This window comes from Fibrobacter sp. UWP2 (genome assembly GCF_900141705.1).
Classification (GTDB): Bacteria; Fibrobacterota; Fibrobacteria; order Fibrobacterales; family Fibrobacteraceae; genus Fibrobacter.
This window is the reverse complement of record NZ_FQYM01000003.1, coordinates 57,672-115,342: the sequence shown is the minus strand read 5'-3', so window position 1 is coordinate 115,342 and position 57,671 is coordinate 57,672. Positions and strand designations below refer to the sequence as shown.

43 protein-coding genes (2 of these 43 cut by a window edge) are annotated in these 57,671 nt (G+C 53.1%); 6 read left to right on the top strand and 37 right to left on the bottom strand.

All coding sequences use genetic code 11. The features are described 5' to 3' along the window. The 3 genes in view from BUB55_RS03110 to BUB55_RS03100 are tightly spaced (at most 1 nt apart) and all read right to left on the bottom strand, a layout consistent with a single transcriptional unit that may run on beyond the window. Window positions 1-1,110 carry the 5' portion of a glycosyltransferase family 39 protein gene (locus tag BUB55_RS03110; RefSeq protein ID WP_073188127.1) on the bottom strand. The gene continues 636 nt to the left of window position 1, outside the view, so 1,110 of the gene's 1,746 nt are visible here — the first part of the coding sequence; it begins with the start codon at window positions 1,108-1,110; the stop codon falls past the left edge of the window. Further along, window positions 1,107-2,747: an NAD(P)/FAD-dependent oxidoreductase gene (locus tag BUB55_RS03105; protein WP_073188126.1), complete on the bottom strand. Its 1,641-nt coding sequence runs from the start codon at window positions 2,745-2,747 to the stop codon at window positions 1,107-1,109. The genes BUB55_RS03110 and BUB55_RS03105 overlap by 4 nt, the downstream gene beginning before the upstream one ends. 1 nt (window position 2,748) lies before the next feature. Next, on the bottom strand, window positions 2,749-3,216 hold the full coding sequence (locus tag BUB55_RS03100) for a GtrA family protein (RefSeq protein ID WP_234971778.1): 468 nt from the start codon (window positions 3,214-3,216) through the stop codon (window positions 2,749-2,751). 47 nt (window positions 3,217-3,263) lie between these two features. Between BUB55_RS03100 and BUB55_RS03095 the strand changes: the two genes are divergently transcribed. After that, window positions 3,264-4,199 carry an acyltransferase family protein gene (locus BUB55_RS03095; RefSeq protein ID WP_073188124.1) on the top strand — a complete coding sequence of 312 codons (936 nt, stop codon included), beginning with the start codon at window positions 3,264-3,266 and terminating at the stop codon, window positions 4,197-4,199. Here the strand turns inward: BUB55_RS03095 and BUB55_RS03090 are convergent. Further along, complete coding sequence (locus tag BUB55_RS03090; protein ID WP_073188241.1) at window positions 4,164-5,441, bottom strand: M18 family aminopeptidase; 1,278 nt, start codon at window positions 5,439-5,441, stop codon at window positions 4,164-4,166. The two genes, BUB55_RS03095 and BUB55_RS03090, sit on opposite strands and share 36 nt — an antisense overlap. A 99-nt stretch (window positions 5,442-5,540) precedes the next feature. Between BUB55_RS03090 and BUB55_RS03085 the strand changes: the two genes are divergently transcribed. Continuing rightward, the gene (locus tag BUB55_RS03085; RefSeq protein WP_073188122.1) at window positions 5,541-6,548 is read left to right on the top strand and encodes an MlaD family protein; all 1,008 of its coding nucleotides are present in this window, start codon (window positions 5,541-5,543) and stop codon (window positions 6,546-6,548) included. Beyond that, window positions 6,542-7,312: a hypothetical protein gene (locus tag BUB55_RS03080; protein ID WP_073188121.1), complete on the top strand. Its 771-nt coding sequence runs from the start codon at window positions 6,542-6,544 to the stop codon at window positions 7,310-7,312. Before BUB55_RS03085 ends, BUB55_RS03080 begins: the two co-directional genes overlap by 7 nt. 10 nt (window positions 7,313-7,322) lie before the next feature. Here the strand turns inward: BUB55_RS03080 and BUB55_RS03075 are convergent, their stop codons facing one another. The 10 genes from BUB55_RS03075 to BUB55_RS03030 all read right to left on the bottom strand — a co-directional run bounded on the left by BUB55_RS03075 (window position 7,323) and on the right by BUB55_RS03030 (window position 18,626). Then, window positions 7,323-8,192 (bottom strand): hypothetical protein, encoded by an 870-nt coding sequence (locus BUB55_RS03075; protein WP_073188119.1) that lies wholly within the window; start codon window positions 8,190-8,192, stop codon window positions 7,323-7,325. Window positions 8,193-8,207: 15 nt separating this feature from the next. After that, window positions 8,208-9,092, bottom strand: a complete 885-nt coding sequence (pyrF, locus tag BUB55_RS03070) for an orotidine-5'-phosphate decarboxylase (RefSeq protein WP_073188117.1) — start codon at window positions 9,090-9,092, stop codon at window positions 8,208-8,210. Then, window positions 9,092-10,345 (bottom strand): TrmH family RNA methyltransferase, encoded by a 1,254-nt coding sequence (locus BUB55_RS03065; RefSeq protein ID WP_073188116.1) that lies wholly within the window; start codon window positions 10,343-10,345, stop codon window positions 9,092-9,094. Before BUB55_RS03065 ends, pyrF begins: the two co-directional genes overlap by 1 nt. Further along, on the bottom strand, window positions 10,342-12,210 hold the full coding sequence (dxs, locus tag BUB55_RS03060) for a 1-deoxy-D-xylulose-5-phosphate synthase (protein WP_073188114.1): 1,869 nt from the start codon (window positions 12,208-12,210) through the stop codon (window positions 10,342-10,344). The genes BUB55_RS03065 and dxs overlap by 4 nt, the downstream gene beginning before the upstream one ends. Further along, window positions 12,210-13,097 carry a polyprenyl synthetase family protein gene (locus BUB55_RS03055; RefSeq protein WP_073188112.1) on the bottom strand — a complete coding sequence of 296 codons (888 nt, stop codon included), beginning with the start codon at window positions 13,095-13,097 and terminating at the stop codon, window positions 12,210-12,212. The genes dxs and BUB55_RS03055 overlap by 1 nt, the downstream gene beginning before the upstream one ends. 106 nt (window positions 13,098-13,203) lie before the next feature. Beyond that, window positions 13,204-14,853 carry a hypothetical protein gene (locus tag BUB55_RS03050; protein ID WP_073188110.1) on the bottom strand — a complete coding sequence of 550 codons (1,650 nt, stop codon included), beginning with the start codon at window positions 14,851-14,853 and terminating at the stop codon, window positions 13,204-13,206. Continuing rightward, window positions 14,850-15,686 (bottom strand): TIGR02147 family protein, encoded by an 837-nt coding sequence (locus BUB55_RS03045; protein WP_073188108.1) that lies wholly within the window; start codon window positions 15,684-15,686, stop codon window positions 14,850-14,852. Before BUB55_RS03045 ends, BUB55_RS03050 begins: the two co-directional genes overlap by 4 nt. A gap of 95 nt (window positions 15,687-15,781) precedes the next feature. Further along, window positions 15,782-16,168 (bottom strand): hypothetical protein, encoded by a 387-nt coding sequence (locus BUB55_RS03040; protein ID WP_073188106.1) that lies wholly within the window; start codon window positions 16,166-16,168, stop codon window positions 15,782-15,784. A 9-nt stretch (window positions 16,169-16,177) separates the two neighbouring features. Continuing rightward, on the bottom strand, window positions 16,178-17,491 hold the full coding sequence (locus tag BUB55_RS03035) for a GGDEF domain-containing protein (protein ID WP_234971777.1): 1,314 nt from the start codon (window positions 17,489-17,491) through the stop codon (window positions 16,178-16,180). A 61-nt stretch (window positions 17,492-17,552) separates the two neighbouring features. Further along, window positions 17,553-18,626 carry an SGNH/GDSL hydrolase family protein gene (locus BUB55_RS03030; protein ID WP_159431924.1) on the bottom strand — a complete coding sequence of 358 codons (1,074 nt, stop codon included), beginning with the start codon at window positions 18,624-18,626 and terminating at the stop codon, window positions 17,553-17,555. Between the two features lie 26 nt (window positions 18,627-18,652). On the opposite strand from BUB55_RS03030, the gene BUB55_RS03025 reads away from it, so the two are divergent. Then, window positions 18,653-19,096: a c-type cytochrome gene (locus BUB55_RS03025; RefSeq protein WP_073188101.1), complete on the top strand. Its 444-nt coding sequence runs from the start codon at window positions 18,653-18,655 to the stop codon at window positions 19,094-19,096. On the opposite strand, the gene BUB55_RS03020 is transcribed toward BUB55_RS03025, so the two are convergent. From BUB55_RS03020 to BUB55_RS02960, 13 genes are read right to left on the bottom strand one after another with little or no spacing between them, the layout of a single operon-like run. Continuing rightward, window positions 19,093-20,988 (bottom strand): hypothetical protein, encoded by a 1,896-nt coding sequence (locus BUB55_RS03020; RefSeq protein WP_073188099.1) that lies wholly within the window; start codon window positions 20,986-20,988, stop codon window positions 19,093-19,095. The two genes, BUB55_RS03025 and BUB55_RS03020, sit on opposite strands and share 4 nt — an antisense overlap. A gap of 58 nt (window positions 20,989-21,046) precedes the next feature. Continuing rightward, window positions 21,047-23,770: a helicase C-terminal domain-containing protein gene (locus tag BUB55_RS03015; RefSeq protein ID WP_073188097.1), complete on the bottom strand. Its 2,724-nt coding sequence runs from the start codon at window positions 23,768-23,770 to the stop codon at window positions 21,047-21,049. Window positions 23,771-23,785: 15 nt separating this feature from the next. Then, the gene (locus BUB55_RS03010) at window positions 23,786-25,573 is read right to left on the bottom strand and encodes an Ig-like domain-containing domain (protein ID WP_073188240.1); all 1,788 of its coding nucleotides are present in this window, start codon (window positions 25,571-25,573) and stop codon (window positions 23,786-23,788) included. Between the two features lie 11 nt (window positions 25,574-25,584). Continuing rightward, window positions 25,585-26,934: a signal peptidase I gene (gene lepB, locus BUB55_RS03005; protein ID WP_073188095.1), complete on the bottom strand. Its 1,350-nt coding sequence runs from the start codon at window positions 26,932-26,934 to the stop codon at window positions 25,585-25,587. Next, entirely contained in the window at window positions 26,931-27,701 is a 771-nt protein-coding gene (locus BUB55_RS03000; protein WP_073188093.1) for a LytR/AlgR family response regulator transcription factor, read from the bottom strand. Before BUB55_RS03000 ends, lepB begins: the two co-directional genes overlap by 4 nt. Continuing rightward, the gene (locus BUB55_RS02995) at window positions 27,701-28,186 is read right to left on the bottom strand and encodes a copper resistance protein NlpE N-terminal domain-containing protein (protein WP_073188091.1); all 486 of its coding nucleotides are present in this window, start codon (window positions 28,184-28,186) and stop codon (window positions 27,701-27,703) included. The genes BUB55_RS03000 and BUB55_RS02995 overlap by 1 nt, the downstream gene beginning before the upstream one ends. A gap of 47 nt (window positions 28,187-28,233) precedes the next feature. Next, window positions 28,234-29,133, bottom strand: a complete 900-nt coding sequence (locus tag BUB55_RS02990) for a formylglycine-generating enzyme family protein (protein WP_073188089.1) — start codon at window positions 29,131-29,133, stop codon at window positions 28,234-28,236. A gap of 19 nt (window positions 29,134-29,152) precedes the next feature. Next, complete coding sequence (locus tag BUB55_RS02985) at window positions 29,153-32,614, bottom strand: FG-GAP-like repeat-containing protein (protein ID WP_073188238.1); 3,462 nt, start codon at window positions 32,612-32,614, stop codon at window positions 29,153-29,155. Window positions 32,615-32,654: 40 nt separating this feature from the next. Beyond that, on the bottom strand, window positions 32,655-33,368 hold the full coding sequence (locus BUB55_RS02980) for a hypothetical protein (protein WP_143152875.1): 714 nt from the start codon (window positions 33,366-33,368) through the stop codon (window positions 32,655-32,657). Between the two features lie 39 nt (window positions 33,369-33,407). Continuing rightward, on the bottom strand, window positions 33,408-35,318 hold the full coding sequence (locus BUB55_RS02975) for a tetratricopeptide repeat protein (RefSeq protein WP_073188086.1): 1,911 nt from the start codon (window positions 35,316-35,318) through the stop codon (window positions 33,408-33,410). Window positions 35,319-35,325: 7 nt separating this feature from the next. Then, entirely contained in the window at window positions 35,326-36,087 is a 762-nt protein-coding gene (locus BUB55_RS02970) for a PASTA domain-containing protein (protein WP_073188084.1), read from the bottom strand. Window positions 36,088-36,109: 22 nt separating this feature from the next. Further along, window positions 36,110-36,820 (bottom strand): Crp/Fnr family transcriptional regulator, encoded by a 711-nt coding sequence (locus tag BUB55_RS02965; protein ID WP_073188082.1) that lies wholly within the window; start codon window positions 36,818-36,820, stop codon window positions 36,110-36,112. Window positions 36,821-36,847: 27 nt separating this feature from the next. After that, window positions 36,848-38,152, bottom strand: coding sequence for an adenylosuccinate synthase (locus BUB55_RS02960; RefSeq protein ID WP_073188081.1), 1,305 nt, complete (start codon window positions 38,150-38,152; stop codon window positions 36,848-36,850). Window positions 38,153-38,390: 238 nt separating this feature from the next. On the opposite strand from BUB55_RS02960, the gene BUB55_RS02955 reads away from it, so the two are divergent. After that, window positions 38,391-39,449 (top strand): hypothetical protein, encoded by a 1,059-nt coding sequence (locus BUB55_RS02955; protein WP_073188079.1) that lies wholly within the window; start codon window positions 38,391-38,393, stop codon window positions 39,447-39,449. A 33-nt stretch (window positions 39,450-39,482) separates the two neighbouring features. Here the strand turns inward: BUB55_RS02955 and BUB55_RS02950 are convergent, their stop codons facing one another. From BUB55_RS02950 to BUB55_RS02935, 4 genes are all read right to left on the bottom strand, one after another. Further along, window positions 39,483-42,674, bottom strand: a complete 3,192-nt coding sequence (locus BUB55_RS02950; protein ID WP_073188236.1) for a type ISP restriction/modification enzyme — start codon at window positions 42,672-42,674, stop codon at window positions 39,483-39,485. 300 nt (window positions 42,675-42,974) lie between these two features. Further along, window positions 42,975-43,331 (bottom strand): hypothetical protein, encoded by a 357-nt coding sequence (locus tag BUB55_RS02945; RefSeq protein WP_073188077.1) that lies wholly within the window; start codon window positions 43,329-43,331, stop codon window positions 42,975-42,977. After that, window positions 43,331-43,750, bottom strand: a complete 420-nt coding sequence (locus BUB55_RS02940; RefSeq protein WP_073188076.1) for a hypothetical protein — start codon at window positions 43,748-43,750, stop codon at window positions 43,331-43,333. The genes BUB55_RS02945 and BUB55_RS02940 overlap by 1 nt, the downstream gene beginning before the upstream one ends. Then, window positions 43,750-44,313 (bottom strand): hypothetical protein, encoded by a 564-nt coding sequence (locus tag BUB55_RS02935; RefSeq protein ID WP_143152874.1) that lies wholly within the window; start codon window positions 44,311-44,313, stop codon window positions 43,750-43,752. Before BUB55_RS02935 ends, BUB55_RS02940 begins: the two co-directional genes overlap by 1 nt. Before the next feature lie 608 nt (window positions 44,314-44,921). On the opposite strand from BUB55_RS02935, the gene BUB55_RS02930 reads away from it, so the two are divergent. Then, window positions 44,922-46,079: a PDDEXK nuclease domain-containing protein gene (locus BUB55_RS02930; RefSeq protein WP_073188073.1), complete on the top strand. Its 1,158-nt coding sequence runs from the start codon at window positions 44,922-44,924 to the stop codon at window positions 46,077-46,079. Between the two features lie 72 nt (window positions 46,080-46,151). Here BUB55_RS02930 and BUB55_RS02925 read toward each other — a convergent pair whose 3' ends face one another. The 6 genes from BUB55_RS02925 to dinD all read right to left on the bottom strand — a co-directional run. Next, the gene (locus BUB55_RS02925) at window positions 46,152-48,974 is read right to left on the bottom strand and encodes a hypothetical protein (RefSeq protein ID WP_234971776.1); all 2,823 of its coding nucleotides are present in this window, start codon (window positions 48,972-48,974) and stop codon (window positions 46,152-46,154) included. A 152-nt stretch (window positions 48,975-49,126) separates the two neighbouring features. After that, window positions 49,127-52,036 carry a rhamnogalacturonan lyase family protein gene (locus BUB55_RS02915; RefSeq protein ID WP_083596844.1) on the bottom strand — a complete coding sequence of 970 codons (2,910 nt, stop codon included), beginning with the start codon at window positions 52,034-52,036 and terminating at the stop codon, window positions 49,127-49,129. Window positions 52,037-52,255: 219 nt separating this feature from the next. After that, window positions 52,256-55,165 carry a glycoside hydrolase family 43 protein gene (locus BUB55_RS02910; RefSeq protein WP_073188071.1) on the bottom strand — a complete coding sequence of 970 codons (2,910 nt, stop codon included), beginning with the start codon at window positions 55,163-55,165 and terminating at the stop codon, window positions 52,256-52,258. Window positions 55,166-55,403: 238 nt separating this feature from the next. After that, window positions 55,404-56,387 (bottom strand): AAA family ATPase, encoded by a 984-nt coding sequence (locus BUB55_RS02905; RefSeq protein WP_072807678.1) that lies wholly within the window; start codon window positions 56,385-56,387, stop codon window positions 55,404-55,406. A 196-nt stretch (window positions 56,388-56,583) separates the two neighbouring features. Continuing rightward, the gene (locus tag BUB55_RS13915; protein ID WP_143152873.1) at window positions 56,584-57,465 is read right to left on the bottom strand and encodes a hypothetical protein; all 882 of its coding nucleotides are present in this window, start codon (window positions 57,463-57,465) and stop codon (window positions 56,584-56,586) included. A gap of 142 nt (window positions 57,466-57,607) precedes the next feature. Continuing rightward, window positions 57,608-57,671, bottom strand: partial view of a DNA damage-inducible protein D gene (gene dinD, locus BUB55_RS02895; protein WP_073188067.1) — the 3' portion only. It continues 773 nt past the right edge of the window; only the last 64 of its 837 coding nucleotides appear in the window; its start codon lies beyond the right edge, outside the window; the stop codon is at window positions 57,608-57,610.

Below are 57,671 nucleotides of genomic sequence, written 5' to 3'. Positions count from 1 at the left end.
CACAAAATGCACCAGGACGGCGACCCCGATTGCCGCAAAGGCGATGGCGCCCGAGGTTTTGGTCCAGTAGGCGAGCGTCGCCGCGACCACAGCCGTGATGAGGAACTGCCCCTTGCTCGTCTTTAGGTAGTTCAAAACGCCCCAGAGACTTACCGCATAGAAGGCGTAGAGCAGGATATCGTTACCCACCCGTGGCGACGCCAACAAGAACGAGGGCCACACGCTCCACAAGAGCCCGGCGATAAGTCGCGAGTTCCCGTAGAGGAGCGCCTTGATGCACGCAAGGCCAAAACCGAGCGCCACCAGCGAGAATATAAAGTCGAGCCACTGCACAAACGAGAAGGGCGATGCGTTCAGGAACTTGGCCAGGCTCCATGAGCCCGCCGAGAGCACGTAATAAACCGGCGGGTGGTAGCAGCTCCAACATTCCTTGTCGCCGGGGATGTGGTGCTTTTCGGCAATGGTCTGGATGTAGGCGATATGGCCGCCCACGTCGTGACCGCGCTCGTCGTAAAAAGTGTTCTGTGTATACCCGACTCGCAAAAGGAGGCCCAAGAAGAAACAGAACAACAGGCGCTTGTCAATGCGAAGGCGCGCCCCCACCATAAACACCAACAAACCAAGCAGCGCATAGAACGCCACCGAGAGAATCGCCGGAAGGACCCCGTGGGTGCTGAGCGCGGCGGTGATGCCGCCCAGACCCGAGTTGTTGTGCATCTCGAAAACCACATGGTACTTGCCCGAGCTCTTGGGGCCCAAAACGCGTTTAAACTCGTCACTCCCCACTGTAAAGCCCTGGTTCCAGCTGCAGTAGCCGGGATAGTTCGTGTGCGGGAATACGACGCCGTTCACCGTCATGCCCGTGACGCAGTCGTCGGGGTGCACGTTCAGTTCAAAGGTTCCTGCAAGGCCAAGATTCAAGTCCATCTCGACCGTGAAGGGCTCACCCGTTTGCATGGGAGTGCTGATGGGAAGAAGTTCGTTGGTGGTGGAACCGCCACGATGGAACAGGACGTTCGAAATCGAAGAACCGCCCGCATACTGGAGGACGGCCATCACGACCATAGCAAGGGCAATCACTATCTCTGGGAACTTCTTGACGAACTTCATTTTTTGTCCTCGTGGTATTCTTCTTCGCTGTTCACATTCCAGCAGTCGCGCTTGTCGGTTTTGCCCTCGCGAATGCACTTGACAGTCTCCATAGCGGTGAGCATGCTGTGGTCCATGTTATTGTAGCGGTGCATGCCGTTACGGCCCATGAGGAACAGGTTCTCGAAGCCGTCCACGTATTCGCGGACCTTGCCGAATTCGCCGTAGGTGCCAAAGTAGGCGGGGTACGCCTTCTTGATGTGGAAGCACACGGAGTCGCGCACGTCCCCGGGGCGGGCGACATCGATTTTGTCGAGTTCCGAAATGGCGAACTTGATAAAGTCCTCGTCCTTCATGTTCCACATTTCGTCGCCCTCGTTGGCAAAATACTCGAGGCCAATCCAAACCTTTTCGGGGTCGGCCACTAGGTAGGGGCTCCAGTTGTTGAACACCTGAATGCGGCCGAGTTTCACGTCGCTCTCCTGCACGTAAATCCAGTTGTCGGCGACGAACTTGAGCTTGCTCTCAGGAGAGCCCGGAGCGGCAGGATTCCTGATAAGGAGCTTGTCAAGGAGGAGCCCTACGGTTATGAAGTCGCGATACACGAGGCCCTCGGAGACGCGCTTGACTTCGGCAGGCACGGGATCCTTTTCGCCGTCCATGGCGTTCACCAGGTCCTTCACCGGCATGGTCGAGAGGAAGTAGTCACAGGGGATCGTCTCGGTAGTGGCGGCGCCGTTCCCATCTGCCGCGCGGGATTCCACAACAACGCTTGCGATGCGCCGGCCTTCGCGGTTCACCTTCACAACCGTTGAATTCATGTGGATTTCGCCGCCCAGCCTTTTCACTTCGTCGGCGACGGTTTCCCAAAGTTCACCCGGGCCTAGCTTCGGATAAAGGAACTGCCCAATGAGGCTCGTCTCGGTATTTTTTTGACGGATGTCCGCACCGTTCGCGGAGTCCGCCCCCTTGGCGGAACCTGCAAAAATTTGGCGCAGCGCGTGGAGCACCGTCTTGGTAATGGAGAGGCCCTTGATACGCTGGCCACCCCAGTCGGGGCTGATTTCGCTGCACGGCACACCCCACACCTTCTCGGTATAGTCGCGGAAGAACGTGCGGTAGAGTTCCACGCCAAAGCGGTTGATCATAAAATCTTCGAGGCTCTTTTCCTTGCGCTTGGGCGTCACCTTCACCTTGAGGTAGCTCATGCCTATCTTGAACATGCGCCAAAGCCCAAGGCCCTTGATGGTCGCCCCGTTCAGGCTCACCGGGTAGTCAAACAACTTGCGCAAAAAGAGGATGCGGCTGAGGCGGCTGCGGCAAAGCATCACGCGGTCGCTCTTTTCGGGATCGGGACCGCCCGCGGCAAGAGGGACACTTCTGCCAATGGCGATATCGTCACGGGAGGCGCTCCCCTGCAACGGCAAAATTCCCTGCCACCAGTCCATCACGGCGTCACTCTTGCTAAAGAAGCGGTGGCCGCCAATGTCCATGCGGTTACCGTTGTAGCGGGCCGTGCGGGAAATGCCGCCTAGCACGTCTTCGGCTTCAAAAACAACCGGTTTAACATCGGTGGTACGGAGCAGTTCCAATGCCGCGGTAAGCCCAGCGGGACCTGCACCGGCAATAACGGCAATCTTTGAATCTTCAGAGACCATTCTAAACGCTTCCTTCTTCTATTTTTTTCCCGCGAAAGAGAATCACCTTGCGGGCACCAAAATTCCACATAAAAACAAGGGCTGCCGCCACCATCTTGGAAAGCATCTCGTTGAGCTCGGCAAAATCGACCAGCAGGAACATTGTGAGTTGGTTGAGACCGACCCCCGCAAAACCGATAATCGAAAAAATGGAAATCTCGGCAGCGCGGTTCTGCACATTCCTTTTGCATGCCGAAAACACCCAGACAATGCTGATGTAATAGTTGATGGCTAGACCGCCCAGGAGGCCCATCAAATTCGCCAGCAGGTAGTGCCAACCAAAACCATACAAGAACAGGGCGAAGAGTCCAAAGTCGACAAAAAAGGCAAGACCGCCCGTCACCACGTAACGGATGAACTGCCCCAAAAGAGTCTGCCGCGGCGGCAGGCTGGATCTAAGTTTTCCTTTGGACGATAATTCCTTTTCCACGTTTGAAAAATAATAAATTTGTTGTCTAATATCGCCCCGGAACTTTTATGGAATCAAAAAGAATCGAATATATTGACACCGCCAAGTTTTTGGCCATGATACTGATTGTATTCTCGCACGGTGCCAAGGAAGGGAACCTAATCGCCTTCCTCTTTTCGTTCCACCTGCCTGTATTCTTTTTTCTCAACGGGATGACGCTTAAAATCGGAAACCAGACCTTTGCCGATTTTTTGGTGAAAAAACTCAAGCGCTACGTGTTGCCCATGTTCGGGCTAGGCATATTATGCGTCTTATTTGACTACCTCATCCGTTCGCTCACCAACACACATCTTACCGACCACGATATTTTATACGGTTTCTCCAGAATTATCAACCAAACAAGGGCATACGCCATTTGGTTCCTGACCGCACTCTTCTTTGTGGACCTGATGCTGTTCGGGCTCATTTTCACGTACTTCGGCTATGCGTTCCACCACCCCAAATGCACCAAGGTGTACAACCTACTCACTCGCAGGCGGATGGTCGGCTTCATTGTGGGGCTCTGCCTCATGTACGTCACCTACCTCCTAAGCGTTTACAACTACACTACGCAAATCGCCCACCTAGAGATGTTTTCCCGCATTTACAGGGCAGCCTATATCACCCTCCCCTGCGCCTTAATTGGGTGTTTCGGTTTCACGCTTTTGTGCAGAGGCATCACAAACCCAGTCTTGGCAAAGCCGGTCGAAATAAACCTCGCCCTGCTCGCGTTCCATCAGGTATTGGCATTCCCGCTCTTTATGAACTTCATCGCCAAGGACTGGTGGATTGCCGTGTGGTCTCTGCCCACGACCGACCCCCGATTTTTGGCATACGTATTGACCGCGACCGCCTTTGCCATCGCACTCTCGGCGGCCATCCACTTTTTACTCAAGTACTCTCCCTTGAGCCTAATAGTGAACCAGCCTCTACCCGACTTCTACAGAAAAAAGAGCCTTCACTAAAGCAGTCATGCTCTGATGGTCAGCCACGGCCATCATCTCGCGAATACTGTGCATGCTGAGCATGGGTTCACCAACATCGACCGTCGGGATTCCAAGCGAAGCCGAAACCGTGGGGCCCACGGTGCTGCCGCACGGCATATCGCCGCGCGTCACAAAAACCTGCAACGGAACTTTCGCCACCTCGCAAAGCCTTCGGAGTTTCGCGGAACTCAACAAGTCGCTTGCGTACTTCTTTTGCGAATTTGTCTTGAGCACAACGCCGCCGCCCAAAACAGGCGCATGGTTCTCTTCGTGCTTTTCGGGGTGGTTCGGGTGTACCGCATGGGCCATGTCAACAGAGAGCGCGAAGGAGGACTCTAGGGGGAAATCCACCGGGAGCGCGACTGCACCAACGGATTCCGTTTGGCGGCAAGCCGACCAAACCGCCTCAAGCGTCGAACGCACAAAATTGCCTGCAGCGCCGTCGCGACTCACGCTGCCCACCTCTTCGTTGTTCACAAAGCAGGCAACGCAAACATCGTCCGCCGCCGGTTCTGCCGTCAGCAAAGCCTCGGCAATGGCGTGGCAGCTGGAGAGGTTATCGAGCCTGCCCGAGTACACCCATTCGTTTTCAAGGCCACCATATATGGCCACCTGGGAGTCAAAGAGCTGTACATCGAAATCCAGCAGGCGCTCCCCCTCGGCGAGCTCGGACCGCAACACATTCACAAACTTCGTCGTTTGATTCGCCGTAAACAAGGCGTCAAAATCGGTTTGCGAGTTCACCTTGAGCCCATCCTGGTTCACGCTACGGTTCAGGTGCACCGCCAACTGCGGGATGCGGAGCAGTGCCTGGCCACGCACCAGCTTCGTTTGTACCCGGCCTCCCTTTTCGTAGGCAAGCATGCCGGCATAGCCCAGGTCGCGGTCGAGCCAACTGGTATAGAGAGGGCTCCCATACACTTCGGCATGGAGTTTGAGCACGCCACCCGACACCTTGTCGGGGTTCGGCGTGATTTTTAGCGCCGGGAAATCCGTATGGGCCAGGGCCAGCCTAAAACGGGTCTTCGTCGTAAAGTTTCGCGGCATGCGGAAAGCGACCAGGGCGCCGCAACGCTCCACAAAACACGCCTTTCCCGACGCCAGGGGCGTACCCAAAGCCGCATCCATGCACTCGAACCCTGCCAGGGAGAACTCCCTGCGCAAAAATTCGACCGTATGGTAGGGGGTTACCGAATAGTTCAAAAACTCCAAAAAATTCATATAAACTCCTGTTTCAAACTTCAAAATAGAAAAGGATTTATCCTAAAACCGCATTTTATGGGTATTTTTGCTACGTAATATTTATATATATTTCGCACTATGAGACTCAAGCCTATTAAACATATCAACTGGATGGAAATGTCCGGACTTTTAGTCGGCATCTTCTTTACAGCTGCAGTCCTGATCTTTGGGCTTGTCCTCTATACAAAGCTTTTTAACAGCGGCATGATCGGCGTCGAGGAGTACAAACTCCACAGCTCCTTCGAAAAGGCCATGGGCCTCCGTCCTGGCACCCGCGTCCAAATCAGCGGCGTGGACGTCGGACAAATTTCTGACATGAAAATCGAAGGCGATGGCGTGTTCATGGAGTTCACCATCCGCAAAGAATTCCAGAACTGGATTACCGACAGCGCCACTGTTTACGCCATCCGCGACCAGAACGTGATCTCGGCTCGTGTGATTACCATCGACTGCCGCCGTGGCAAAGGGCGTGTTCTTGAAGAAGGCGACTACCTGCCCGCAGGCAAGGCGCAAGACATCGAGACCGTCCTTGAAACAGCCAACGAACTACTGGGCCGCGTAAACAAGCTCATTGACGCCGCCGACACACTGGTCGCCATGACCATGGACACAAGTACGACCATTGGCGCCGTATTCGGTTCCCGCACGCTTTACGACAACCTCAACAGGCAGCTCAACCGCCTCGACATGATTACCTACGCCGGAAAGAACGCCCTTGTCAAGACGAGCAACCTGCTCGATACGCTCAATGTGGCGGTTCCTCCCCTGCTGAACCGCGTCGACGGGATAACCACAGACCTTTCGACCATGGTCACCGAATTCAAGCCACTCCCGCAAAAGGTGGACACCCTCCTTGCCAACGTGGACGGGCTCATGGGATCGGTTGACTCTACCATGGGGCGCGTCGACAACCTCTTGGGTGATGCAGGCAAAATGCTCACCGGTCTCGGCGACTTTATCGAAACGACCGAAGGCACCCTGCAAAACGCAGACGACTTGATGGACGGCATCTCAAACATGTGGATAGTCCGCAGATCCATGCCTAAAAAGGATTCCGTCCCGTTCATGGTGGAGACTCTATGGTAAAACGTCTCGCCATACTCACTTTGCTGGGCTTGTCCGCCTTGGCTAGCGCCTCCGAATCGGGAACGCTCTCGGCAAGGGCACAACGGTCATTCAACGCAGGCAAGTTCGCCAAGGGTTACGGTCAGCTGGAACGCGCTCTGCTCGCCAGCCGCAAAGAATCGGACCTCCTCTCAGAAGGCCGCGTGCTCATTGCCATGGCGCAAATCCGCACCATCAGTTTGGACTTGGACTTCGCCGACTCCCTGCTTTCCATTGTGCGCAAAGAGGTTCTGGACAAGAACACCAGCACCAGTTTTACCAAGGCCAAAGTCGCCCTCGCTAACGCGCGTGAAAACTACAGCGACGCCGCCAAGCTTTGCAGTTCCGCAAACGCCGATTCCGTCAAAAAGTCCGACGAGAACACCCGTGGAGCTTTTTATGGCGAATGCGCCATCGCCAGCGCGGGTGTCCGCCATAATGACGACGCCCAGGAATACTTGAAGTTGGCAGGCAAGGCCACCAGCAAAAAAGGCGGCTTTTACGCCTACACGGCGGCACAAATGGCCGAATTGAACGGGAACATCAGCGAGGCCGACTCGCTCTACCGCGTCGCCGAGGCTAAATCCATCCAGGGCAACAAGCCCTACACAACGGCGACCATCCTGTACAAGCGTTCCAAGCTCAAGAGCACGCCTAACGACGAAAAGGAAGACTTGAAACTGCGTTGCAAAAACGCATTTGAGCTGATGGGGCTCCCCAACAACGCCAAGCGCTGCGGGGAATAGTTACAAGTTATTAGTTGTTGGCGGGAGTTCCCGTTGCATTCTCTGCGGGAGTTTCGACTACGACCGCCTCAGTCGCGGTTGTATCGGCAGGCGCTTCTTCTGCCTTTTTCTCGACCTTTTTCAATGAAAGCAGGTGTGCAAAGGCGTAGCGCGGGTAAACCTTACCGTCGGCAAAGGCGTCGATGGTCGCCTTCACGTCGTTGTACACCGTAGAATCGGCCCCTGTTCGTGAACCTACCCCGCGGTACCCCAGTACGCGAAAGGTCTTGTTGTAGAAACTTTCACGGAACTTCTTGAAGCGGGGCTGCATCACGTCGTTCATGATCATCTCGAGCGCAGTCTCAGTCTGCTCGGCATCAAGCTCGAACGTGCGGTACATCAGGCGGATATGCTGGGGAATAGTCGTGTCGGGACTATCGAAATAGGGACGCATCACATCGGCAGCCGCATGCGGGTCGGGGTAAGGTCCCTTTGAGAGGCGGAGCGCAAACCCCACAGCAAGGCGCCAGTGGTCCGGGAAATTCCTGAGGGCTCGGCGCATCACAATAAAGTCGGTCGTGTCCTGCGTATCTATCGGGGTAATGCTACCGACAAAGTAATAGGGCGTGTAGAACAGGCTATCGAGTTCGGTGCAGATATTCGCCACATGGCTCAGGTAGTTGTACTCCTTGCCCGAAAGGAAACTATCGCCCAGTTCGGTAAGGCCCTTAATCCAAAAGAGCCCCGCCACGGAGGCGTTGTTGCCTGCAGCAATGTACTTGACCGAAGAAACCTTGGGCAAGAACGATTCGTCAAAGTTCGTGCTGGGGAGCGGCTTCGCAAAATGGAAGGCGACCGCAATCACGGTAATGGCGAACAAGATGCAAGCAAGAAACCTCATAGGAACCTCTTGCTACTAAAGGGTGCAAGCCTCGGCCAAACGCTCCAACGCGTCAATGCAATCGTTGGCGTAGTTCGCCGGCGTATTGTTGCGCTGCCAGGCAAAATTCAAACCGCTCGAGCTGTTGAGCACATGGAACTTGTGCTTGCCGCCGCCGTTTGCAATCGCCGTCAAGACAGTCTTGGCGTCACCGCCCTGGCCACCGGGCACGCCCGGAATCGAAACGCCAGGGATGAGGAACGGTATCTCGTGCCCCTTGGCGGCACAGTAGGCTGTGATCTGTTCCAGTTCTTCGGGGTGGGTTGCACCCACTACGGCACCGAGGTAACCAAGGCTACCGTCCCATTCCATAATCTTGTCTGCCACCGAGTAGAACGCCTGCGCCACATCGCGCGGGTCATCGCTACGGATGACCGGCATGTCCTGGAAGTCGTGGGCGCCCTTGTTGCTCGTGCGGAGCAGCACATAGGCGCCGTTCTCGGAATTCTCGCGAATGAATGGGCCAACGGAATCGGCACCCATCCACGGGGAAACCGTCACCGCGTCGGCCTTGTAAACGTCGTAAGCGGCAGCGGCGTAGGCAGCACTCGACTTGCCGATGTCACCGCGCTTGGCATCGAGAATCACCGGGATGCCGGCGCTTTTGTAGGCCTCGATGAGTTCCTGCAACACAAGTAAAGCCTGCACGCTAACACTTTCGTAATAAGCGCTGTTCGGTTTCACCACGGCGGGAGTCACATTGCGCTTGAGGGCGCATTCCAAAATATCGAGGTAAAAACGCTTGATTTTTTCTTCGGCGCTCCCTTCGACCGGAATGAGCTTGAGCACAGGGTCCATGCCCAGGCAAACCGGGTTACCGCACTTGGCAATACGAGTCTCGAGACGTTCGTGGAAGTTCATTACTTGAGTTCCTTCTGGATCTGGGCGGCCTCATAGGAGAGAATTCCATGGGCCACAGACACATTGAGAGATTCCAGTTCGCTGCTCATCGGGATCTTGACCGTTTCGTCGGCAAGTTCAATGAGGCGCGGGTTGGTACCGGCGCCCTCGTTACCCACGAGGAAGGCCATTTTGCGGAGCTTGTGCGCCGGAATATCGCGAAGACTCTGCTTGGCGTGCAAGTCCGTCGCAATCACGGTATATCCCTTGCTGTGGAGGAAGTTGATGTGGTCCACCATATCGATATCGAACTCGAACGGCACACGAAGGAAGGTGCCACTGGAACCGCGAACCACCTTGGGGTTGAACGGGCTCACCGTACCACTGCCGAGGACCATGCCATCGGAATCAAAACCGAGACTCGTGCGGAAGAGCGTCCCGAGGTTACCCGGATCCTGCACGGCGTCCACCAGCGTAATCACGCTGCGGCTGGATTCATAAACAGGCTTGGTGTTGGCGATGCGGCAGTAGGCAATGATGCCCTGCGGCGTCACCGTAGACGACAGCTGTTTCATTTGCTCTGCCGTCAGCATGTGGATGGTGATTTCAGCATCGTTGATTTTTTCGATGAGCTCTTCGTTCTCAAAGCCTTCGACAGCGTAAACAGAGATGACGACTTCGCGATGCTTGGTCACCAGTTCGTACACCACGTGGATGCCTTCGCCAAGGAAACAACCTTCACGTTCGCGGCCCTTTTCGGTCGTGAGCGCCAAAAGCTTGCGGAACCAGGGCGGATTCGAAACAGGGTCGGCATTGCTCTCCGCCTGGGCGGCGCGTGCTTCAAGGGCGGCTTCGTCCAAAGCTTCGTCGGCAACGACTTCGGCCTTTTGCTCGGGACGCTGGCGGTAAACCGGAGCGTGCTCCTCAGGGTTGAAGCTGCGGAACGGGCGGTCCCCGCCACGGCCAAAGCGGCCTCCGCGGCCACCAAACGGCTTGTCGCCAAAACGGCGCGGACGGCGTTCGCGGTCAAAGCGGCCATCGCCTTCACGACGGCTGCCATCTTCGCGCAGGCCATACGAACCACGCGGGCGATCGCCACGGAACGGACGGTCATCACGACGGGGACGGTCCCCAAAAGTACGACCCTCTTCACGACGATCATCACGGCGTTCACGGTCTTCACGAGGGCGACGTTCGTCCTTCTTTTCGCTCACGCCGAACTTACGGTCAAAAGTGCTACGCACAGTGCGCTGCGGTTTGTTTTCTTCGCTCATAGTTTTTCCAATAATTGTTTTGCGACGGACTCGCCGTCAATTTTCAAGAGTTTGTACAAATCCTGGATATTGCCCTGTTCCACAAAACTGTCTGGGAGACCGAAACGGAACAACTTCTTGTCGGTGTAACCGAGGTCGGTCAAAAGATCCAGAACGGCGGATCCGTAGCCGCCGATACGGGTGTTGTCTTCCAGAGTGACAATCACCTTGTGGGAATCAAAGAGGTGGCGGTAGCAATCCTCATCCAGGGGCTTGATAAAGCGGGCATCCACGAGCGTCGGGCTGTATCCGTTTTCTTTCAAGACCTTTGCCGTCTTCTTCAATTCGTTCGTCATAAAGCCTGCGCCAAGCAGCAGGATGTCTTTGCCCTGTTCCAGAACCTTCGGACACTTGGCATCAAAGGCTCCAGACGGTGCGGCGAGTTCCTCGGCCAAAGCCGTGCCGCGGGGATAGCGGATAGCGACAGGGCCTTCCATGTCGATGGAGGCTGTTATCATATCCCTAAGTTCGTTTTCGTTGCTGGGCGCCATGAGGGTAAGCCCAGGAACAGTACGCAAGAACGACAAGTCAAAAGCGCCATGGTGCGTGGGACCATCGGCACCCACCAAGCCGGCGCGGTCCAGCACCAGCACCACGTGCAAGTTCTGCAAAGCGATGTCGTGTATAATCTGGTCATAGGCGCGCTGCATGAACGACGAGTAGATGGCGACCACAGGCACCACGCCATCGCAGGCAAGCCCCGCGGCAAACGTCACCGCATGTTCCTCGGCAATACCCACGTCAATCACGCGGTCGGGCAATTCCTTCGCCACAATATCCATGCCGCAGCCAGTAGGCATGGCGGCTGTGATGCCCATAATGCGCTTGTCCTTTTTCGCAAGTTCCAAAAGCGTCGTACCGAACACGCTCGTGAGCGACGGGTTCTTTTTTCCCGGCGCCAGCGGAAGACCGCTCTCGGGGTCGAACGGACCTGTACCATGGAACTTGGTTGGGTTCTTTTCGGCGGCATCAAGACCGCGCCCCTTCTCGGTCAGCACATGCACAATGCACGGACCCGGTTGGGACTTCACGCGCTGCAATATCATAATCAGCTCGTTGATGTCGTGACCGTCGATAGGTCCAAAGTAACGAATGCCCAAATCTTCGAAGAACGCCCCCGGCTTCACGGCGTTCTTGGCGGCTTTCTCGACCTGCAAAAACAGGTCGCGGAAACGCATTCCCAACACGCCCGGTAGGCGTGTCATGAGGCGGTCCAGGTCAGAGCGCATCTTGTTGTAGACGGGGTCCGAAATCACGCGGTTCAGGTACTTGCTGAATCCGCCCACGTTCGGGGCGATGCTCATCTTGTTGTCGTTCAAGATGATGGTCATGTTCTGCTTGGCAAGGCCTGCATTGTTGAGGGCTTCGTAGGCCATACCACCAGTCATAGAACCGTCACCAATGACCGCCACCACGTTGTTCTTGCGGTCAAAGTGGTTGCGGGCCACAGCAAAGCCGAGCGCCGCAGAAATGGAAGTGGTGGCATGCCCCGCGCCAAAGCAGTCGTATTCGCTCTCGTGGCGCTTTAAAAAACCCGAGATGCCGTTCTGCTGGCGTAGGGTGTCAAAGCGGTCATAGCGGCCTGTCAAAAGCTTGTGCACATACGCCTGGTGACCCACATCCCACACAATCTTGTCGTCGGGAGCATTGAACACATAATGGAGCGCAAGCGTCAACTCCACGACACCAAGGCTAGAGGCCAAGTGACCGCCGTGCTTGGCGACCTGGCCAATAATTGTCTCGCGCACTTGCGAGGCGAGGTCATACAGTTCCTCGACCGAGCAGTGCTTTATGTCCTGGGGACTCTTTACGTTTTTGAGTTCCATTACTTAACCCTGGTAATGATAAACGCGGCGATTGCACGAAGGATGCCCGTATCGCAGCTGAGGCCATCCAAAACGCGGATGGACTCGTCATAAAGTTCCTTGGCGCGTTCCCTCGACTTTTCGAGACCCACGATGGAGGGGTAAGTCGCCTTACCCTTCTCGATATCGGAACCGGCGTCCTTGCCCAGTTCCTCGGTCGTAGAGACGATGTCCAAAATGTCGTCCACAATCTGGAAGGCAAGCCCAATGGAGCGGCCGTAATTGCGGATAATCTCCATGTCCTTCTCGCTAGCGCCTGCAAGCAGGGAGCCCACCAAAAGCGAGGCCTCGATCAGGGCCGCAGTCTTGTGGTAATGGATGTAGTCGACGATTTCGAGGCTCACCTCTTTGCCTTCGCATTCAATGTCGGTCATTTCTCCACCGATCATGCCGTAAGTCCCAAGGAGGTGCGCCAAAGTCTCGATGGCCCTGGCATTGCCCGTTTTGGCAATCAGTTCAAACGCCTGTACGCAGAGGGCGTCCCCCGCCATCACAGCGGTAGCCTCGCCAAACTTTTTATGGCTCGTAAGCTTGCCACGGCGGTAGTCGTCGTTATCGACGCACGGGAGGTCGTCGTGAATAAGGCTAAAGGTGTGGAGCATCTCAAGGGCACTGGTCGCGTACCAAACGGAATCGCCCTTACCACCAAACATGTCAAAAGTCGCCTTGACAAGACCGGGGCGCAAACGCTTGCCACCGGCAAACATGGAATAGCGCATAGCCTCGTGCAAACGGCACGGACGGTCCTCTACCGGAGGGAGATGTTCATCAAATTTAGCTTCCGCTTCTTTGGCGATGCGGGCAAGATATTCTTGAGCAATAACCGCTTCTTTTTCAATAGATTGCATACCTACCAAAGATACTTAAAAAAGGGCCACCAAACAATGGTTACACCCTCCAAATAACAATTAAAAAAGCCCCTGGCAGGGGCTTTTTTCACTATTTCCTTGGGTTCTAGAAAAGTGCTCCGTAAAGCATCACATCGTCAACATAAAACTCCGTTCCACCCTCCACAAAAATGTGGAATTGCTTGACCCAGTTCTTGACACCACTCCAGGAGGTGAAGCACGATTCGTTCGTAGCAATGCCAACGCAAAGCTCCGCCGGATTCACGCTGATGCGTTGCCAATCCTTGGTAAGGGCGATCCATTCGGTTGCAGCCTTCAGGTTCTTGGTCTTGTCGATATAATTTTCTAGCGAAAGCCTAATATTTCCGTCACCCTTCGCATAGAACACAACAGAGTCTATCTCGGCAAAATTCATGTAGGACTCAAACGACGTTCCTACCAGCGCCCAAGCATAGTCGTCCATGGCCAGTTTATACGTGGCGTGGAACACCTTCGACTTGCGGGTCGAATCGTAAACGACTCCATCCTTGACGTTCTTTGCAGGCGTAATGCTCGTGCCCAACTTGAGCGAGTCAATATTCAGGTACCAGTCATCAACGGCATTTTCAAAATCCTGCAACACCTTCACGGGAGTCAAGAACTGAGTTCCGCCAGACGACGCCATGGTCGACCATTCTGTATAGAGGGCGTTCAAGCTATCGGCAGTCACAAAGTAAATGGAGAGAGATTCATCCGCAGGAACACTCGGCAATACGTAAGAACCAACGTCATTCGTCTTTACCATGACATCGAGACCATAGACGCCTACCCAAAGGAATTCATCGGTCGAGCGCAGCGTTACTTTACTCGAAATTGACGTTGTCGCCTTAAGGCGGAGTGTGTCAAGGTCCGCAAAATCCGCGGCACTATAGACCTTTGAGAACGAGAAACCTTCCGAGACGACAGTCAAGCGGAAATCGCCCGTCGCAGGCCATTCCATGGTAAACCTGCCCAAGGCGTCAGTGCGCACATCCGACTCGACCATCGCATTTTGGACGGCGAATTTCTCGGCCATCGCGTCTGCCGCACGGAGGGCGACTGTTGCATAGGCGGCGGGAGTCCCGTCGGCCAAAAGTACGGTCACCTTCTGGGTTTCATCCTTTGTCGTATCGCGGTAATCCTTTATAACAGATTCCCTCGGGTTCACGAACAAGGTCTTTTCACCGAGCGAGCGCTCAAAGTCTTCGTTCACAAAATACAACTGCAGGGAATCGTTTGCGGGGAGGACCGGCAAAGCGAACCAGCCGTTTGAATCGGTCTTGACAAGGACGTCGGCGCCCTGCACACCAACCCACACAGAAGACTCTCCTTCGGGAACATCCACCACGCCCGCCATCATGGCGGTCGGAGCGAGGTTCAATGTATCGGGAGTCTTGGCATGGCCAGGCTCGGCAAAGTCGGCACGGGTGACAATCCTAGAATAGGCGGCACCGTCGTGGAGTACCGTCAGGCGATACTCGCCGTCCTTCGGGATATCCACATCGAAAAAGCCATCCGCATTGGCGTAGAGGTCGGCCACAATCAGGGCATTTTCTTCGACCGCCTTATCCGCCTTGAAATCGACCTTGCGCAAGGCAACCGTCGCATACGAGGCGGGCTTTCCGTCTATCAAGGCAAGACCGTTCGTGGTCTCGCTGCCAGGACCTCCAGCGACTTCGCTGCTAGAGCAGCCCCAGACCAAGAACAGTCCGGGCAGGAGTAAAGCTAAACGTTTCATTTCGCTTCCTCCTGGAGTTTTTTGGCAAAGCCAATCGGGAACAACTGCACATTCAGCTGGAACACGGTGTCGTCACCGGAACCTTCCTGGGACATGCGCAAAAGCTCGCTACGGAATTCCTTGATCTTTTCGCGGATCAAGGCAATGTCATTCATGTTGAAGGTCATTGTGACCGTACTGATATCGCGCAGAGGCGGTGCATGACGTTCCAGCGATTCCCCGGCCAAACGGATAGTCTCCTTTTGGAAAGCACGAACCGCCTCGGAACGCCAGTTTCCACCGGTGCTCACGAAGGTGTCGTTGACCTTCCAAAAACCATCCCTGTCCTTCGAAATCATGTTTAAATCATACAAAAGTTTGACGGCATTTTTTGCCTCGTCAACCGTAATTGCCGGCGTACAGCTCTCCGCCAAGCCTTCGTAATCGTCCTTGAACTTGCAAATGCCAATAATGGAGCGGATGGCGTTGCAATACCAATGACGGTAGAATTCCAATTCCTTCTTGGCAAGGCGCTTCAGCGGGATGCCCTTGAGCATCTGCATCTTTTCGTAATGGTTCAGCGCTTCGGCATCGGTTTTGGCACGGCCAAAATACACCAGTTCGGTCCAATAGGCGGATTCCTTCTCGTTCAACTCGAAGAACTCCGCCATGGGCTCCACAAGGGAAAGCGTCAGGTGAATCTTCCCCTGGGATACGCGGAGCAGATTGCCCGGGTCCGCCCCGAGCTTCATCGCCATATAGCGCCAGGAGATCACGGACTTGCGCTTTTTAAAATCGTCAAAAGCATCCCGCAACCATTCCCTGTAGTCGGTATATTCGAATATCGGTTCCACTATCTAATTCCTTTATGCAATCAGGCGACAACACGCCCAAGTCTTTATCATATATAAAGATAAAACCGGAATGTTCAAAAAAGTATACCTTGGTGTCACTGTCCGTTGTGGAATTTTACAACAATTTTTTCGCCCTCGCCGCAGGTCGCCGTCCAATGGTATTCGGGGGCGGATTCATGTGCTTTATTGCCCTCAATTCCCTCAAAAACAAGGTTTTTGCCATTTAAGTCGTACCTGACGTCGTACTCCAGGTCCTCGGTCTTCGACTGAAGAACCGCCTTCTCTTGCATCAGTTGGGCCGTGATTTGTATCACGCACATGTCTTTGGACGGGTGGTTTTCGGCCTCCCCCGAGTCCGCCTTCCAATGCAGCTGGATAGGTTTGAACTCGGGGTCTAGGTCCGGCTTACTCGACGCACATGCCCACAAAACAAGGCAAGCCGTCAAAAGACCGCTTGTCAAAATCAGGATTTTTGAATGCATGTCACGCCCCTAGCGACGTTTGAACGTAGCGCTGACCACGCGGTTACGTCCGCCTTCCTTGGCCGCATAGAGGGCCTTGTCGGCGCGCTCGAACAGCTTCTTGGGATCCTCGTTCGGGATCATCTCGGCAATACCGAAGGAGCAGGTCACCTGTTGCTGCTTGATGAGCGCGGTGTTCTCGATGGCGACACGAAGCTTTTCAGCCAGGAACTGCGCATTCTGGATAGGCGTATCGCCGCAGAGGATTACAAACTCTTCGCCACCCCAACGCACCAAGGCATCGGTGTTACGGATCTTGCCCTGGATGAGCTTGGTGAGGTTCACCAGGACTTCGTCACCCACGCTATGGCCGTAAGTGTCGTTCACCAGCTTGAAGTGGTCGATGTCGAGCATCACGAACGAAACCGGACTGCCATTTTTGCTCAGGTTCTCCTGCTCGCGCAAAAGGATGCTGCTGAAGCCCGCACGATTGAGACAACCCGTGAGCGGGTCCTCCTTGCTGGACTTCTCGTACTCACTCTTCTCGATCTGCAAGGCAGCCAGGTTCTTCTCCAGTTCTTCCTGCTTCTTTTTGTTGGCGGCACGTTCGCGGCTGTAGTCAAAGAAGCGGATCACCAAAATGATAAGGAAGGTCACGAACCAAACTGCGACAAGGAATGTCACCAAGTCCACCTTGGCAATCTTTTTGCCCTTGAAGCAAAGGCCCTTGATCTCGAGAGTTCCATAACCCAGCGGAGCGTTGGTACCGGTCTGGATTTCGATGAGCGGGATGTTGGAAAGGTCTACGCGGGCCTTGTGTACGTTGATTTCGTTCTGCGCCACCCACCAGCTCGCCACGCGGAATTCCTGGGGGACGAACACTGCCGGATAGGTCTCCTCAAGCGGGAAGAATTCAATCTCGTTGAACTTGAGCGAGGTCTCGTCATCCTGGCGGTAGAACGTGGAATCATAGGCACGCATATAGAGGCGCACCGTTCCTTCGCCACGGGGCTTGATCCACACGAAAATGCTGTCGTAATGGGAAAGGTCCTTGCCGCGGATCTTACCATCGCCCAAGAAAATCTTGACGCCGGCGTACGGGTAGGCGTAGCCTTCCTTGAGTTCATAGTCCACAATGATGGAAGAGTCCGTGCGTTCCATGGCAATGGCAGAGGAGCCGCCATCGGCAGAATCAGACTGGGCCAGCACATAGGGATAATCGGAAAGGTTCAGGAACTCAATGTCGTCAAGACCGTTCTGATATGCAAAAAGGGCTATAACCGTCGCAGCCAACAACGCAAATATCAGGATGTTCATCCTGAACAGAGCATAGATCTTTTCCATTATCCGGGACATTTTAGTATTCCTGACCTAATATATGGAGAAAAATATATAAAAAAGATTTTTAACGGGAGAGCCAACCGCCCAGTCTAGCCACAATTGGCCTTATGGTATTCGCCATCTCCTGGTGGGCCCGGACATCGGGATGACCCAAAAGTCCGACATTTTCGGTCTGGAGAACCTTGAACTCCACATCGCGGTGCCCTTGGGCAATTTGTTCGTCATAAATAGCCTGGACCGTGGGAGTCAGGTCGTCGTTGGGCCAGACTTTCGTAGAAAGTAACAGGAACTTTACATTGGGGTGTGCAGCACGTAGTTTGTCCAAAAAACGTGCGTAGGCGGCACTGAACACACGCTTGTCTGCATAGGGAGGTTCGCCCTGGAAATCGTTAATCCCCACAAAGATGACTATGACTTGCGGGTGGAACTGGTTCAAGTCCCACTGCACCGTATCGGTGCTGGTTGAAGCGACGCCGGCAACGGTGTAATTGTAGAGCTTAACAAGGTTCCAGCCCGGGGCGATGTTCGCATAGTTACGCACTAAGCCGCGGCCACTGACCGCATTCACCTGAAAATCCGCCTTTAAACTTTCAGAAAGCAAAAAGGCATAGCTCTTGGATGCATCCGTCTTTTCGAATTCCATTTCGGCAGGATCCTGGTTAGTCCCCTCGTTGCCAAAACCCACGGTATAGGAATCGCCAACAAACTCAATACGGCGGTTCGAGGGCGCCGGAGCAGGGCCGAACTTGCCCGAGGCGTCCAAGGTGATGTTGTGCAGGCAGACTTCCCCCGGATTACTTTCGCTAATCTTGATCAGGCGGTAGCGGTGGTCCTTGCCGTCGCCCACGGCACCCAGTTTCTTGGTAATCTTGTGACCCTTGGTCTCAAAATAGCTCATGGGTTTCCCGTCCACATCAAAACGCCAGCGGGAATATCCTTCCAAGTCAAACACAATGGACTTGGCATTGGCGTTGAACTGGACGTTAGCGTTAGGGGCACTGGCATAGGAGCCCGTAGCCCGATGGTCCCAGCGACCCAAAAAATAAAGATGAGACTTTAACGACGGATCCAAGGCTTCACCCCCAAAGGCGCTGGCGGCAAAAGCCAGCATGGCTAGAACACACACACATTTTTTCATAGTCAACAATATATATATTCTGCGATATGCAGATGTGGCGGAACAAGATAATATTTGTGCTAGCGCTCTATGCGCTGGTCCTTGGCGTGGCATCGGCACAAAAACCGAACGACATCAAACCGCTTCCAGGCTCCGAAGGCGACACCCTCACTCGCGAAGACGCCCGGATGGCCTACCTGGTTTACAAGCTGCTCGACAAGGACGGGAACATCATCGGCGCCGACCTCAAGCGCGGGGACAAACTCTTTTTCCAAAACTGCAGACCCTGCCACGGCGAAGACGGCATGCGCATCAACTTCAACCCGGGCGGCAAGCCGGAGTTCATTGGAATCCGTGCCCGCAACGACATGCCTACTTTTTGGTATCAAATGAACTTTGGCGACGAAGACCGCAACATGGAAGCCTACTACGACGAAATCAGCCTAGACGAAATGCGGGACATCGCCGCCTTCGCCAAGACGCTTCCCTAAATCGCCTTTTTGTGAAGCAACTTCACCTGCTGGATAAACGAGAGTGCCAACGGGTGTTTGTCCTCGGAACCGAACTCCTGGATTTCGATATTGAACGGAGCCTTGTTCAAGTGCAGTGAATGCACAAAGAAGGTGATTTCCTTCTCTTTATCCATGCGCTTGGCGGGGTCTTTCACCTGCGCCGAAACCAGCGTGCCGGTTGTCTTTACGTAGCGCAGCACTTTCACCAGGTCAAATGTATCAAGCTTCTGGTACATACTGCCGTACTTCGTTGTATTCAAAGCCGTTTGGATAGTGGCTTCGTCCACTTCGTCCTTCAAGTCGTAATCCACCGCGCCCGACTGCGGCCACGCGACATTGAAATCCTTGCGCCATTCATCTGTAGGGGCGGGCTTGCGATTTTCGGGAGTGCAGTCTACATAGGGATTGTAGCCGAAGTTCTCGAGAATCTCGAAAGCGCGCTTCTCCAATTCTTGTTTCAGCACAAACCCATAGCCGGGTATGTACTCTTCGGTACACTCGGTAAAGTGCGGGAACTGCGAAAGTTCGGCGAGAATATCCTTGTTGTCGATTTTGAGCAGGCGGACTGTACGCACCCGGGCGCCATAGAATGCCGCATTCCACTCGTCCAACGAAGAACCCACGTTGGCCGGCGGGTTGATCCAATTGCGGAAATGCTCTATCTCGGATTCCGGGAAACCTCTCTTGAGGCCCGCCAAATACGTTTCCTTGCTCAAGTTGAAGCAGAGATACGTATCGTCGTTCTTGACCGTGGCGAGGCAAGCGAGAATGAAAAGAACACGAGGCGAAGTACCCGTCGTGGCGACCAGGTCAAAATTTGGCAAGGCGGAAACACTGGATTCCGGAAGCGGCATGACTCCCGTGCTAATCCATTCCTTGCCGGCCTCGGTCAGGGAAACCGTCGTGATCTTTTCCAGCTTCTTGTCTCCTGCCGTCTGGAAGTTCACAATGCCCAAAAGCCAAAGTTCACGAAGCGGACGGGGCATGTAGTCCCAAGCCAAATGCTTGTGCTCGTCCAAAATTCGGTAGGACGGGTCCATTACCCAAAAGAGATAGGCCGCATCCGACACCGGCAAGCCCGGAACCAGGCAACGCAACAATTGCCTGCAGTGGTTGGAATCACCATGGAAGCGCGCCTTGATCCACCAGTTCAAAACATCCTGATGAAGACGGAAGCCGTTCTTGCGCAAAAAATCCATCGAGGTTTCGGACGGCAAGAGGGAACTGTCCTCTTGTTCAAGCCAACCATTCTGCGTCAAAAAACTAAAGATGAGGGAGACTTCGTTCTCGGGCGCTTTGGAAGAGAGACGCAATGCCGACGAGAAAGCGTCTGTACAAAGCTGACGACTGCGGCGGTGGAGCCCGCCATTGGAGTTCACATGGAGTTCCCCCTTTTTTGCGAGGGCGAGTACCGTACAAATATGGAAATCCAAAAGGTTTCCATAGCTCAATGCGGGCTTCGACAAATCGACATCCCCCGCAAGTTCCATGTCAAAGCAACCTATAAAATTCTTGAAGCCCAGGTAGAGGGCGACACCCGACACATTGGAACGCCACAAAACAAACTCACGGCACATCGAAAGCAAAAAAGACTGCAGTTCGCCATTCTTGCTCACGGGGACCGCCAGGCGGAGTTCAGTAAAAGAAAGCCCTCTGTTGGCGCTATGATAAATAAGATTCAGGCAACGACGCTGCCATGGTTCCAAACGGGCAAATAAAGAAACAACTCTTTCGCTATTGCTATAAAAATCCTGTACTTCCGACTGAATCAGGGCGTTGTTCAAAAGACCTTTTTTGCCGTAGGCGCGAGCGTGTACGTCGCGCAACATGGTCTTGGACATCCCCTCAAAAAATTCACGTAATCCTAACATCTTCCTTCCTTGATTGGGGAGTGCAAGATAGAAAAAAAAACGCGAATTGGCAATTCCTCTACAGGAAGCGTTTGATGTCGTCGACCGAATTGGCCTGCTTGTGTTTGAAGTTCCAAATGCGGGCAAACGTCTTGCCGTAGGATTCCGTCACCACGCGATTGTCGCATATCAGCACCTTCCCAGAATCTTCATCACCACGAAGGAGGCGGCCCAATCCCTGGCGCATTTCCATGTAGGCTTCGGGCACAAAGAAGTCCTTGAAGGTATTCTCGTTACGCGCCTTCATCTCGGCAGAGATTCCCGCCACCAGCGGGTCGGACGGATTCGGGAACGGGAGTTTGGTTATCACAAGGAGCTTGAGGGCATCGCCCGGGAAGTCCACGCCCTCCCATAGACTTTGACAACCCAGGAGGCATGCGCCGCGAGACTTGCGGAACATGGACACAAGGCCGTCGAGCACCCCGTCGACATGCTGGCACAAGAGCAGTTTGTTCTTCGCCGCAAACGCAGGGGCCAGAGCCGCCTGCGCCTTCATCATCATGGCGACACTCGTAAAGAGCACCAGGGTGTTCTCTTCGACATCAGGCAAAATTTTCACCAGGCAGTCGTTCAAGGCGTCGCTGAATTCCGGAAGAGAAGGCTTGGGCAGGTAACGCGTAATCATGACCAAGCGGCGCTCATCCACAGGCTTGTCGTCGTTGTACAGGCGCAGGAACGGGCGCTTGCCACCCGTCAAGGTCGCCATGCCCATCTTTTTCACAAAGTAGTTGAGGTCGCCCTGCACGGCGAGTGTCGCCGAAGTAAACGTGGCCGACTTGATCCACGGGTAGAATTTTTCCCTCCACATGCTACCGCTATGGAGCGGGTAGGCATGCATCTTGATCGTATGCGGGTTGAAAGGTTCCTCAAGGTAGAACACCCAGTCGGGGCGCCCCGCCTTTACCGCAAATTCAAAATCCGAAATGAAGCGGGAAAGTTCTTCCATGCAACCGTAGGCGTCCTTCACCAAACCGCGGTTGGCTTCGTAACAGGCAAGCGCCGCAAAGAGTTTATCGGCTCGTTCCTTGGCTGTCGCGAACTGATCCATGACACCCTTCGGGTCCACTTCGTATTCCGCCAAAATGCCCTTGGTATAAACGTAGCCTCCGCGGCCGTTCTTTTGGCGGGAGACCTTCTTGCCAATCTTCATAAAGAACCGATGCAAAGCCTTTTCGGTTTCATTCAGTTCAAAAATGAGCTGTTCACATTCTTCCCTGTGGGCGGTATCGTCAGGGGCCAAGCGGGATTCCATTTCATGGATAAGGCCGTCCTGCTTGCCACGGGAGGGGACTAAGGTCTTGGCCACATTGCGGAAGCTAAAGAACGAGACAGCACGTCCCAAGGACTGGCTGCTGATTTCGGGCAGGCGATGCGCTTCGTCGAACACAATGTGTTCGTAAGACGGCAACAGCGCAAAATCCAAGGCAAGGTCCGCCAAAAACAGGGAATGGTTCACCAGCACCAGGTTTGCCGCCATGGCACGACGCTTGGCGCACAAGGCCGGGCACTTGGCGTAATGCGGGCACTTTTCGCCTTGGCAAGAAGCCGCACTGCTAGAGAGCTTGGACCAAAGAACGCGATTGCGCGCCTGGCTAAACGAAGCGCATTCGTTGATGTCGCCGCTCTGGGTCGACATGACCCACGGGATGAGCGCCATGAACGAGTCCTTTTCTTCGGGCAACAAAAGATTCGCCGGAGCGTTAAGCACATCCTCAAACTTTCGGAGGCAAAGGTAGTTGTCTCGACCCTTCAAAAGCGCCGGTTTCAAAAAGCCGTTATAGATTTGCGCCACCTGCGGAATGTCGTGATTCCAAAGCTGTTCCTGCAAAGCGCGGGTCGCCGTGCTAATCAAAACACGCTCACCCGAAACGGCCTTGTTCGCTGCAGACACCAAGTAAGCAAGAGTCTTGCCGGACCCGGTCGGGGCTTCCAACACACAGAGGCCTCCCTTGTGCATGTTGCGCTCCACCACCGAGGCGTAGTCCTGCTGGCCTTCTCGGGGCAGGAATCCCTCCATGGCAAAAGAAAGGAGACCGCCTTCCTTAAAGAATTCGCTCACGCGCGGCGCCATCGTCTTGGGAGGCGCTTCGACATTCGTAGGTTCCTCTGGCAAAGCGTATTTGGGGGCATCCAACTTTTTGTCGACATCCGCTTTGTCAAAAAGGGAGCTCATATCGGTGTCGGTGGCAACACGAGCGAGGGCGTCAATCAGCCACGGGTCCATCTTGGAAATTTTTTCGTATGCCATCACAAACAAGCGTCCGCAAGCATCGGCATCGGGGAGCGCCCTGTGCGCACGGCTGCGTTCAATATTCAAAGTCTGGGTCAACGTATCAAGGCGGTGGTTCACCACATCTTGATAGGCGATTCTCGAGAAGGTCAGCGAATCCCAGAACACGTGATCGTCATAAGCAATCCCGACCTTGCCCAGAGTCTGCTTGAGGAACTTGGAATCAAAAACGGCATTGTGCGCCACAAGAGGAAGGTCGCCCACAAAGGCGCAAATCTTTCCTGCCACAGAGGCAAATTCTTCGGCAGCGTCCACATCGGCCTGGCTAATGCCCGTCAAGGATTCAATGAAGGGCCTGAGCTTAGCCGCGGTCGGCTTCACCAGGTAATCGACAGATTCCGCCGGCTGCCCGGCGACAAAACGCACCAGGGCGACTTCAATGATTTCGTCTTTTTCGAAATCAAGGCCTGTGGTTTCCAAATCCACAGCAACAAAATCAGGTATGTTCCTCATTCTCATTCCTCTTTTTTATTTAAGCGCAGGCAAATTGGGAATCAACTTTGACAAGTCATTTTCCCCGTTGGCCACCTTCACTGTATCGTTCGGGGCGCGCCAAGATGCCCCATAACGGAACGGTTCCAGGCTTCCCGCATCGGGATCCTTTTTGCCTTGTTCCGCGTAATAGTAATCCACAAAGTAATTCCCTTCCACAATATCCTTGAACTCAAAACCGCCAGCGGCATCACAAACCGCGTAATAGTACATGGAAGTCTCCAATTCCTTAAGACGCACATAGGCGCCCGCCGTGGCTCCGGGAATCGCGCCCTTGAGGCTCGCCAGTTTCAACTTGGGAACCGTCTCGAACTGCACCAGCTGTTTATACTTGAGCTCTATCACCGTATCGCGAACGCCGTTGCTGTCGGCCTTCGCTAAAGTCGTATCCTGGTAGCCCATCAAAAAGTGTACCTTGGTATCGGTCGGCCAAGGTTCCTTGTTCAAAACCATAAAGCGAATCGGGTCAAGGCGCTTGACTTCAACCTGCGCCGTATCCTTGTTCATCACCACGTAGAACGTGTTCTCGAGAGAATCGGGAGCGGGCTTGTTGTAGGCAAAAACCAACGAGTCGTCGGGGAAAACCGTCTTTGCCCTAGCACGCACCTTTGTGCTGGCAATGGAAGGCGGCATTGTATCTGAAGCCATTTCCGCCCATTCCCATTCCACCTCGGCACGGAGGGTGTCCAGCGTTCGGAGCAACGAATCCTTGCCCGCCTTGCACGCAAACTTGTAGAGGACTTCTTTTTTAGGCGTCGGCTTGAAGAAGAATTGCGGGTTGCGGGAGTTTGCCCCCAAATAGACCATGTTCGGGTAAGAGACCTTCCCCTCGGGAGATGTCAAGTAGCAGTTCGACGTGTCGGCAAAGGCGGAATCAAAAAATACCGGGCGCGTAAACTTGGCTTCGAGCACATTCGCAAAAGGCTGGCTGACCGATTCCAGTTCCAAGTGCGTCGAGTCGTGATCCGCCAAGGCGACCCAGACTGTATCCTTGGTGTTAGCATCCAAGGTCAAATCTTGCGTCCACACACCCGCCAACTCCGACGACGGTTCCAAGCGCTGGTTTCCATTGGCATCCACAAAGGCGATGACTCGGTAACGGCCCGGTTTGAGACCCGAGAGTGTAAAGTTGCCTGCACTGTCAGCGCGCGTCAAGAAGAGCGGCGGCTCCTTGGCAAGCATCGGCAGCGAATCCAAGGCTTTGGTTGTCGTGTCACGGTACTTGTTCAAGTACTTGCGTTGTTCACGTTCTGGTCCCATCAGGTAAAGGCCGATGCTCGGGAACATCGACTTCCGGTACATGGTGTCGTTCACCAAGATTCGCCCCGTCAAGGAGAGCGTATCAATAACTGGACCCGTGGAGAAAACCACCTGGAAAGGCGTCGCCAGGGCATTGCCGTGCAAATCCTTGATGCCTCCAGCAAACGTGACCGTGTAAGTCGTGTTCTCGTCCAGTTCTGCCCGCGATGTCAATTCCAAGGTCTTTCCGCTGACTTCGAATTTCATCTTCTTTTCAATAGGGGGCGAAATCGAAACGGCGCTGCGGGGTACGCTCGCGTTGATCCATTCATCAAATTCCAGCTTGACGTAAAGCTCGTTGGGGTGGTTGGTCGAATTGGGTGCCGGGTATACCGCAGCCACGCGCGGCGGTAACTTGTCTTCGGGGCCGCCACCGGGCGCCACCTGGGTAGCACAAGCCACCAGCCCAATGCAAAGCAGCACCAAGCCCGTCAACACAGCGTATGCCCAACGACTTTTTTTCACACCCTTACCCATTAGTCAATAAGCGGAATCACCTTCCCCAATCGTGTCCAACGAATGCAGAACGGAATTCTCCACCACGTGAACGGATTCGCAAGCGCAAACTTTTGATTTTCGTTCTCGAACGAGAAATAGATGACAAAGGCCTTGGCACGAATGTTGCGCAGGTTGACCGTACCCCAGTAACGGCTGTCGGCAGAATTGTCGCGGTTGTCACCCATCATAAAGTACTGCGGGGTTTGCACCACATAGCGGTCTATGGGATTGCCATCAATCAAAAGCCTGCGGCGGATCTCGAACTTGGGCGATACCGGTTTGGCGGCGGAATCCACGACGGTGGAATCGTTCCCGGCCGAGGAGTCGGCAGCCTGGACGGCTTCGGCGGCCTCCGCATTCAAGTGTGCCACATTGCCCTCCAGGTCTTTGAGCAAAGCCCCTTCAAAACTCACGTAGTCAATGTTCCTGACCAACCCACCCTTTTGGTGCGGATCTAGCATAGGCAAAAACGCCATGGACGCAAGCTGCTTGAAGTAGCCAAAGTTCATTGCCCCTGTAACCGTATCGCCTTGACGCAGCGCCTGCTGGATCACCATGTGGTTCCTGCGGAACATGGCGTCAATCGCTATACCGCGGTCATTTTCGACCGGGAGCATAAAGTTTTCAAAGTCATAACCGTTGTTCTCGCGGCCGTCTTCGAACAGGCTCAAGTCCAGTTCCACATGGGAATCCGGATTCTCTTGCACCACAATTGAGCGCATCCACCAAAGACGATCCAGCGAAAGCGAATCCACATACAATGTGTCGCCCACAGATGGCACTACAAAAGTCGCCAATTCATCGCGGGCCGACTGGGAACGCCTGGACGCCGTCCATTTGCCATGGCCTGGGAGTACATCCTGACGCTCCCCATTAAAGTAGAGCTTGCCTTGGTGTACAGCGATGGTATCACCGCTTTTGGCGACGCAACGCTTGATGTAGTCCTTGGGGCCGAGCGCATAGTGTACCAGATGCGGCTGGCCTTCTTCGGGCTCATGATCCCAATAGAAGTTGCCGAACATAAGCGCATTGAACAAATGCGTGTAGCGTCTCGGGTTGTTATCGGGGTATTCCGGCTCACCTGGGTAGCGGAATATCACAACATCGCCCACCTTGGGGTCGGCGTAACCAGGGAAATGCTGGTTCGTGAACGGAATCGGAGAGCCATAGGTAAACTTGAGGCCCAGCAAAAAGTCCCCCGTCAAAAGCGAATCTTCCATGGAGCCACTCGGAATCTGGAACGCCTGGATCACGTACTGGATAACCACCAGCGCAAGCGCGATCGGGACGATGATTTCGCGTGTGAAGGATTTCAAAAACTTTTTCACAGGCTACGCACCTTCTTCACAAAATTTCTACTGACCACCAACTGTGTGTGGTTCTTGTCGCGCAACACCACGCTCAAACGACTCATGTCGGACTTGCGGATCTCGGCAATGTAGTCTATTGCCACCAGGTGCGCCCTATGGATGCGCACAAACTGGCACGGGTCCAGCATCTTTTCAAGGTCAACGAGCGGCGTATCGATAATGTACTGGTTCGTGAGCGTGTAGACTGTCGTGTATTTTTCTTCGCTGTGGAATCGAATGACCTCGTCCACGTTCACCAGCAAAATGCGGTCGCCGATTTTCACCTGGATTCGCTGCAGGTAGTTCTCGCGGGCGTTGAACATCTCGCGGAATTTTTCCCACGAGAAGTCTGCCGGCATCTGCTGCTGTTCCGCCACATCGGGAATGCGCTTGCGCAATTTCTCGATGGCGACTTCCAAACGTTCCGGGTCGACCGGCTTGAGCAAGTAATCAACCGTATTCTCTTCGTAGGCACGCAGGGCAAAGTTCTCGTACGCCGTCGTAAAGATAATGAGCGGCATATCGTCTTCGCCTATGTTCTTGAGGACCTCGAAGGCGTCCATATCGGGCATCTGGATGTCAAGGAAAATCACATCGGGATCCAGTTCCTGGACCTTATCGATGCACTGCACTCCAGAACCGGCCTCCCCTATGACAGCAATCTCCGAAGCATAAGCTTCGAGCAAAGACTTCATGCGCACACGGGCGAGCGGTTCATCATCAACAACAAGGGCCTTGCACTGCATTAGTTCTCTCCAGAAGCGGCGGGGGCTGGATTCGCCGAAGTCGTATCGGCGACTTTGACCTTGGGCTTTGTGTAAATGCGGATGAGCTCTATTTTAACACCATCGGCATCTTCGTAAACCGTCCCCGCACTCGTGAGCATCACCAGGTTGCCTGTCGCGTCCAACTTGAAGTTCCACTTCACCGAACCCTCTGACAAAGCCACCGACAAGGTCTCATTCAAAACAGAATACGAACCCTTCAACGAATCGACCTTCATGGAATCGGTAACCAAGGTCTTGACGGCAGTCGCAGAACTGTCCTCGCCAAGAGTCAAACGAACCATGAGAGCCTTGCAGTTGTCGCACGGCATACGGCCAGAGTAAAGCCCAGCCGTTCCCTTGGGTAATTCTACGGGCTTCAAAGGCGGCAACGGAGCAGGTTCTTCTTTGGAGCACCCCACAAAAAGGATGCCCATCGCTATCGCTAAAAGGCACAGTTTCTTCATACCGACAAATGTATAAAAATTAAGAACTCTCTTGAGTAAAGCGGGCGCTAAATCCCGTCCGTATACACAATTCGGAAGCCCAGTTTAGAATCTGCCGTCAGCGGGTCCTTTTTATCGCGAACATCGGGGGCAATGTCCTTGGCCACGTCACTCCAGCTTCCCCCTCGTACACCGCGGAAAGAGCCTTTCTCCGGTCCTGCGTAATCGTCCACAGGCGTGGACGGGTACAGGTCATACCAGTCGTTGACCCACTCCGCCACATTGCCCGCCATATCGTAAAGCCCGTAGGCGTTTGCAACGAAGCTCGCTACATTGACGACCCCGTTGTTATTTTGTGCGTAATTTGCGTATTTTTTCGCTTCGTCCGTACCCCAATAATAGGTAGTCGAAGTGCCACCGTGGGCAGCAATTTCCCACTCATTCTCTGTGGGCAAGCGATAACCCGCAACATCATAGTCAATAGAAAGTTTATTCAAAAAATTCTTGGAGCCCACGGACTCATATACGTATGCCGTATCCAGTCCCTGCTTTTTAGAGAGGGCGTTGCAAAAGAGCACTGCATCGTACCAAGACACGTTGGTCACAGGGAGGCTGTCGCCCATCTTGCTTTGCGTAGGCAAATCCTCCATGATTTCGGTGTAAACATCTTGCGTGACCTCGGTCGCAGAAATCCAAAAACGCCCCACATTGAATTTCGCATTCCCACGGGTAATGAAAGCTCCTTTGATGCCAACCCATTCCAGCCCCATGTAAAGGTCAACGGGGTCATCATCGCCACGCGAAGAAGAGGAAACTTCCGTAGAGCCTCCTTCAGCGCTGGAATATTTTGCGGAGTCATTCGACTTGTAGTTGGGCTCTATGACGGATTCGTCCCCCGAAGCAGTACAACCCGCCAAGATTAGTGCCAGAACCATTCCCAAAACGGTGTAGAGACTTCCTGCCTTCATAACACAACCCTTTGCAAAACTACTTCACCACACCGACGCGGTACAATTTCTGCTTGGTCTTGCCGCTCTTGAACTTCACCTTGAGGCGAGCGGTATAGACGTCGCTCCCCAGTTTTTTAAGGTCCAGCGTACCGAACTCGTTGCGGCCTGCCACCACATCGCTCAATTTCTTTTTGAACACGCAAAGACCCGTAATGTCGTAGAACTCGAGAGTCGCCCACTGAGCCGCGGCGCCAATCTCAAATCGGGATTTTGCCACACCGCCGCGCACCGGGTTCGGGTACACAAAGAATTCGGTAATTTCGTCCTTCGCGACCCGCTTCTCAACGTCACCGAGTTTCGATGCGTCAAAGTATCCAGCGCGTTCGTTGCCTCCTGCGGGGAGCGTCCACGCCGCAGGCGACTCCACAGCAGACCCGTTCGCCTGGCGCAGGCGGAATGCGGAAATGCTACTGCGGTGCAGGGCGTAAATTTCTGGACCCGCGGATTTTTTGTCCGGAACAGCATCGGCGACAAAGATGCTCATCGGGTAGATTGTCCCGAGCGTATCCTGGTATTCAAAACTGCCTGCGGCAAGCGGGAACTGATCCGCCACCGGCTTGCCCTTGCCCGTATAGGCGTACACCAGACCGTCGCTGCTCGGAACAAGAATTTCGGGAACGTCGTCGCCCGTCACATCCACAAGGAGCGGGTCGCTCATGAACCCGACCACGGGCGTACCGCGGGAAATCTTCACCGGGAATCCAGCAATGGGGAGCCCCGAGCGGTCGAGCGCATACACGAGGTTATCGCCCAGGAAAACAATTTCAGGATAGCCATCTCCGTTGATGTCACCGATGGCAATGCCGGAAGTTTCGTCCTTCAGGCCGCTCGCACCTGCTGCGCCGCGTTTGTAGGTCTTCTTGGTCCACACAGATTCCAGCCCCTTGGCTGTTTCCCTAAGGACAGCGACAGCCCCGCGGCTTCCAACAACAATGATTTCATCCGTTCCATCGCGATCCATGTCGGTGCAGGCCACCCTGAGCCTTTGCTTGTCGAGAGAGTTGATGGTCCAGCTACTCCATCCCGTCGTGAGTTCGTCGCCAGCCTTGGAGCGGAAGAAATCCGTTACAAGAACAATACGTCCATCATCTCCCACCAAAACGAACTTGTTTCCGTTCGGAGCACTGAACTTATTGCCGTTCGCATCTTCTCCTCGCCTATCATCCTTTGCAGGATCGCCACAGTAAGCCATATCACGGGCGACAAAATCGTCCTGCAACTTCTGCCATTGTCCATTCCGCCAAAGCTTGCCCTTGCTCGCAAACCAGGAATATCCCTTGAGCACCATCGGCCCCGCCGTCGCGGAATCAATATCAATTTCCTGCTGCGTCGGGAGTCCACCTGCAAAACTCGTCTTCACGAGTTTTTTCTTATGCAGGCTGTAAACGTCCTTGCCGTCGCTCGCCATGCCCACCAGCGGACCATAGCTCGCGCCCACGCGGTACAGCGGGACTTCGACCTTTGCGCTGTCGCGGGTCAAGGTGTTGCGCATAACGGACGTATCGGCCACGTAAAGCGTATCGCCTAAAGCATTGAACGCCTGCAGGGTTCCGTCCACCGAGCCAACTACGATAATCTTGTTTCCCGCCTTTTCGGGATCATCAACAAGCACGGCGCCACGAACCGCCGAATTCAGGCCGAGTTCGCGCGGGAACAGGCTTCCCTCAATACTCCCGTCATCAATGCTGATGGTCACCGAAATCTTGAGAGCCGCAAAATTCACCACGCTATCGCCCATAAAGGCGTTCGACGTTTTTTCTTTGCGGGCGTCCTTCGGCACGGCCGCCGTAATTTTCAAGCCCGTGTAGCCACCCATCGTCGTCGCGGTATTGGCGTATCCCTTAGGGCCAATCGTCTTGACCGTATCGAACTTCGTCTTGGAATCCTTTTCGGGAATCCGCAAATGCGGCAGCAAATCTGTACCACTGCCGTAATCATAGGTGTCTTCGCCAAGGGCGTTCTTGAAGGTTTTGCCAATACTCAAAACGCCGTCGGCTTCTACAAGGCTGATGCCAAACTGGTGGTCGCGCAAGGTGTCGCCGCCCCAAAAGTTCGCTATGCCATACTGCAAAGTTTCACGCAAGTACCAGTCGTTCACTTTCCACACCACAATACCGCTCGCCGGGATGCCCGCATCGTAGCTGCTCATCCCCACAATCAGGCCCTTGGCTTTGGAATTGTTCTCATTGCACTTGCCCTTCACGCAAATGCTGTCTTCAAAAACGCGACTCAGACTATCGACCGGGACTGTACGCATGGTGGTAGCGGAATCCTCACCCGTCGAACCAAGCACCACGCTCACCGAGCCGTCCTTATCCCACGAACGCTGGCGGTTTTCAATGAGCAAGTATTCGCTGCCGTTGAGCGGCACCTTCACAATTTCCGTCCCCAATCCACTTCCTGCCGCGGCAATTTCAACCGTCACCGGTTTCCCTGCCATCGGGCGCACTTCCCTCACGTTCGCCCAACCCATGTATTGGCGTTCCCACGCCGCAGGGAGAGCGGGCATAAAGCCGTTGCCCGCGCAATAGCCAGCAAAATCCATCGCATCATAGTAGCCAAGGCGAGAAATCCCCTTGACCACGTCATAAGTATTCGGGAGCCCGAGTTCGCGTCCAATCTGGTTCACCACAATTCCGTTCACACCCCAATTGAGGCCGTCCTGCGAAGCCGCCTCGCTGACCACCATTACCGTACGCAAAGTGTCCAGTACCGAGCCTGGGATCAAGAGGCCATTCACCACCGAATCGCCCTTGTCGTTCACCCCAAAGGCGGGCTTTACAGCGGCATTCTGTGCAGAGTCCGGCATCAGGTACTCCCAAGCATCGCGAGAGATGTAGATATCCATAAAATCCGCCGGAGTGTCGGCCCCATCGGTACCCATGCTGCCACCATCCACAAGGCGGCTCGCACCGGCGTGTACAATCATGTAGGCTCGCTTGACGCGGGAGATGTCCTTTGAAAGCGGGATGCGGAAAGGGGACTCTGCCGATGTATCCTTGGCCACCTCGGCAATGGCGTCGTACACAAAGGTGAGGTAATCACGACTGCGGGCCTCATCGAACTCCGCCGTCTTTTCGCCTTCCATCTTGGTGGTTCTGTTGTAATCGATAATCTGTTTTTTAAGCTTGCTAACAGAAAAAATCCTGGTCTTGATGGCAAGCTTGCCACCGCTCGCAGCCTGGTAATAGGCGTTGGCAAAATCCAAATGCTTTTGCCAGTACGGCACCTTGCCACTCTCCTTGGTCGGGTCCAGGCTATATTTTTTGTCGGGAATCGTGCCGAAGGTCCCGTTACCCGTCGTCAAGGAATTATCCGGTTTTTCTTCGGCAAACTGGACGCGCAAAACAAACACTTCAAGCGTATCCAGCGCCATAACCGGCGCAGACAGCAACAGTGCAAGCAACACACTTAAAAAGATACCGCTAAAACTCTTCATACCATATTCAATGTACAAAAACAACGGCTCGGCAAAACGCCTAGCCTTCAATAGATTTATAGGATTTCGGGATATTCAGGCGCCATGTCCCCGGACTAAAGGCCTTTCCGCGAGTCACCTTCTTGATCCTAATCTTCAGGAACATCTTCCCGTCACGTTCAAACACGATGAATTCGGGAGTCGGCACGTTCTCGAACGTTCTAAAGTCGCTATACCGGAGTATCTCGGGACGGCCGTCCACTCCGGCACGCGAAAGCCACGCCACTTGCCCATCTTTTTGACCATATGTAAAGTTCATCCCGCTCGTCGCCTTCCCCTTAACCACATGGAAACCCGCGGAATCCAATTCCTCAAGCACCGACATGCGTTCCGGCACCAGGATTCCATCGAACAAGTCTGCCACCTGGTGGATGGGCACCATCAGCACTCCGTCGTTGTTCAATACGCCAACCATGTAGCCAACCCCGTGCAAAAACTTCTTTTCGGTGGGGAACACGACGTCCCAGCCGCTCTCGGTCCAAAGCAACGAGGCGACGCCCACGCCCATCGGTCCCGTCAGTTCCATGCGGTAGCGCTTGCCAGGAACCGAGAACAAGACCGCGTCCAATTCTTGTGTCTTGCCCGCCGTATCCACAAGCGTCAAGACGAACTTAGCACGAAGGCTGTCACGGACAGCCGCCGGTTCCGCACCGGCAGGGGACTCGGTCGAAACCGCAGGCTTGTTGCCGGCGCATCCTGCAAAAGCAAAAAACAAACAGGCAAAGAAAAAAATCCAAAGCGATCTCATTTTGTCCTACTTCTTTTTGCCCAGGTATTCCTTAGCGGCCTTGGAACGAGGATACAGCTTGAGTACTTTCTTGTAAGCCTTGTGTGCCTCGACTTTTTTGCCGAGCGCCGCATAGATGGCGCCCAGGTGTTCCCAATAAACGTAGTCCTCTTGGAACGACTTGCTCTTGATTTGCAGCATCACGGCGAGGGCGTCCTCGTATTGTCCCTTGCGGTACAAGCCCCAAGCCTTGGAATCGAGGTACGCTTCCGAAGGATGATCGGCGTCTGCATTCAGCGCCATCAAAATGAGATTGTAGCCCTTTTCCGTTTCTTCGGGAGTGCGGTTCACATCCACAAGCGAATAGCCATAGTAGTTCAGCAACTCAGGCCAATCCAATCGGGGATCCCCGTAGAACTTAATCAGGTATTCAAACATCTGGAACGATTCGTCGTAACGCTCCATGCGCTCCAAATTCATCGCCATGGCAAAGCGCACGAACAAGTCCGTGGAATCGGCAATCAGCATGCTCTCCCAGAACAGCTCGGCACGGGTTCGCGCCTCCTTGGCATGGACCAGCTTGAGGGAATCAGACTTGCCATCGTCCTCGATTTCACGGGCTTCTGTAATCAAAACGCGGGCATAGGTGTTTTGCAACTGGCGGTGAGCCAAGTCCGCCTTTTTCTTCATCAAGTCCATTGTCGCCGAGTCGGCAATCCCTGCCATGGGAGTCCAATGGCTCCACAGATTCATCAACGAATCCAATAGGGCATACGCCTTCTTGTACATCCCGGCATAACCGTAAGATACCGCCAAAAAGTTCTTGTCGCCGCCCACCTGCAAAGAGTCGGCAATTTCCGCATACCTGACGCCGTCCTTCTTTTTGTTGTCGGCAAAGGCAATCCCTGCAAGCGCCCGGCAGGCCTGTGCTCCGTAAGCGGGCTTGCCGTCAAGCTTCAGGTAGACCTGTCCCAAATGGACCTTGGCGCTGTCCCTCTCGCCTACAAAGTATTCGTAGCTGCCCAAATAATACTGCACGACCGCGGTACGGATATTGTCGGTGTAATACTTCTTTTTGAGGAACTTCAACGCGTTCGCCTGGTCGTTGTCCTTGAAGGTCAGCAAAGCCAGGTTGACAATTTCCTCGTCCTGCTCGGTAGAACCCGTAATAGTGTCGGCAATCGCCCGCAGTTCCACGTTGCGCTTTTGCATGGCGAGTCCCTGGACCATCTTCACCAGCATCTCCTTGTCGCCGGTCGCCTCGTGCGCCTTCCCAAAGAGTTCCACCACGGCGGAATCCTCGTGCAATTCCAAGAGCAGGTTCAGCTGCCTTGCAAAAAGCGTCTGGATGTAATTCACCTGCGGCAGCAGTTGGTCATAGACCTTCACCAGTTCCTTTTTGTCCTGGACCGCTTCCAAAAAAAGGCTGTAGTCGTAAAGGAGCGTCATGTCCTGGCCTCGGGCCGAATCCAGGGCCAGCTTAAAATAACGGCGGGCCGAATCGGCGACGCCCACCTTCAGGTAGAGCCGTGCCATCAGTTCGTACTGCTTGGCAGTCGCCTTGCCCTTAAAGTGAATCGCCTTGTTCGCCAGTGCCATCGAGGCGGAATCGTTCCCCTGGGCAAACAGGCGCTCGGCCACGACAAAAGCCAGGTAGCGGTTCTCGGGATCCGCGTCGTAAGCGCGCTGCCAAAACACCTCGGCCAACTGCTTTTCGCCACGCAGTTCCATCTCTTGCGCACGGATAAACGACTCGTGCGCCACATCCAAGTTGCGATTGTCTTTCTTGGCACCCACAATGGCCTTGATGGCCGCGCTATCAGCCGCGGTCAAAGCATTGGGATTATTCGCAGAATCTTGTTTGTGGGGAGCAGAACTGCAAGCGCCCATACAGAGCGTCAAGGCAAGCACTGCAAAAAAGCATCCCACAACACGCATAAAAAACCTAGTCGGCAATCACAAAGTCAATCTTGGTATCGGGGGGCAGGTAATCGCCATGCTTGGGGGCGGTTTCGATGACCGTCCCGGGAGCTTCGCCGTTTTCGCCCTTAACTCGCTTGATATCCCCCACCTTGAAGCCGAGCTTTTCCAACTTAGGATAAACGTTGTCTATAACCTCGCCAGAAAAATCCGGGAGCAGCACCTTACCCGTAGTCACGCCCGCCGAAATCACAACCTTCACGGTGTCACCCACGCGAGCCATCTTGCCCGCCATAGGGATGGTACGGATTACAACGCCGCGCGGAATACTCTGGTGGGCGCCCTTCACAATTTCGCCCTGGACCAGGCCCGCGCGAGACAAAGAAATTTCCGCCTGCTTCTGGCTCTTGCCGCGCAAGTCCGGGATCTTCACTTCGCGAAGGCCAAGGCTCTTTGTCAACTTCACGGTACGGCCCAACTTAGCCGTACGGCCAGCGGCGGGCATTTGCACCAGCACCATCCCAGCAGGAATCTGCGAATTGTAGCGTCCCTCTTCAAGCCATTCGTACTTGAAGCCAGCCTCGGTCAAGGCGGCCTCCGCCGCCTCCTGCGACATGCCCTCCAAATTGGGCACCGGGCCAGTCTTAGCGAACTCGCCCGCAAAGAGCGGCATCAAAAGTTTATCGACAACAAAGGCGAGCACAACCAGTGCAACGACCCAAATCACAACAGCCTTGACGATGGGACTTTTTTTCACCCTCGTCAGGGCGGACTTTAATTTGTTCATACAAACCCTTAGTCTGTTAGAATTAGCCCTTGGTGGCTCTTTCTTGCAGGGCGTTTTCGTCAAAGATCACAATATCCTTGCCTGTCATGGCAATGGCGCCAGTACGCACCAAAAGGGAGCAAATGCGGCTCACCGTCTCGCGGGTCGTACCCGACATGTCGGCCAACTGCTGCTGCGTGGGACGATTGTGGATGACCGTCACCATCTTGCCGCCGTCCGTGTGGATGCGGACGCCGCGTTCCTGCATGAGGTTCAGGAGCGTCCCCGCCACGCGACCGCTCACACTCATTGTGGAGAGAGAGCCGATCTGGCGGTTCGCCTTGCGCAAGCGTTTGCTCATCTCGCTCAACAGGCCCATGGCTATTTCCGGGGACTGGCGAATGAGCTGCAAAAAGGATTCGCGGTGGATAATGAGCAACTGGGCGTCCGTCACCGTACGCACCGAGGCAGACCTCGGCTCACCGTCAATCAGCGACATCTCGCCGAAGAAGTCCCCGCGTTCCAGGAAGCTGAGAATCGTCTCGCGACCGTCGACGCCAGTCATATAGACCTGCACGGAGCCAGAAGCGATGAGGTACAAGGCCTGCACGGAGTCGTCGCCTTCCAACACCACCGTTTCGTCACGATTGAAGTTCTGGGCCACCACCAAATTGGCAAGCATGCCCAATTGTTCCTCGTTCAGTTCCGAGAAAAGTTCAACGCCTTTCAGCAATCCAACAGTTGATGCGTCCATATTCTCATTCCTTCTTTTTTTTGTTTTTTAAAGTTTCAACCCGGCAGCAAGACCCGCATCAATGACGATACTCTGGTCTCGCTTGGCTCCAATAGAAATCATACCAATTTTTACATCGACCAGTTCCGCCATTCTCTGCAAATATTTCTTTGCATTCTCCGGGAGCTCGTCGTAACTGCGACATTTGGTCGTGTCCTGCTTCCAGCCGGGCATTTCCTCGTACACCGGAGTGCAGCGGCCCACCTTCGAGAGCTGGTTCGGGATAAAGTCGAGCTTTTCGCCGTCGCATTCGTAATGGGTGCAGATTTTCACCGTATCGAACGAGTCGAGCACGTCGAGCTTGGTGATGGCGAGGTGCGTGAGGCCGTTCACCACGGCAGCCTTGCGGACGACCGGGGCATCGAACCAGCCGCAACGGCGGTTGCGGCCCGTGGTGGCGCCATATTCGTTACCGATCTTGCGGAGCGTGTCGCCCGTCTCGTCCAAAAGTTCCGTCGGGAAGGGGCCGTTACCCACGCGAGTCGTGTACGCCTTCACCACGCCCCAGACTTCGTCCAGGGCCGTAGGTCCGACACCTGCGCCGCAGCTTGCGTAGCCCGCGACCGTGTTGCTCGAGGTCACGAACGGGTAGGTACCCTGGTCCACGTCGAGGATGGTGCCCTGGGCGCCCTCGAACACAAGGCGCTTGCCGGCCTTCACGGCCTTGTAGAGCATCTCGCTCACGTCGGTGACGAACGGCTTGATCTTCTGGCCGAGTTCGAGGTAGTCCTTGATGACCACTTCGGGGTCAATCGCCGGGACGTCGTACATCACGGTAAATTCTTCGTTGTGGACCTTGGCCATAGCCTCGACGCGGGGGCGCAGTTCGCGCTCGTCCATGAGGTCACCCACGCGCACGCCGATGCGGTTCACCTTGTCGCTGTAGCAGGGGCCAATGCCGCGGCCCGTCGTACCGATGGCAGCCTTGCCCGCCTTCTTCTCCTTAGCCTTGTCGAGCGTGGAGTGGTACGGGAGCACCACGTGGGCGTTGTTCGCAATGAACAGGCGGCCTTCGGGGTTGATGCCCTTCGTGTGCAGGTCGGCAATCTCGGCGAGCGTCTGGATGGGGTCGAGCACGACACCGTTACCGATGACGCAAATCTTGTCCTTGTGCATGATGCCCGAGGGAATCAGGTGGAACACGAACTTCTGGTCGCCCACCTCAACGGTGTGGCCCGCGTTCGCGCCGCCCTGGAAACGCACGATGATATCCGCATCGAGCGTCAAAAAATCAACAACCTTCGCCTTACCTTCATCGCCCCACTGGGAGCCGATTACAACACGATTTGCCATATATCCTTCGTTTTTGTGACCCGGAGCAAAGCCTTGGCGGGCAGCCCGCGGGTCGATTGCTGTTAAAACACGAAATTGCAACGCGGGGAACTTCCCTGCGCCCTTTTTCGCCCAAAAGATAGCAAAAGAACTGACAAAAGAACCCGCACAGGAGCCATTCCATCCCGCATTCTTGCGCCTTGTCAGGTGTCTGGCGCAATTACGGCCGTCGTTGCCCCCATTTTGTTAATTTTCTGATATGCGCAAGAACATCGCCATATTTTCAGCGGTCGCAATCGCCGCCATCACTCTCGGGGCCTGCGACTCCAACGGGGACTTCATTCTCGTAGACGATGAAGGCCGCTTTTTGGGAATGGACCCGGTCTACAACTACTGCGAAGACCATGTTTGCCTCCCCGCAGCCGAAATGTTGCACCGTCCAACGACACTCCAGATTTCGTTCACCGCAACAGACACCATCACGAGCGTGTACCTGGAAACGCTCGATTGCAAGCTGCTCGAGAACGAGAGCGCGGATTCGGTACACCCCGCATGCGTCACGAAAATCAAGGTGGGTGACAGCGATTCCATTAGAAACATGCCGCCTTTTGATTACTACAACAGGCATTACAATTACGGCATAAGCTTTGCCCCCGATAGCGACAACCACTTACGATTCGCCCTCGTCGACATAAAAGGCGAAGAGAAAAAATTTGACATAGACCTTAATTTATACGCAAAGATATACCATAAGGTTTCTGCCGGCGACCACGATACGGCCTACTTCTCGTTCCCCGAGGGGCTTGACACGCTAGAGGGCTACACGCTCGACACGAACTTCGACAGGTCGCAACTTCCAGACGACACCGAGTTCGAGACCATCGAAAAATGTTCTATCGCAAGCTACGAATTCGACTACGATCTCGACACTGCCTACAAATGCGTCTCGTGCCCCGATTGGATGGACGATTCAACCCGACGCGAGGCACTCAAGAACAACAACTGTCCTTTCCGCATGGCCGAATCACCCGAAAAATGCAACGGGGACACGCTCTACATCCTCCCCAGAAGATGGGAGCATAAGGATATAGGCTGCCTGCACTTCACGGCGACCGACCTACCCCAAGACGTCGCCATCGCCGACATGTTCTCGAGTTCGCGCATCAAGAACAACTACGAAGCCGACAAAGCCTACCGCGCCTCAGACCCAAGATTCTTTAACATCTGGCAAGCAACGTTCCGTCTCGGGAACCAGGGCTCGTTCAAGACCGACAGCCTGGTCATCACCGTGCACGCCCCATACAGTTACGGCGAATAAAAAAGGGCCGCATCCTTTTTTGATAAGACGAATTTATCCCGCAATTTCATCAAGATTCTGCATCAACTTGTGAGTTTCGATAAGGATGGCGATGATTTTGCGGTAATGCGAGATGTCGTCGAAGGTAAGGGTGCGGTTCTTGCGGTCCTTGAGCCACTTCTGGGCGGGTTGGTAGCCACCGATGTAGAAGTTCCAGGCTAGTTCAGGGACGTTGCCGAAATATTGCTGCTTGTTAATAAAAACTTTGCCGTAGTTGTCATCCCCGACTTGGTCGGGGATCTCCCTTTCAAACCGAATTTCGCTTACGGCATTGTCGCCTTCGATGTCGAAGGAGGTTGTCTGCGGAGGAATTTCTTCCATCAAGTGCAATTTGCGGAGCTTGTTGCCGATGGAAACGATGCGTTCAAAATCTTCCTTGTTTTCGGGATAAGGAATTCGCGGAAAATCAATTTTAAGGAATTCCTTATATTTTTCACGATAGGATGGAGTGTGGAGAACGCCGTAGATGTAATCGAAGACTTGCTCTGGAGTTGTTTTGAGTTTTGCACACTTGTCTATTTTGTGCCAAATTTTTTCGTCTAGATTGGGCTTGCGTGTTTCGCCGAGCTTTTCTTCACTTTCTGTTGGGTAAAGGTAGAGCGGGAAAACGTAAGACTGTTCCTTTGACTGCAAAGATATAGAATTTAAATCCGAAATATGCGTCGTCACAAAAATATGTTGAAAATCAAACGTACTTAATTGTCGACATATAACAAGAGAAATATTTTCTTTTTGAATAATATTAAAGTTTGTTTTATATCTTGGATAACCCATTATCCCTTTTGTTTTTCCAGTGTAATTTGTAAACCTAATGTCAAATGGTCTATAATCAATTTCATTCGTTAGAACTTTATTTTTTATTAAATCATTTTTAGCCAAGTCAAGTTGCCAATCTCTTCCATCTTTCACATGATACTTTTTTTGTAATTCTTGAATAGGCATATTAACAAAATCATTCTTCAAAGAATCAGCATCTTTTTTTTGATAAAAAATATTCAAATAATCTCTTTTTGTTTGAACACCTGAATTATAGTTAATTATTAATTCAGATAATTTAAACCCCTTTTTATATTCTTCCTGCACAGAAAAATCTTTAGGTACAAAGAAAAATTGCGGTGTGTGTGGAGAAAGTTCTTTCCAAGGAATATCGCTGAACGATGTTTTGGTCAAAAATGCATATTTTTCATAGCGTTTGCCGAAGAGCTCGTAGTGATATACTCTGGCTAGAGATCCTTCGACTTCGCCCTTGCGGGCATCGTTCAGGATGACACTCTGTTTTCTCTTAACAAAGATATTAATGCTTACGCCTAAAGTAATATCAAAGACATTCTCGTCATTTTTTTGAATAGTTTCACCCTTCTTTTGGCTTCCATGTAAATCAAGAATGTAGATTTCATCAAAAGTATCCATCAATGAATGTCTCATTTGCCGATGCGTTATTCCATCAATGAAACTGTTGTTTGAAATATAGGCAAGAATTCCTTCACCATTCTTTTCTACATAGTGTTGCCCTAAACGAATGAATTTAATATAATCATCATCAAGATTTATTTTTTTCTCATTTAGATTTTGTTTATATATTTTCAGAAGGTCCAAAATCCATTTACTTTTATTAGAACTACTATTGCTATACGGCGGATTACCAATCATTACCATTACGGGTGTATCGCGTTTGACAAGGTTTGCCTCGTTCGCTTCTTGCGCAAGCCATTGTGCAAACAATGTCCCCGTGTCGTGGTCACATTCTTCAAGGGAATTGGTAAGGAATATGCGAAGTCGTTTGTCCTGTCTTGCCTTGTAGCCTGTCTGCGCCAGCACCATGTCCAATTTCAAATGCGCAACGGCGTATGGAGCCATCATGAATTCAAAACCGTTCAGGCGCGGCAGCAGATGTTCTTCCACATAATTTTGCCAAGCGCCCTTTTGGTTTTCCATACCGGAATATATCTTGCGAACCACTTCGGCAAGGAATGTTCCCGTTCCGGTTGCCGGGTCGAGAATCTGAACTTTATGGTATTCTCGCGTTTCGTATTTCTTGTGGTCTTTGGTGCGATTGTCCGTATACAGATTCGAAGTCTGCCGAATCGTCACCTTACTCGTGTCAGCGAGACCATCGCTCAAACCAAAGCGCGTTTTCAGAATTTCATCGACAGCATTGACGATAAAATAAACAACAGGTTCTGGCGTGTAATAAACACCACAGGCCTTTTTCTGCTTGGGGTCGTAATAGCGCAGAAAATCTTCGTAGAAGTGAATCATGGGGTCGGCTTGACCCGTAGCCTTTCCAAAATTCTTCATGACCTTCGGCATGTCCGTCACCCGGAATGTTTCTGCCAGGTCATCTACAATCCATGCGATGCTTGTATCTACATCGAATGCGGCAACATTCTGGAAAACCTTGCGCAAGAACGGATTTGTCTTGGGAATGAGTGTCGCCGCTTCTTCTCGACTGAACGTGTCAGGAGTGTCGTCATGGAGCCTTGCCGCAAACATTCCATAGCAAATTGTCTGTGCATAAATGTCTGCAAATTGACGTTCTGTCAAATCGTGAATCAAGACTCTCTGAAAAGATTTCCATTGCCCCGCCAGTTCGCCCGTCTTCTCGCTATCGGTTTCAAGAGTTTTTTCTATCACTTCGGCAAGGAGGCGCGCCTTGGCCGCCATCATCTGCGCCAGCTTTGTAGAACTTGTAATCTTCTGCGGTGTTGATTCCGCAATGTGCGCCACCATTTCCAAAAACATCGGGACATTGGCATCAATCAGCGCAATTTTGTTCCCTTTGATTTCTGCAATGCGGATGTTTTGAGTTGGCATCCCGTTTTCATAAGCATGGAAATCAAGGTAATCTGTGAAAAGGATATGGTCTAGGGAGTTCTTGTAACGGTTGAACTGTTCCTTGTGCTGGCGGTTTCCATCCAGGTCGCTATCGCCGATGTCCTTTGCCTCTACGAACGCAACCGGAATCGATGTTGCGCCTTTCCCTTTCGCGATAATGTAGTCCGGCGCTCCGCACTGGATTCGGCTCGGTTCGTTGGTGATGGTGAATTTGGGGAGCAAGTCGCCAAGGAGTTTCGCGAGTGCAGGGCGGTAACTGTGTTCGGTCGCCTTGCCCGTAGAAAATTGCTTGGAGACCTCGTCGATGTACTGTGCGACGGCTTGAATCTTGCTCTTGTCCAAATCGACCATGGCGGCTCCAACGTTGCGAGAGCCGTTCCTTGTTTGCCGCAATTTCCACAAATAAAAAAAGGCGTGGAGTTGCAAGCACTTACTGGCTCTAAGGGCTACCACACCCTGTCGTACAATAAGCACAAACAACCCACGCCCCGATTGGGACGTGAGCGTTCGTCTTATTCTCGTACGACTTAAAAGTGGTAGTTTTAGAGCCAAGAATAAGAGACGAATCTCAAAATTTCCGGTCGCTCCGAACCATTCGGTACGGGGCTATGTCATGGGGAATGATAGTAAAAAAACAAGGAGAAATGACAATTAGAACCAGAAATAGACCGGTTGACCGAGTTCTTTAGCTTTTGTTAAAGCCTGCATCAACTTGTCAAAAGCCATTTTTTCCAATTCACCTGTTTTCTTTTCCCGAAATGTATCTGCAATGTTTATTGCAGCATCCACTTTTTCGGCAGGAATCTCCTCATCCTCATAGTGATCAATGAGCAAGTCCAACGTTTCGTTAAAAGCCATATAGACATCCCACAAAGTTTCATTTTCCGGGAGTTTCAGCCACCACTGAACGAAATCGTCAAACTCTCCGCTATTAGCGTAAGATTGCCAGCAGTCCGTATTCTCGTCAAAATTCCGCTTGGGGACAAGGATTATTTCATGCTGTTCCATTACATTTCGCTCCTGTATTTTATCCTAAAGTGGGTCAGAGCCTCTCGTTCCGCCTTAGGACGTCCATGTTGCTTTCCTTTTGCATCAATATAGTTATTGACACTCTCGCCCTTCAAGTCAAAATACGCTCTAAAGGGTTTCGACAAATCTTGAATACGCAAATACCCGCCCCCAATATCAGCCACAATGGAGACTTTACCTTCTTTGTCGCGCCATTCAACTTTATTGCCTTGAACTTCCGCCTGTGCTCCAGGCGCAAACTGATTTACGATATCGTTAATATTTACAGACATCCATTTTTCAGAATGCTCGAGACTTCTGTTCTTGCCTTGCACAATATTCTTCATTAAATCAGCATTTATCTGAGCAAGATCTTTTTGTTCTTGAACAGATTTAGAGTATGTATCTTTGGAATCCATTATGCGGCACTCCTTTCTAAAGATTCTTTGTAACAGCGAGTTCTATAATCTGAAACCACCATGTAAGGAACGTCTAATTTTTCAAGCATTTCTTCATATTCGCCCCTCAATCTTCCATAAATCATCAAAAAAGACGGTCTCGCAATTAACATTTTCGCTTTAAAAATGTAGTCATGCAAAGGATTATAGCGTTTAGCACAACCTAACGTACCAATAATATAAGGAATGTTTTTCGGATATGATTCAAGCACATACAAAGTCTGCAAACAACCCACCCGGAAATTCGGAAGAATCTTTTGTCCTGACAGAGCAACAAAAGCTGTAGCCAACTGCGAAAGCCAAATGTTGAATTTTTGCTTTTGAAGTGGCCAATTAATCCGTGGACTCAAGTCAAAACCACCAAAGCCATAGTAATTCCGATACAGGCCAATTTCATCAAATAGATTTTGCAACCGTCTCCGAATGAATTTATCATCGGCAAAAGAACAGAGCAAAGTCTCTTTCGGATTTTTGCAACAACGAATCCTTTGAATGGGTTCAATGAAGTGCAGGAGGTTCTTCAAGAATGACCTCCCTAGGAAATACGGGAAAACCGTATCGGTTAAATGGCCATTTCGCCATTTTTAGTTTAGCTCTCAACAAGAGAGCTAGTTCATATAGATTCTTGATTTTCATAAATCGTCCTTGTTTAGGCCATATTTTCCATATTCACAACTGGCCCATAGTTGTGAACAGGGAATCGGCCCTTATTCGCAACTTGCCACACATTATTTTTAGGAACAAAAAAGCGTGGTGTCGTATGCACTTACCGAACCTGCGGGCTACCACACCCTACCATACAATAAGCACAAACGACCCACGCACCTAATGGGACGTGAGCGTCCGTCTTACTCTCGTATGGTTTGAAAGTGGTAGTTTCAGGTTCGAGAATAAGAGACGAATCTCAAAATTTCCGGTCGCTCCGAACCATTCGGTACGGGGCTATGTCAACCGCAATATAGATTTTTGGAATGGCAAAAGATGACAGCCACATCCGTCCATGAGAAAAATGCGAAATTTTCCGAAAATCTCTTGACATCCGCCCCAGGAAAGTTTATATTTGTAGTGCACAAAAGAACACCAATAACAAAAAGTCCTGCCTTTTTATGCTTGTAGGCGGAAGGAGCGAACGATGAATAAGCGAGTGTCGCCTATTGGTAAGGCTGACGGAACAACTTTTGAAAACCTTGCAGAACGGGTAAAAAATGTCCATAACGCGACAAGTTCTGTTGCCAAGGGTGCCGTAAATCAGCTACTGACAATCCGAAATTGGGCTATCGGCTGCTATATAGTCGAATATGAGCAAGAGGGGCGCGACCGAGCCAAGTACGGGGCTCGCCTATTGCAGAATTTGGCGGATAAATTGTCCATCAAGGGGCTAGACCGTTCAATGCTTAGTGTTTGTCGGCTGTTCTATATCAGATATCCACAGATTTGTGAGACGGCGTCTCACAAATTGGAAATGATCGACAGATCTAGGGATTCTATCAATACCGTGAGCATAAGGAATATCGAAAAGAAACGCAACGACGAGATTTGTGATTCAGTGAATCACAAATTCATAACACCACCAGATGTTCTACTGACTTATTTGTCGTTCTCCCATATTAGGGAAATTCTTTCCATCGACGATCCAATGGAAAGGTTCTTCTATGAACTGGAATGTATCAAGGGCACGTGGAGCGTGAAGGAACTCCATCGGCAAATAGACACGAAACTCTATTTCAGAAGCGGGATAAGCAAAAAGCCAGAACTGGTGCTGCAAAGGGTAGAAAAGGGCGGTGTTAATGCAATTTTGTCGGTTAAAGATGCGTATACTCTTGATTTTTTAGATCTGGATGCCAAGGATGCGTTCTCCGAAACTGAATTAGAACAGGCAATCATGAACCACTTGCAAGAGTTTCTATTGGAGATGGGCAAAGGATTCTGCTTCGAGGCCAGGCAAAAACGCATTATCATAGACGACGAGTATTACTTTATCGATTTGGTGCTTTACAATCGTCTGCTGCACTGCAATGTGATTGTGGAGTTGAAGGTTGGCAAGTTCCGCATTGAGCACGCAGCCCAATTGAATGCCTACATCTCCTATTTCAAGGATTGCGAGATGGTGGACGGAGATAATCCCCCGATCGGAATTTTGCTCTGTACGGGAAAGGGACCAAAAATGGTCCAGTACGTATTGAATGGTATGGACGAGAAACTGTTTGTTTCGACATACAAGCTTCAGCTCCCCGACAAACAACAGTTAGAAAACTTTTTGATTAAGGAAGTGAAGGAGATGGGGCTGTAATCTTTGCCCTAAAAAAAGCCTAGACTCGCTTGAGCCTAGGCCTTGAAGGTGCATGATGTATTCTTTTGCGGTTTACTTGCGCATGACCTTGATGGTCTTGTTCAGACGGGAACCGTCGCGGGCCATTCCGCGGACGTTCACTATATAGACGCCCCTGCCGAAGGGTTGCAGATTCACCGAAGTGGTTCCGTCTGCGGTCAGTACATTCTTGCTGAGCATCGGATTTCTGCCGCCCAAGTCGGTTACGCGGATTTGAGCATTTGCGGGAATCCCATAAAGACTCACTATGTTATCCGCAATAGTGTAGTGGAAAATTTTCACAGGAGAGAACGTCGCAATCGAAGTCGTCGAAGAATCCGTTGCCGTCGAATCACCCGCGACAACAGATGTCGTATCGTTTTCGTCTTGTCCGCCCTGCGAAGCGTTCACGGCAAGTCCCTGCGTCACGCCGATGTAGCGGCTAAAGGTATCGCCCGCGTTGTCCTTCAGCGTAAATTGCACATAGCCCGCACCCGCAAAACTGTCGGCGAGTTTCACCGTCAACCTGGAACCGCTCACGGTCGCCGTCACGCCGCTCGGGGCCGACACGGTGTAGGTCCCGCCGTCGTAACCGCGGGTAAACTGCGAAAGGTCTATCACTTGGGTTTCGTCCTTCGCGAAGGTGTAGTGCGCGCGGGCCATCCATTCCAGGTAGCGCTCCAGTTCCGTCCAGCCATCGCCCAGGCGATCCCTGTTCGCTTCGCTAAAGTCACCGCTCTTCGACTTCGGATTGTACCCGTACATATTTTCCCACCAGTCGGGAAGTCCATCGAAATCGCTATCGTAATCGTCCGCCCAGCTCACACTCGGATACGGTTCCCAACCCTTGATGTTCGCCGTATCCTTCACGTCGGTTTCGCGATCGGGAATGCCCGCCATGCCACCCACGGAACCCTTCATGCTGTAGGTTCCGTTCTTGGTCTCGTTTATCACGCGTGTATCGTGATTGTCAAGTACCGGCATGCGCTGGCCCACATCGCTCAGCACATCCTTGTAGGCGGCCTTCGCACTCTGGACAGTCGCATACGAGGCAAAGAAAGGCTTGCTGTTCCAGGGTTCCCAATCCAGCACCTGCCCGCCTGAAAGCGAATACTCGCGACCGCAATTGTCGTTGGTGCCGTCGCAGGTAAACTTGCCGCCCGCAGCCTCGAGAATATTGTTGTGGTAGTAATACGCCTGCGAGCCCTTGCCCGTACCTTCGAACTGCGCGCGCAATGTATAGCCGTGCAAGGTAGTGGCGGCGCCCTCCTTGTAGTAATTGCCCACGAAGTTTACCTCGTGCGCACCGCCATCGGTCACGCGACTCACCCAGTTATAGACAACGTTGTTGAATATATCGAGGCGACCCGCATAGTAGCCATTCCCGTCGAGGCCACCGCCCAGGCTCCAGTTGCGGCCCGCATTATGCGCAAGCAGGTTGTGGTGGAAACTGCCGATATCGCCGCCGATAGTCGCCGCATACCCGTGTCCCGTCCCGACGGGGTAATTCTGGTGGTCCGCAATGTTCAGCGCTTCCGAAATCAGCGTGCGCTGCAGCGTAAGGTTCTTGCCGCCTCGGCTACTGAATGCTTCGTCAATCGTCCAGCTGATGCTCGCATGGTCCAATATGCTGTGGTCGCCACCGGTGAGCCCCATGCCGTCGTAAGTGGCACCGTAACCCAGGCGCACGCGCATGAAGCGGATAACCATATCCTTGCCCGTGAACCCGATGGGGGCGCTCTTGATGGTAATACCCTTGCCGGGAGCCGTCTGCCCCGCAATCGTCACGTAATCCTGATTGCAGACCAGGCGCGATTTCAGCTGGATCATTCCCGACACCTTGAACACGATGGTGCGCGGGCCAATTTCTGCCGTGCACGCCTCGCGCAAGGAGCCTGCACCGTCATCGTTCAGGTTTGTCACGTACACTACCTTGCCGCCACGGCCACCCAGGGCGTTGCGGCCATAACCTTCGGCACCCTCGAATGCCAAACGCCCCGGCTTGAACGACCAGACATTCCCTGCCGTGACCGTTCCGTTCGCATCGACCTCATCTACGCGCCAGTAGTATGTCTGGAGCGGAGTCGTACCACTCACCTTATACGAATTTCCAGATTGTTCGCCCTTGTAAACCGCAGTGCTCGAGGGCGTTGCCGCAAGCACAGCCGCCGAATCCGTCCCGAAATAGATGCGATGCTTTACGGCCGACTTCGCCGCCGTCCACGAAAGTGTGAGAGCGCCATTGTCGTGCGGCGCGTGATAATCCAGATCTGCAGGCGAAGGCCCTGTCGCCTGTGCCGCCGCATTGGGCACGTTCAGTTCAAAGCCGTTCAGGGTAACCGTACCCGTATTCAACTTTATCGCGGTCGAGGCACCCGTCCCACCCACATTAAAAGTCACGTAGGCAATCGCCGCCTCGCCTGTCGAGAGCGCACGATTCGTGGGCTTGACCGATGCCTGTTTCGAGTTGTTCACATAGACATCGATGCTGTTGCTTACCGCCGTCCCATCGACATTGTTCAGGTACAAAAGGAGGCTGTGCGTCCCTGCCGCAAGATTCGAGAAGGTGAGCGTAATCGCCCCACCGCCTTCGACCATCACGCCGTCGCACACAAGGCGCGCATAGCTCGGGGACTGCACCCCGGCCTTGTACCAATTCGCCTTAAGATTTCCGCTACCAGAAACATTCACCTTCACCCCCGAAAGGGACGTGTCCTTGGAGGAAACACCTGAAACCACCCAAGGCACGTAATTCGGTTCCGTAACCTCGCTCGAATTGCGGCCGCTCATATCAAAATCGACCTTGATAACGGGCGATGCGGCAAAGGCAAGCGCCGCAGAGAGGCCCAATACGCGAATAGAGTTCAAACATCCCATACAAAGCTCCTTTCTGCCCACAAAAATACCCTCGGATTTGCTCCGGGGGTAGGGTAAAAGAAATTTCCAGTTGTCCGCGGACTACGGCGGGCACCTGCGGTGCAAAAAAAAACGCCCCGGCTTCCGCCGGGACGTATCGTTTAGTTAGGAAACTACCGTTCGACTCTTACCTGCACCGCATTCTGCATCATGCGACCATTGAACCTGACACGGACCATGTAGACGCCCTCGGGGAGAGCCCTGATTTCGCGGGACAAGTCAGACGCTCCTGCCGGAACATTTCTTGCAAGGCGCGCCACCTGGTGGCCAGTCATGTCAAAGAAATCCACCTGGGCATACCCCGATTCGCGGGCAATCAGCGTACCATCTGCAAAATTCAGGTGTATTCCGGCAGCAATGCGAATGTTACCTGCAAAGTCGTCTTCTGCGGTGTAATCGCCACGGGTAAGCCCCGTCGTTCCCGAAGAGTCTCCCGCGACTTCAGCGCTCAAGGAGTCTATCGCCGAGAGTTGCGTCGAATCCTCAAAAAGCACCACGCCTTCGACATCAAAACCGATCTGGTCGACGTTCGGTGCACCCGCTTCTTCCAGCGATTTCAGATAAAGTACATTCAACCCCTTCTGGAGCGAAACACCCACCGAGACGCTATCCCAGGTATCCCAATCGGCAGTGGGCTTGAACGTCAGCGAACCGATCAGGTCTTCATTCATCTTCACCATAATGCGACGCGTATCCGTTTTGCCGTGGGCGTAGCGCAGCACCATCGTTGCATTCTTGTATTCCTTCGGCGAAACCAGGTGGTAAATGCCGTAGCTATCGAGACTGTTTTCGAAATCGTAGAATCCCGTGCCGCGGAAATTCTCGTGGTTGTCGGCAAAGGCTCCCTTTGCATCGGTCGGTACCGCCGCCTCGATATCGCTCCGAACCATAAGAGGAGCAGGCCCCGATTCCACGACACTCAGGATGGTGAATTTTCCGTTGCGAGTCGCTTCGCCAAAGTCAGCATTCCCGCCTTTCGTCGTAATCGTATAGGTAAACTCGCCCTCGACAACGGGAGTCCCGCTAAAATAGAGCGATGATGTCGTCGCATTCCACACGGCCGTCACGCCTGCCGGGAGCCCGTCAACATTCGCCCCGTCCGCATGCTGGATCGCGAAGGTGAACGGGACAATCGAATCACCCTTCACAATCACCTGGCTCGAACTACCTGCACCCTGCTTGACAATCGCGGCCGCCTTCGGCGTGTTGTCGCCTATCAGCACGATGTCCGACTTCGGGAACTTGCCCTTGTTGCCATGCAGCCAAAAGCCCAGATGCGGCGGCTGGTTGTAGGCGGTATTCTGCCAGCTCATGCCATTGCGGTAAACCGGGTCGTGCGCAAGCGTGTACATGCGATGTTCGGTAGGCGCGGTCGTTGTGTAAATGTAAAGCTTGGAGGCTCCATCGTGCAAGATGACTTCCTCGCGCCAGTCGCCCAGAATGTCACCGCTGAAATTCGGTGTCGCCTTGGTGGTATTGCAACTGTTGCCCTGCATCTGGAAAAGCGTATTGCTCTGTTGCTTTGCATGGTCCCACTTGCTGATGGTCGTATTGTCCAACAATTCGTCAAGCAGGTCACCATCCCAGTAGATACGGAAGTTGTAGGCGGGACGCTTGTCGGCCTTCCAGATTTTTCCCTTAGCCGTATAGGTGTTCCAGTTTGCAGCAGACCAAAGCTCATGTCCGCGGCTGTTGGAATCAACATCGCCCGCGACGCCGCGCCCGTTGTCCCCGGAGCTCGTTTCGCTAAAAAGCAACTTGCCGGTGCGGGCATCGTGCAAATCGTATCCGTAGGGCTTTTCTTCGTGGACCTGCCAAACCTCGAGGCCGTCGTTGTCGGGGTCCAAATCGCCAAAGTGGATTGCATCGCCGTGACCCTTGCCTGTGCGGTACATGAATTTCCCGTTGTGGTCAATGGCGCAACTTCCTTCAATGATTTCATCGAAACCGTCGCCATCCACGTCGCCTGCGGAAATGTTGTGATTGCCTTGCCCGTAACATTCCTGTCCGCTTGTTGCTGCGTTGTAATACCAGCGTTGCGAAAGGGTTTTGCCGTCCCAATCATAGGCGGTAATCGCCATGCGGGTGTAGTAACCGCGCTGGAAAACCATGCTCGGTTTCTTGCCATCGAGATAGGCATTTGTCGCAAGGAAGCGGTCGACGCGGTTCCCGTAACTGTCTCCCCAGCTCTTTACCGTACCGCGCCCTGGATTATAGGCGACTGTCGCCATTTCAAGTCCCGTTTCGCCGTTGAAAACCGTGAGGTATTCGTCACCGGTCAGAATGTATCCACTCGAATTGCGGTAATCGCTGGTATGTGCCGCATTGGCCGCTGCGCCCTTGCTCAGGTACTTTCCGCTGGCATCCTTCGTTCCCGGCGCAGTCTTTACGGCAAGTTCCGCCTTGCCGTCGCCATCGTAGTCACCCACGAGCATCTGCGTGTAGTGCGCCCCCGCACGGATGTTTACGCCCAGATCGATGCGCCAAAGTTTTTTGCCGCTCATCTTGTAACAGTCAATGATGACGTTGCCCGTCTTTCCCTTCTGGGAATTGTCCTTGGAATTGCTCGGATCCCACTTGAGAACCAACTCGAACTCGCCATCACCATCCACATCGCCCACGGCAATATCGTTGGGACTGTAGGTGTAGTCGCTACCGCCTGCAGGCCTGTCCAGGTTCACTGTCAAGAACTGCTCGCCCCACACGGGTACGGCATCGTCAGATGCAAGTTCCTTGCCGTTTATGACAGCCTTTACGGAATACCTGCTCGAGGCCGTCCCTTTCGCGTCGGTATAGTTGCTCGCCTGTGTCCCGCTGAGGCTCGCGATTTTCTCGCCATCGCGGTACAGGTTAAAGCCCGTCTCGGAGCCCTCGGTCCCAAGGACGCGCCAGCTGAGGAACACGCCCCCGCCGGTCTTAACCGCCACAAGCCCGCGGTTCAGCCATTCCATCTGGCGAGCCGCCTGCGACATGCCCACTCCAAGCGCGAGCGAAAGCCCAAACATCCACAACTTTTTCATCATCAAATCCTTTCTTTGAATTACAGGCCCCGCACCACCGGGAACCTGCACCTATAATATATCTCCGGCACTCCAAATAGTACCTTCACCACCATACTTCCGGTTGTCCATAGACAACGGCGGGAACACAACAAAAAACTTCGGCAAGCAACGCTTGCCTCGCGCATACGCGAGCGTATGCGTTAAAACAAGTTTCTTCGTGGGCACCTGCGGTGCTTTTTGTTACTTCGCAAAAACGGGCTGTCGGGCCTTGCGCAAACGCATTTCCTTTACCCGCGGGCTGTCCGCAGTTCCCAACAGGCGACCGCGCACATCGTAAACCTTCGCGCCACGCATATCCTGCAGGCTGCGTCCCGTTTCAACGCCATTGCGAACCGCAAAAGACGTGGTCGAAGAATCAGGATCTTCCACCTGGATTTGCGTGCTGTCGCCCGCCACGCTATTCACGGAAACCGAAAGCAGGTCGACCACACTCTTCTCACAAGTAAACCCGAGCGACATCTCGGCAGTCGATGCGCCCCTGTTTACCGCCTTGTAGTGATACGCCTTGCCATCTTGCGCCGTGATGCGGGCCGAGTAGGTAACGACATCCTTTTCGCGCGAGACATCCATCACCACTTCGGCGTTGCGCATGATGCCAGCGAAATCGTCCCAGTTCCAGTCGAAATCGTAATCGAACGTCCCCGCGTTATCCATCGCAAAGGCATCGGCACGCAACAGCGTCGTCGCCCCGCCGGCAGTCGCACGCACAATGTAATTGTCCCAGTTGTTCACCTTGTTCGCATCGGCAAGCCCATAGACCGGCTTGTTTCCGTAATTCATAAAGCGGAATGTTGCGCTAAAGTCGCCCGAGACCTTGTATTCAGCCGTCTTCTGCGCATTGAACGCTACATTGTATTCGCCACCGTCGTTTATCGTACCCGCCACGATGCGATTTTCAAGCGTCCCGTACGCAACACGGCTCAACTCGAGCGACGCCGCGTCGGCACCGAGCAATATTTCGTAATCACCAACCGGTGTCCCCGTAGCCGTAACCGCATACACTAGCGAGTCGGATCCATCCTTCGCCGCACCGCGCAAGAACGCATACACATTTATCAGGTAGCCGTCCTTTTCTGCACGTAGGCGGACTTTTGCACCGTCGTACATCTTCTTGAAGGCATCCCAGTTTTCACCCCAGGCATTCCAGTAGTGCACCGTATTTTCGCCACCGAGCGTTTCCACGGAATAGCCGTCGGCACGCAGGTACCACATGTCGCCACCGTTCCTAAAGACGAGCACCCAGTTGTTCCAGTTTTCGGCTCCGCTCTTTACCTTGTTCCTGAATTCAAATTCCGTGACAAAGTTCCCGCTTACCTTCACGGACTCAAATTCGTCATAGGCATCCCATGCCATGCTAAAGTCATTTTTCCCAACGACCTTCACGCTGTCGCCGTAATAGCGGGCATCCTGCAGCACTTCGGTTTTCGGCACACGGTAACCCCAGAAGGCACGGTTCCCCGCCTTGTTCATCGCCGAGAACGTAAGCGTCCGCTTGCTCATATCGTTCTGCAACTGGTCAAGCACCACGCCCTCGTAGACAGTTCCACCCAGAGTAAGCGTCACGTAGCTCCGGCCCTTCGCATAGTCGTAATCCCAGGTTCCCGTGTAGGCGCCTGTCACCGTACCGTCGGCATTGAGCTGCATGTCCTGTTCCTGGTTCACCGCCACGGAATCTTCCCAGGTCTGCGGGTTGTTCCTGGGCGGGTTATGCATAATCACCTTGTACGGGCCCGCGATATCGCTGCGGTCGAGCGCACGCGCCGGTAGCCCGTAACCCTCGTGATACTCAAAAGGTGCCGCCACAATCCAGCCCATCCTGTTAAAGAACAGCTGGTGAGTCTCGACATTGTGCCAACCCGTATGGTTGTTGAACTTGCGGTGATAAACCAGATACATGCCGCCATCGTCGTCGCGCAACAGCGAATTGTGCCCATCCGCAATTTCGGCACGGTCCTCGGCCCAGAAACTCCAGCGGTAATTCGCGACAATCGGGAATCCGCGGTCGGTATTGCCCCAATAGTTCAGGATAAACTTTTCAAAAATCGCAGGAGTCCCATCCACATCGACATAGGGCCCCTTCACGTCCTTGCTGCGGAACACGCGCATGGTGTAGCCGCCCTCGGGCGAATAGAACCCGTAACTCACGAACAGGTAGTAGTAGCCATTGCCATCCGCATCCTTGAAATACTGGATGTACGAACCCTCGCCACTCACATAATAACCGCCACCCACGTGGATGCCCATGTAAGGGTCCTCGAGCATCGAAGTCCCGCTCCACTTGGCAGCGCCGTTGTTCCCGTACTTGTACGAATAGTCCCTGAGACCGGTAGACTCATCGAGCTTGACCAGGAAAAGCCCGCCGCTCCACGAACCGTACAGGAGCCACAGGTTTCCGTCCTCGTCGTAGAACACGTTCGGGTCGATGCAGCTGGAACCATAGCCGCCATCCCACTTGCCCAAATTAGTGACACCGTTGTTCGCGATATAGTAACGCTCGTCGATTGTCGAAGAACCGGTCACCTTCGCGTAGTCGGCATTGGCAGCAGAACCCGCCGTCTGCTTGTCCATCCCGCCGTAGACGACCGCACCCTTGTACTCGTACGGCCCCTCGATCTTGTCGGATGTCAGGAGCACAATGGAACTTTTCCAGTCCTCGCCCGCCATCGAAAAGTACAGGCACCACTTTTTCAGCTTCTTGTTCCACACGATATCGGGCGCCCACAGGTTCCCCTTGGCGGTCGCGGAATTCGTATGTTCCGCATAGTCGGCTTCCGCCTTGAACACGCTGTAGTAATCGTCCCTGGCCTCGTTGCCAGTGACATACACCGTGCCGCCCCTCGAAAGCTGCGGCGTAAACGGGGTCCAGTCCAGCATATCGCGGGAATATGCCGCCCCGTTCATGGTCCCGAATATGTAATAATACTTCGTCCGCGACTTGGCCGCATCGTTTTCAGGATACGAATTCCCGCCCGCGTCCTTATAGACCACAATGACGGAAGGATCGTGAACGGCGACCGAGGCCGCAAATGCGGCAACAGCCGCGAGAGATAAGGCGACACACGCCGCCCTGAATGTTTCCAATACACCCATACCACACTCCTTTCCAGAGAATATAAAAAAATCTACACTTTTTTCAATTAAAAGTCAATAGTTTTGCAATATTTTAGGATGATATGGTGAGATTTTAACAACGTTTTGCTTAAAAAAAGTCCACATTATTAAAAACAAGAAGCCGAGCTCAAGGCCCAGCTTGTATAAGTGGAGATTCCGCAACGAGTGCGGGACGACAATGTCGGTTAGAGATGCTCGCGACGCACTCAGCCCGCGACTAAGGAACTTCCACAGAATCCAGAATCTTCTGCACGACGGTTTCAGCGGAGACTTCTTCCGCTTCGGCCTCGTAGCTCAAGATAATGCGGTGGCGGAGCACTTCCATCGCAACGGCCTTCACGTCTTCCGGCGTCACGTAGGCACGGCCCTGGATAAACGCATGGGCCTTCGAAGCCTGGGCAAGGCCGATGGAGGCACGCGGAGAGGCGCCCACTTCCACAAAGCCCACCAGGTCGCTACGCTTGATGCTGCCCGGATCGCGGGTCGCAAGCACCAGGTTCACGATGTATTCGCGAACGCGTTCGTCCACGTACACCTGCTTCACCAGCTGGCGGGCGGCCAGAATATCTTCCTTCGTAGCGACAGCCTGCGGTTGACGGAGACCCGCACCGGCAACGGCGTCCAGAATCTTCATTTCGTCGGCCTTGTTCGGGTAGCTGACCTTCACCTTCAACAGGAAACGGTCCACCTGGGCTTCCGGCAGCGGATACGTACCTTCCTGCTCGATGGGGTTCTGCGTGGCAAGCACCAGGAACGGCTCGTCCAGCTTGAACGTCTCGTCACCGATGGTGATGTGGCGTTCCTGCATCGCTTCGAGAAGCGCGCTCTGCACCTTCGAGGGAGCACGGTTGATTTCGTCGGCCAGCACCAGGTTCGTAAACAGCGGGCCCTTGCGGGTCTCAAACTTCGCTTCCTTCGCGTTGTAAATCGTGGTACCCAGCAAGTCGGCAGGGAGCAGGTCGGGAGTGAACTGGATGCGCTTGAAGTCGAGCGACACGGCATCGGCAAAAGCCTTCACCGCCGTCGTCTTGGCAAGACCCGGCAGGCCTTCCAGCAGCACGTGACCGTCCGCCAGAATACCCGTCAGAATGCTTTCGACCAGAGCCTTCTGGCCAATCACCGTACCTTCCACTTCACGCAGCAAATTCATGCAGAATGCGCTCTGCTGGCGCACCTTTTCCGAAAGTTCCTGAATATCCATTTAGTTAACCTCTTCTGTTTTCGCGAATTAAGATACAAAATTCCACGGAAAAAGGCAAATGGGACTGAAAAGTAGTTAGTGATTAGTGATTGGTGGTTAGGAAAGGGGGAGGCGTCCCCCTGGTTGCAGCCGCTACGCGTCTTCCTCCACCCCCTCGCCTAGGGGGGCACCCCCTAACCCCCCCCCCAAAAAGTGATTATTCCTTTAAAACCCAAACATCTCGAATAAAACCTGCCTCGGATTCACACAGAAGTTTATCATTAGAATTAAATCTTGAAAAATCAAACATTGCCTTTTGTTCGCCGAATTTAAATACCAAGGAATCAACACCTTTTATCCTATGTAGGTTGTCATCAACAACACGGCATATTATAGGTTCTTTCAGATTTGACTTTACATAAACCACATTACTGTCTGGCATCAACCTTAATAGAAAGTAGTCTTTTCTTGCCCATGTTTCCAAATCGACATAAATTTTTTTCAAACTGGGAGAATCCCCCAAAAAAGAATATAAGCCGTCGACTTGACTAGCCATACACCGATTATCTTTTTTATAAAAAATTCCCCGAAGATTTCCATCATACATGGCAATTCTTTTGACCATCGTTGTTTCTGGTGAAAAACTTTCAAGGGCCGTTTCAATTCTGAAATACTCTGTCGTATCAGCAATGGAGTCCCTCAAACGCCGTTCCCACACATTTGAATCTGTCGCCCACGTTTTTTGCGATTTTGATTGCAAAGAATTCCTTTTATAACGGATTGTTCGTAAAACAAACCAGGAAGAATCACGTTTTACCTTTTCTAATCGAACTAGGTATTCGGCTCTCGGGTAGTCACCTATTGAGTAAAGATAGATTTGATCATTTCCTGCACAAATAGAATCAATGGCAGATTTGATTACACTATCAGTTGAATAACTCGGTTCATCATAAAGATTTATAAAACGGCCAACAACCTGAATAGAATCACTTTGTGAAATTAAAACTTCCCGATTTTGCAAAGACTCCGGATGGTTCGAGCACCCCACAAACAGCAGGGCACACACCATCAACACAATCCATAAAATTCCGCGAGCCATTATCTATAAAATAGAATATCTAGGCAAAAACCGAATTCATTCCATCCAACAATTTGCAAGCTTTATCATATAAAACAAACCATATTCCCCGCGCGGGGAATATGGTCTACGCTATCATTTTCCCGGCGCCGGGAAAATGATATTACTTTTTCTTCTTTTGGGGTTTCAAAAGCGATGCATCAGCCCTTTTCAAACGGCGAGCCACC

Coding starts and splice junctions, on each gene's coding strand:
- BUB55_RS03105 (WP_073188126.1), bottom strand. CDS start 2,747: ATGGTCTCTGAAGATTCAAAGATTGCCGTTATTGCCGGTGCAGGTCCC.
- BUB55_RS03095 (WP_073188124.1), top strand. CDS start 3,264: ATGGAATCAAAAAGAATCGAATATATTGACACCGCCAAGTTTTTGGCC.
- BUB55_RS03090 (WP_073188241.1), bottom strand. CDS start 5,441: ATGAATTTTTTGGAGTTTTTGAACTATTCGGTAACCCCCTACCATACG.
- BUB55_RS03085 (WP_073188122.1), top strand. CDS start 5,541: ATGAGACTCAAGCCTATTAAACATATCAACTGGATGGAAATGTCCGGA.
- BUB55_RS03080 (WP_073188121.1), top strand. CDS start 6,542: ATGGTAAAACGTCTCGCCATACTCACTTTGCTGGGCTTGTCCGCCTTG.
- BUB55_RS03075 (WP_073188119.1), bottom strand. CDS start 8,192: ATGAGGTTTCTTGCTTGCATCTTGTTCGCCATTACCGTGATTGCGGTC.
- pyrF (WP_073188117.1), bottom strand. CDS start 9,092: ATGAACTTCCACGAACGTCTCGAGACTCGTATTGCCAAGTGCGGTAAC.
- BUB55_RS03065 (WP_073188116.1), bottom strand. CDS start 10,345: ATGAGCGAAGAAAACAAACCGCAGCGCACTGTGCGTAGCACTTTTGAC.
- dxs (WP_073188114.1), bottom strand. CDS start 12,210: ATGGAACTCAAAAACGTAAAGAGTCCCCAGGACATAAAGCACTGCTCG.
- BUB55_RS03055 (WP_073188112.1), bottom strand. CDS start 13,097: ATGCAATCTATTGAAAAAGAAGCGGTTATTGCTCAAGAATATCTTGCC.
- BUB55_RS03050 (WP_073188110.1), bottom strand. CDS start 14,853: ATGAAACGTTTAGCTTTACTCCTGCCCGGACTGTTCTTGGTCTGGGGC.
- BUB55_RS03040 (WP_073188106.1), bottom strand. CDS start 16,168: ATGCATTCAAAAATCCTGATTTTGACAAGCGGTCTTTTGACGGCTTGC.
- BUB55_RS03035 (WP_234971777.1), bottom strand. CDS start 17,491: ATGGAAAAGATCTATGCTCTGTTCAGGATGAACATCCTGATATTTGCG.
- BUB55_RS03030 (WP_159431924.1), bottom strand. CDS start 18,626: ATGAAAAAATGTGTGTGTGTTCTAGCCATGCTGGCTTTTGCCGCCAGC.
- BUB55_RS03025 (WP_073188101.1), top strand. CDS start 18,653: ATGCAGATGTGGCGGAACAAGATAATATTTGTGCTAGCGCTCTATGCG.
- BUB55_RS03020 (WP_073188099.1), bottom strand. CDS start 20,988: ATGTTAGGATTACGTGAATTTTTTGAGGGGATGTCCAAGACCATGTTG.
- BUB55_RS03015 (WP_073188097.1), bottom strand. CDS start 23,770: ATGAGGAACATACCTGATTTTGTTGCTGTGGATTTGGAAACCACAGGC.
- BUB55_RS03000 (WP_073188093.1), bottom strand. CDS start 27,701: ATGCAGTGCAAGGCCCTTGTTGTTGATGATGAACCGCTCGCCCGTGTG.
- BUB55_RS02995 (WP_073188091.1), bottom strand. CDS start 28,186: ATGAAGAAACTGTGCCTTTTAGCGATAGCGATGGGCATCCTTTTTGTG.
- BUB55_RS02990 (WP_073188089.1), bottom strand. CDS start 29,133: ATGAAGGCAGGAAGTCTCTACACCGTTTTGGGAATGGTTCTGGCACTA.
- BUB55_RS02985 (WP_073188238.1), bottom strand. CDS start 32,614: ATGAAGAGTTTTAGCGGTATCTTTTTAAGTGTGTTGCTTGCACTGTTG.
- BUB55_RS02975 (WP_073188086.1), bottom strand. CDS start 35,318: ATGCGTGTTGTGGGATGCTTTTTTGCAGTGCTTGCCTTGACGCTCTGT.
- BUB55_RS02970 (WP_073188084.1), bottom strand. CDS start 36,087: ATGAACAAATTAAAGTCCGCCCTGACGAGGGTGAAAAAAAGTCCCATC.
- BUB55_RS02965 (WP_073188082.1), bottom strand. CDS start 36,820: ATGGACGCATCAACTGTTGGATTGCTGAAAGGCGTTGAACTTTTCTCG.
- BUB55_RS02960 (WP_073188081.1), bottom strand. CDS start 38,152: ATGGCAAATCGTGTTGTAATCGGCTCCCAGTGGGGCGATGAAGGTAAG.
- BUB55_RS02955 (WP_073188079.1), top strand. CDS start 38,391: ATGCGCAAGAACATCGCCATATTTTCAGCGGTCGCAATCGCCGCCATC.
- BUB55_RS02950 (WP_073188236.1), bottom strand. CDS start 42,674: ATGGTCGATTTGGACAAGAGCAAGATTCAAGCCGTCGCACAGTACATC.
- BUB55_RS02945 (WP_073188077.1), bottom strand. CDS start 43,331: ATGGAACAGCATGAAATAATCCTTGTCCCCAAGCGGAATTTTGACGAG.
- BUB55_RS02940 (WP_073188076.1), bottom strand. CDS start 43,750: ATGGATTCCAAAGATACATACTCTAAATCTGTTCAAGAACAAAAAGAT.
- BUB55_RS02930 (WP_073188073.1), top strand. CDS start 44,922: ATGAATAAGCGAGTGTCGCCTATTGGTAAGGCTGACGGAACAACTTTT.
- BUB55_RS02925 (WP_234971776.1), bottom strand. CDS start 48,974: ATGGGATGTTTGAACTCTATTCGCGTATTGGGCCTCTCTGCGGCGCTT.
- BUB55_RS02915 (WP_083596844.1), bottom strand. CDS start 52,036: ATGATGAAAAAGTTGTGGATGTTTGGGCTTTCGCTCGCGCTTGGAGTG.
- BUB55_RS02910 (WP_073188071.1), bottom strand. CDS start 55,165: ATGGGTGTATTGGAAACATTCAGGGCGGCGTGTGTCGCCTTATCTCTC.
- BUB55_RS02905 (WP_072807678.1), bottom strand. CDS start 56,387: ATGGATATTCAGGAACTTTCGGAAAAGGTGCGCCAGCAGAGCGCATTC.
- BUB55_RS13915 (WP_143152873.1), bottom strand. CDS start 57,465: ATGGCTCGCGGAATTTTATGGATTGTGTTGATGGTGTGTGCCCTGCTG.